50 protein-coding genes (1 of these 50 running past the window's edge) are annotated in these 56610 nt (G+C 69.7%); 28 read left to right on the forward strand and 22 right to left on the reverse strand.

Going from position 1 to position 56610, the window contains the following annotated elements; translation table 11 throughout:
- From G1H10_RS33085 to G1H10_RS16800, 7 genes are all read right to left on the reverse strand, one after another.
- Positions 1-1478, reverse strand: partial view of a LuxR family transcriptional regulator gene (locus G1H10_RS33085; RefSeq protein WP_246219596.1) — the 5' portion only. 103 nt of this gene lie to the left of the window's left edge; the window shows 1478 of its 1581 coding nt (coding positions 1-1478); its start codon is at positions 1476-1478; its stop codon lies beyond the left edge, outside the window.
- A gap of 209 nt (positions 1479-1687) precedes the next feature.
- The gene (trpS, locus tag G1H10_RS16775) at positions 1688-2749 is read right to left on the reverse strand and encodes a tryptophan--tRNA ligase (protein WP_163739823.1); all 1062 of its coding nucleotides are present in this window, start codon (positions 2747-2749) and stop codon (positions 1688-1690) included.
- A gap of 262 nt (positions 2750-3011) precedes the next feature.
- Positions 3012-3653, reverse strand: a complete 642-nt coding sequence (locus tag G1H10_RS16780; protein ID WP_216853352.1) for a DUF2461 domain-containing protein — start codon at positions 3651-3653, stop codon at positions 3012-3014.
- Between the two features lie 146 nt (positions 3654-3799).
- Positions 3800-4129: a PIN domain-containing protein gene (locus G1H10_RS16785; RefSeq protein ID WP_163739825.1), complete on the reverse strand. Its 330-nt coding sequence runs from the start codon at positions 4127-4129 to the stop codon at positions 3800-3802.
- 7 nt (positions 4130-4136) lie between these two features.
- Positions 4137-4418, reverse strand: a complete 282-nt coding sequence (locus G1H10_RS16790; protein ID WP_163739827.1) for a type II toxin-antitoxin system Phd/YefM family antitoxin — start codon at positions 4416-4418, stop codon at positions 4137-4139.
- A 31-nt stretch (positions 4419-4449) separates the two neighbouring features.
- Positions 4450-5298: a DUF2182 domain-containing protein gene (locus G1H10_RS16795; protein ID WP_163739829.1), complete on the reverse strand. Its 849-nt coding sequence runs from the start codon at positions 5296-5298 to the stop codon at positions 4450-4452.
- Complete coding sequence (locus G1H10_RS16800) at positions 5282-5932, reverse strand: DUF1326 domain-containing protein (RefSeq protein WP_163739831.1); 651 nt, start codon at positions 5930-5932, stop codon at positions 5282-5284. Before G1H10_RS16800 ends, G1H10_RS16795 begins: the two co-directional genes overlap by 17 nt.
- A gap of 240 nt (positions 5933-6172) precedes the next feature.
- Between G1H10_RS16800 and G1H10_RS16805 the strand changes: the two genes are divergently transcribed.
- Positions 6173-7216, forward strand: a complete 1044-nt coding sequence (locus G1H10_RS16805) for a threonine aldolase family protein (RefSeq protein WP_174264424.1) — start codon at positions 6173-6175, stop codon at positions 7214-7216.
- 63 nt (positions 7217-7279) lie between these two features.
- Here the strand turns inward: G1H10_RS16805 and G1H10_RS16810 are convergent, their stop codons facing one another.
- The gene (locus G1H10_RS16810) at positions 7280-8206 is read right to left on the reverse strand and encodes a LysR family transcriptional regulator (protein WP_163739833.1); all 927 of its coding nucleotides are present in this window, start codon (positions 8204-8206) and stop codon (positions 7280-7282) included.
- 70 nt (positions 8207-8276) lie between these two features.
- Between G1H10_RS16810 and G1H10_RS16815 the strand changes: the two genes are divergently transcribed.
- Complete coding sequence (locus G1H10_RS16815) at positions 8277-9527, forward strand: MFS transporter (RefSeq protein ID WP_163739835.1); 1251 nt, start codon at positions 8277-8279, stop codon at positions 9525-9527.
- On the opposite strand, the gene G1H10_RS16820 is transcribed toward G1H10_RS16815, so the two are convergent.
- From G1H10_RS16820 to G1H10_RS16840, 5 genes are all read right to left on the reverse strand, one after another.
- Entirely contained in the window at positions 9513-11504 is a 1992-nt protein-coding gene (locus tag G1H10_RS16820; protein WP_163739837.1) for a vWA domain-containing protein, read from the reverse strand. The genes G1H10_RS16815 and G1H10_RS16820 overlap by 15 nt on opposite strands.
- A 13-nt stretch (positions 11505-11517) precedes the next feature.
- Entirely contained in the window at positions 11518-12915 is a 1398-nt protein-coding gene (locus G1H10_RS16825) for a sigma 54-interacting transcriptional regulator (protein WP_163739839.1), read from the reverse strand.
- Between the two features lie 54 nt (positions 12916-12969).
- Positions 12970-14037 carry a 3-deoxy-7-phosphoheptulonate synthase gene (gene aroF, locus G1H10_RS16830; RefSeq protein WP_163739841.1) on the reverse strand — a complete coding sequence of 356 codons (1068 nt, stop codon included), beginning with the start codon at positions 14035-14037 and terminating at the stop codon, positions 12970-12972.
- 147 nt (positions 14038-14184) lie between these two features.
- Complete coding sequence (locus G1H10_RS16835) at positions 14185-15066, reverse strand: deoxyribonuclease IV (protein ID WP_216853355.1); 882 nt, start codon at positions 15064-15066, stop codon at positions 14185-14187.
- Between the two features lie 29 nt (positions 15067-15095).
- Complete coding sequence (locus tag G1H10_RS16840) at positions 15096-17312, reverse strand: Stk1 family PASTA domain-containing Ser/Thr kinase (protein ID WP_216853356.1); 2217 nt, start codon at positions 17310-17312, stop codon at positions 15096-15098.
- Positions 17313-17531: 219 nt separating this feature from the next.
- On the opposite strand from G1H10_RS16840, the gene G1H10_RS16845 reads away from it, so the two are divergent.
- Positions 17532-18038, forward strand: coding sequence for an SseB family protein (locus tag G1H10_RS16845; RefSeq protein WP_163739844.1), 507 nt, complete (start codon positions 17532-17534; stop codon positions 18036-18038).
- A gap of 50 nt (positions 18039-18088) precedes the next feature.
- Here G1H10_RS16845 and G1H10_RS34020 read toward each other — a convergent pair whose 3' ends face one another.
- The gene (locus G1H10_RS34020) at positions 18089-18472 is read right to left on the reverse strand and encodes a DUF1844 domain-containing protein (RefSeq protein WP_216853357.1); all 384 of its coding nucleotides are present in this window, start codon (positions 18470-18472) and stop codon (positions 18089-18091) included.
- A 270-nt stretch (positions 18473-18742) separates the two neighbouring features.
- Between G1H10_RS34020 and infC the strand changes: the two genes are divergently transcribed.
- From infC to G1H10_RS16875, 5 genes are all read left to right on the forward strand, one after another.
- Complete coding sequence (infC, locus tag G1H10_RS16855) at positions 18743-19420, forward strand: translation initiation factor IF-3 (protein WP_163739950.1); 678 nt, start codon at positions 18743-18745, stop codon at positions 19418-19420.
- Between the two features lie 17 nt (positions 19421-19437).
- Positions 19438-19632: a 50S ribosomal protein L35 gene (gene rpmI, locus G1H10_RS16860; RefSeq protein ID WP_163739846.1), complete on the forward strand. Its 195-nt coding sequence runs from the start codon at positions 19438-19440 to the stop codon at positions 19630-19632.
- A 76-nt stretch (positions 19633-19708) separates the two neighbouring features.
- Positions 19709-20089: a 50S ribosomal protein L20 gene (gene rplT / locus G1H10_RS16865; RefSeq protein WP_163739848.1), complete on the forward strand. Its 381-nt coding sequence runs from the start codon at positions 19709-19711 to the stop codon at positions 20087-20089.
- Between the two features lie 91 nt (positions 20090-20180).
- Positions 20181-21059 (forward strand): TrmH family RNA methyltransferase, encoded by an 879-nt coding sequence (locus G1H10_RS16870; protein ID WP_163739850.1) that lies wholly within the window; start codon positions 20181-20183, stop codon positions 21057-21059.
- 67 nt (positions 21060-21126) lie between these two features.
- Positions 21127-21588 (forward strand): PPOX class F420-dependent oxidoreductase, encoded by a 462-nt coding sequence (locus G1H10_RS16875; protein WP_163739852.1) that lies wholly within the window; start codon positions 21127-21129, stop codon positions 21586-21588.
- A 5-nt stretch (positions 21589-21593) separates the two neighbouring features.
- Here G1H10_RS16875 and G1H10_RS16880 read toward each other — a convergent pair whose 3' ends face one another.
- Positions 21594-25028 (reverse strand): S8 family peptidase, encoded by a 3435-nt coding sequence (locus G1H10_RS16880; protein ID WP_163739854.1) that lies wholly within the window; start codon positions 25026-25028, stop codon positions 21594-21596.
- A gap of 264 nt (positions 25029-25292) precedes the next feature.
- Between G1H10_RS16880 and pheS the strand changes: the two genes are divergently transcribed.
- From pheS to G1H10_RS16900, 4 genes are read left to right on the forward strand one after another with little or no spacing between them, the layout of a single operon-like run.
- Positions 25293-26402, forward strand: coding sequence for a phenylalanine--tRNA ligase subunit alpha (gene pheS, locus G1H10_RS16885; protein ID WP_163739856.1), 1110 nt, complete (start codon positions 25293-25295; stop codon positions 26400-26402).
- Positions 26402-28936 carry a phenylalanine--tRNA ligase subunit beta gene (gene pheT / locus G1H10_RS16890; RefSeq protein ID WP_163739858.1) on the forward strand — a complete coding sequence of 845 codons (2535 nt, stop codon included), beginning with the start codon at positions 26402-26404 and terminating at the stop codon, positions 28934-28936. The genes pheS and pheT overlap by 1 nt, the downstream gene beginning before the upstream one ends.
- Positions 28937-28970: 34 nt before the next feature.
- A complete protein-coding gene (locus tag G1H10_RS16895; RefSeq protein ID WP_216853358.1) occupies positions 28971-29906 on the forward strand; it encodes a polysaccharide deacetylase family protein in 936 nt (311 codons plus the stop codon).
- Positions 29907-29958: 52 nt separating this feature from the next.
- A complete protein-coding gene (locus G1H10_RS16900) occupies positions 29959-30783 on the forward strand; it encodes an SDR family NAD(P)-dependent oxidoreductase (RefSeq protein WP_163739860.1) in 825 nt (274 codons plus the stop codon).
- A 125-nt stretch (positions 30784-30908) separates the two neighbouring features.
- Here the strand turns inward: G1H10_RS16900 and G1H10_RS16905 are convergent, their stop codons facing one another.
- Positions 30909-32252, reverse strand: coding sequence for an ABC transporter substrate-binding protein (locus G1H10_RS16905; protein WP_163739862.1), 1344 nt, complete (start codon positions 32250-32252; stop codon positions 30909-30911).
- Between the two features lie 263 nt (positions 32253-32515).
- Here G1H10_RS16905 and G1H10_RS16910 point away from each other — a divergent pair, with 263 nt between their 5' ends.
- The 3 genes from G1H10_RS16910 to G1H10_RS16920 all read left to right on the forward strand — a co-directional run bounded on the left by G1H10_RS16910 (position 32516) and on the right by G1H10_RS16920 (position 36555).
- Entirely contained in the window at positions 32516-33988 is a 1473-nt protein-coding gene (locus G1H10_RS16910) for an SLC13 family permease (protein WP_216853359.1), read from the forward strand.
- Positions 33985-34905, forward strand: a complete 921-nt coding sequence (locus G1H10_RS16915) for a serine hydrolase (RefSeq protein WP_163739864.1) — start codon at positions 33985-33987, stop codon at positions 34903-34905. Before G1H10_RS16910 ends, G1H10_RS16915 begins: the two co-directional genes overlap by 4 nt.
- A gap of 78 nt (positions 34906-34983) precedes the next feature.
- On the forward strand, positions 34984-36555 hold the full coding sequence (locus tag G1H10_RS16920) for an N-acyl-D-amino-acid deacylase family protein (RefSeq protein ID WP_163739866.1): 1572 nt from the start codon (positions 34984-34986) through the stop codon (positions 36553-36555).
- Between the two features lie 26 nt (positions 36556-36581).
- Here G1H10_RS16920 and G1H10_RS16925 read toward each other — a convergent pair whose 3' ends face one another.
- On the reverse strand, positions 36582-37535 hold the full coding sequence (locus tag G1H10_RS16925; RefSeq protein ID WP_216853360.1) for a phosphotransferase: 954 nt from the start codon (positions 37533-37535) through the stop codon (positions 36582-36584).
- Between the two features lie 156 nt (positions 37536-37691).
- On the opposite strand from G1H10_RS16925, the gene argC reads away from it, so the two are divergent.
- The 8 genes from argC (at position 37692) to argH (ending at position 46982) form a co-directional block, all read left to right on the forward strand.
- Positions 37692-38747 (forward strand): N-acetyl-gamma-glutamyl-phosphate reductase, encoded by a 1056-nt coding sequence (gene argC / locus G1H10_RS16930; RefSeq protein WP_163739867.1) that lies wholly within the window; start codon positions 37692-37694, stop codon positions 38745-38747.
- A gap of 128 nt (positions 38748-38875) precedes the next feature.
- Positions 38876-40045 carry a bifunctional glutamate N-acetyltransferase/amino-acid acetyltransferase ArgJ gene (argJ, locus tag G1H10_RS16935; protein ID WP_163739869.1) on the forward strand — a complete coding sequence of 390 codons (1170 nt, stop codon included), beginning with the start codon at positions 38876-38878 and terminating at the stop codon, positions 40043-40045.
- Positions 40046-40122: 77 nt separating this feature from the next.
- Positions 40123-41040 carry an acetylglutamate kinase gene (gene argB / locus G1H10_RS16940; protein WP_163739871.1) on the forward strand — a complete coding sequence of 306 codons (918 nt, stop codon included), beginning with the start codon at positions 40123-40125 and terminating at the stop codon, positions 41038-41040.
- Positions 41037-42323, forward strand: a complete 1287-nt coding sequence (locus G1H10_RS16945; protein WP_163739873.1) for an acetylornithine transaminase — start codon at positions 41037-41039, stop codon at positions 42321-42323. The genes argB and G1H10_RS16945 overlap by 4 nt, the downstream gene beginning before the upstream one ends.
- A gap of 149 nt (positions 42324-42472) precedes the next feature.
- Positions 42473-43432: an ornithine carbamoyltransferase gene (gene argF / locus G1H10_RS16950; RefSeq protein WP_163739875.1), complete on the forward strand. Its 960-nt coding sequence runs from the start codon at positions 42473-42475 to the stop codon at positions 43430-43432.
- Between the two features lies 1 nt (position 43433).
- On the forward strand, positions 43434-43985 hold the full coding sequence (locus G1H10_RS16955; protein WP_163739877.1) for an arginine repressor: 552 nt from the start codon (positions 43434-43436) through the stop codon (positions 43983-43985).
- A gap of 36 nt (positions 43986-44021) precedes the next feature.
- Positions 44022-45227, forward strand: coding sequence for an argininosuccinate synthase (locus G1H10_RS16960; RefSeq protein ID WP_163739879.1), 1206 nt, complete (start codon positions 44022-44024; stop codon positions 45225-45227).
- An 87-nt stretch (positions 45228-45314) separates the two neighbouring features.
- On the forward strand, positions 45315-46982 hold the full coding sequence (argH, locus tag G1H10_RS16965; protein ID WP_163739880.1) for an argininosuccinate lyase: 1668 nt from the start codon (positions 45315-45317) through the stop codon (positions 46980-46982).
- 149 nt (positions 46983-47131) lie between these two features.
- Here argH and G1H10_RS16970 read toward each other — a convergent pair whose 3' ends face one another.
- The gene (locus G1H10_RS16970) at positions 47132-48727 is read right to left on the reverse strand and encodes an alkaline phosphatase D family protein (RefSeq protein ID WP_163739882.1); all 1596 of its coding nucleotides are present in this window, start codon (positions 48725-48727) and stop codon (positions 47132-47134) included.
- 204 nt (positions 48728-48931) lie between these two features.
- Between G1H10_RS16970 and G1H10_RS16975 the strand changes: the two genes are divergently transcribed.
- Positions 48932-50491 carry a hypothetical protein gene (locus G1H10_RS16975; protein WP_163739884.1) on the forward strand — a complete coding sequence of 520 codons (1560 nt, stop codon included), beginning with the start codon at positions 48932-48934 and terminating at the stop codon, positions 50489-50491.
- Positions 50492-50503: 12 nt separating this feature from the next.
- Here G1H10_RS16975 and G1H10_RS16980 read toward each other — a convergent pair whose 3' ends face one another.
- Both G1H10_RS16980 and G1H10_RS16985 read right to left on the reverse strand, forming a co-directional pair.
- Positions 50504-51250: a class I SAM-dependent methyltransferase gene (locus G1H10_RS16980; RefSeq protein ID WP_163739886.1), complete on the reverse strand. Its 747-nt coding sequence runs from the start codon at positions 51248-51250 to the stop codon at positions 50504-50506.
- Positions 51251-51376: 126 nt separating this feature from the next.
- On the reverse strand, positions 51377-52039 hold the full coding sequence (locus G1H10_RS16985; protein WP_163739888.1) for an O-methyltransferase: 663 nt from the start codon (positions 52037-52039) through the stop codon (positions 51377-51379).
- A 70-nt stretch (positions 52040-52109) separates the two neighbouring features.
- Here G1H10_RS16985 and G1H10_RS16990 point away from each other — a divergent pair, with 70 nt between their 5' ends.
- Positions 52110-53135, forward strand: a complete 1026-nt coding sequence (locus tag G1H10_RS16990; protein WP_163739890.1) for a DNA polymerase IV — start codon at positions 52110-52112, stop codon at positions 53133-53135.
- Here G1H10_RS16990 and G1H10_RS16995 read toward each other — a convergent pair.
- Positions 53122-53280, reverse strand: a complete 159-nt coding sequence (locus G1H10_RS16995; protein WP_163739891.1) for a hypothetical protein — start codon at positions 53278-53280, stop codon at positions 53122-53124. The genes G1H10_RS16990 and G1H10_RS16995 overlap by 14 nt on opposite strands.
- Before the next feature lie 28 nt (positions 53281-53308).
- On the opposite strand from G1H10_RS16995, the gene G1H10_RS17000 reads away from it, so the two are divergent.
- From G1H10_RS17000 to tyrS, 3 genes are all read left to right on the forward strand, one after another.
- Entirely contained in the window at positions 53309-53752 is a 444-nt protein-coding gene (locus tag G1H10_RS17000; protein ID WP_163739892.1) for a nitroreductase family deazaflavin-dependent oxidoreductase, read from the forward strand.
- A gap of 89 nt (positions 53753-53841) precedes the next feature.
- Positions 53842-54501 (forward strand): DNA-3-methyladenine glycosylase, encoded by a 660-nt coding sequence (locus tag G1H10_RS17005; protein WP_163739958.1) that lies wholly within the window; start codon positions 53842-53844, stop codon positions 54499-54501.
- A 168-nt stretch (positions 54502-54669) separates the two neighbouring features.
- The gene (gene tyrS, locus G1H10_RS17010; RefSeq protein ID WP_163739960.1) at positions 54670-55947 is read left to right on the forward strand and encodes a tyrosine--tRNA ligase; all 1278 of its coding nucleotides are present in this window, start codon (positions 54670-54672) and stop codon (positions 55945-55947) included.
- A 459-nt stretch (positions 55948-56406) separates the two neighbouring features.
- On the opposite strand, the gene G1H10_RS32430 is transcribed toward tyrS, so the two are convergent.
- A partial coding sequence (locus G1H10_RS32430; RefSeq protein ID WP_216853362.1) for a hypothetical protein occupies positions 56407-56610 on the reverse strand: 204 nt, incomplete at its 5' end.

Genomic DNA, 56610 nt, shown 5'->3' on the forward strand with positions numbered 1-56610 from the left:
CTGATGAACAGCTCCGCCGCGATCTGCCGGTTGGACCGGCCCTGGGCCACTAGCCGGAGCACGTCCAGCTCACGCGACGTCAGGCCGTCCGGCCTGGACACTGGGCGGCTGCGGAGCTCGGCCACCCGTTGGACGTCAGGCGTCGCGCCCAGCCGTTCGAAGATCGCGCCGGCGGCGTCGAGCTCCAGAAGCGCGGTCTGCTCGTCGCCCGCGCGACGTGCCGCCATGCCCAGGAGCACCCGCGTGCTGGCGCCCTCGTAAGGGCACGACAGTTCCCGATAGAGGTCGCACGCCGTGCGCAGTGGGGGCAGCGCACCGTTGACATCGCCCTGGGCGAGGAGAACGGAACCGTTCGCCGTCGCGGCCATACCGCGCAGATACAGCGCCCGGCTCGCCGCCGCCAGATCGTTCAGCTCTTCGGCGGACCTGGCGGCCGTCTCGATGTGTCCCAGGACCAGCTCGACTTCGACGTGCGCGGCCAGGAGGCGTCCTCTGCCGACCGGGCTGCCGGGCCTTCCGGAGATGGCCAGGCGGAGCGCGGCGGCCGCGTCTTCGGCTTCGCCCTCGGCGAGCCGGAGTAGCGCCAATCCTGGCTGTGGCTCGCGTCCGAGCTCGTGGGCGCGGAGAAAGGCCGCCCTTGCACCGGCGTGATCTCCCCTGCGACGCCGGATCTCGCCAGCCAGATACTGCCCCTCGGCGATCAGGTAATCGCCGAACGGCGCGAGCTCCTCTGCGGCGTGTAGGGCTTCCCGCTCGGCCATCGACCAATCGCCGCGCAGCGACCGGATCTCACATCGGTGAAGGCGGCACAGCCCTGGGTACCAACTGTCCTGGCCCCGCTCTTCGCTCCACCGGACAGCGATGTCGGTCCACTCGGACGCGCGGCGGACGTCGCCGAGCTCTTGGCAGGTGGACAGGAGCAGGCAGTAGACCCAACCGGTGGCGAAAGCCGTGAGCTCTCCGCTGAGCGCCGCGACCATCGCCTCGTCCAGCCGGTCGAGCCCCGCCGCCACATCACGGCGCGTGATGAGGATCCGCCCCTGCACTCCGAGTGCGAGCGCCTCGAGGTCGCGGTCGTCGAACTGCCGTCCGGCCTCGCAGGCACGGCGCGCGGAGGCGAGGGCGTCGTCCAGCTGTCCCTTGTACAGCGCCCAGTCGGCATCGGCGAGCGCTACGTAATGGCTCTCGATCTGTTCGGGCACTTCCAGGGCATGCCGGTGACAACGCTGGAGCCAACCGCTGGCCACGGCGGCCTCGTCGAGGTCGAAATGTGCGTAGAACAACCGCCATGCGGCCATGGTGGCCCGACGTGCGTCGTTGGCGTCGCGATGCAGGCGGTACGCCTGCTGCCGGGCGGCGATCGATTCTCGCGGCTGTCCGAGCCAGAACTCGGCGTCTGCCCGCGCCTCAAGCTGAGACGCGGTGAGCTCATCGAGCTTGGCGGCAGCGTGCGCCGCACTCGGTTGTCTGACGTCCATCTATGCCCCCTCGCACGACCGAGGCTCGCAGCTGGCATCCGAGCGTGCGGTCGTGCACCCGCATGATACCGCTGATCCGGCACAGTACGGGTGCGCACGGTGTACCGAGCTGCCCGGACTGATGGGCTGGACGGGCTGCTGGCATGCACGGACTGCTGGTGGCTGGGCTACTGGGTGTGGAGCGCCGCAGTGCCGACACCGGCCGAGCGTCAATAGCGCATCCCCAGGGCATCCTGGACGTCGTCGAGGGTTCTCCGGGCGATCGTGCCCGCGCGGTCGGCGCCTGTCCGGAGCACGTCTCGCACCAATCCGTCGTCGGCGGCCAGCTCGGAGCGACGGGCGCGCAACGGCCGTAGGTGTTCGTTCACGGCCTCGGTGACGACGGCCTTCAGGGCGACGGCACCGCCCGAGCCCACCTGCTCCGCTACCTGCTCTGCCGAGAAACCGGTGCACATCGCCGCTATGAGCAGCAGATTCGCCACTTCGGGGCGACGGTCCGGTTCGTAGGTGATATGCCGCTCGCTGTCCGTCACAGCACGGCGGATGAGGCGGGCCGTGACGTCCTGGTCGTCCCGCAGGGCGATGCCGTTGCCCCTGCTCTTGCTCATCTTCCGGCCGTCCACGCCGAGCAGCACGGGCGTCTGGGAGAGCAGCCCTTGCGGTGGAGTGAAGAGCTGTCGGCCGCCGCCGAACCGTTCGTTGAAGCGGCGAGCGATGGTTCGTGCCTGCTCGATGTGAGGAAGTTGATCAGCCCCGACAGGTACCAGGTTCGCGTGGCAGAACAGGATGTCCGCCGCCTGATGTACCGGGTAGGTCAGCAGCAGCCCGCTGATCGAGCTGATCCCGGCCGTCGTCGCTTCGTCCTTGACGGTCGGGTTGCGCTGCATCTCCGAGACGCTGGTCAACGCGAGGAACGGCAACAGCAGCTGGTTGAGCGCCGGGACGGTACTGTGCGCGAAGATCGTGGTCCGGTCTGGATCCAGTCCGGCGGCCAGGTAGTCCAGCACCAGCTCGCGGACGTTCACGCCGACCTCGCCCGGGCGGTCACGGTCCGTGATCACCTGGTAGTCGGCGATGACAATGAAGGTCTCCACACCCAGGGCCTGCAGGTGCACCCGGTTGCGCAGGGTGCCGAGGTAGTGGCCCAGATGCAACGGACCGGTGGGCCGATCTCCGGTGAGAACGCGGTACCGCTGGGGATGGGCGGCGACCTCCGTCGTGTCCGCCACGAGCGGGGTGGTCGTCGTGCTGGTCGCGTGCGTCGTGGTCATGGTCTGCTCCGATGTGTGTCGGGGCCGCCGACGGCGGGCAGACCGGTTGTGCACCCGTGGGTGTGAGATACCTGCTGGCCGCCCGGACGGCGGCCAGTGGAATGCGCGTGGTCAGGCCGCCAGTTTCGGCAGCCACCACCAGCAGCGCAAGGTAGGGATCACGTCGTCAAGTATGCCATGTCGTCGGGGAAGCAGGCGGCCCTGTCACGTGCGGTTGTGGACCGTCGGGTGACGGGTGGTGCGGCGGGATGCGTGCGGGCGCTCAGGCGACGTACTCGGCGAGCCAATCGTTGAGCGGCCGCGCGAGGCGCAGGAACTCCACCACCGTGTCCTTGGCGGCCGAAGTGCCGAGCCACGCCTCCGCCGGCCAATGCCGCCACGCGATGATGCCCTTGTGCCGGAGCAGCTCCACGCGTGGATGATCCTTGGCGTAGCCGCGAGGCGCGGTCTTCAGGTACTCGCGGGCGGTGACCTCCACGTCCTGCTTGATCAGCTCGTCGACCAGCGCGCGCAGCTCGTCTCCGGTCTCGTCGTCATCGACGGCGTGCCGGTACCGGGACAGCTGATCGGCATCCATCATGTATATGCCCGAGCCGGCGGCCAATCCGTCGGCGGAGAGCTGGACGTAGCCACCACGGTCCAGCGTGGCGGCGATCGTCGTCTTGTACGGAGACTTGTCCGCGCTGAAGCGGACATCCCGGTTCGGGCGGAAGATCTTGCCCTCGCCGAATTCGGGCTCCAGCTCCGTGAGCAGCTCCACCATCGGTCCACGCACGTCACGGTCGTAGATGTGCTTGTGCGCGGTCCAGTACGTGCGCGAGTTGTCCGCCTCCAGACCCTCGTAGAATTCCAGAGCCTCGGCCGGCCAGCCGTGAAACGCCATGTGATCCACCACCCCTGCCATGTGCAGAGCAGAAGAGAACCCCCTGCGAACGGCAGTCTGCCAGATCGGCCCGACAACCGGCTCAGGCGCTCGGCCGCCGGTGACTGTGCCACCGGGTTCGCCGCATCACTGCGTCGCGCCGGCCGGGCCTGTTCTGCCTCTGCGTCTCAGCTCTGCGCAGGCGTCGGGCGGGGCGGCAGGGCGTGGATGTGTACCAGGTCACCGTACGTCTGAAAGTCATCGGGATTCCTGGTGAACAGCGTGGCATCGTACGCGTGCGCCGACGCCGCGATGAGCAAGTCCATGGCTCGACGGCGTGGAGTACGGTTCAGAGCCTTCGATGCGGCCGCGAGCAGACCATAGCTGGCGGCGACATCCTCTTCGACCCGCAGGACCGTGAAGCCGCGCTGGACATCATTGAGTCTGACGATTCGCCGCATGCGTTCGTCGGCGTCCGGCGCGGAGACGACCACGCTCGTATCGAGCACACCCAGCATGAAAGGGTTACCGCCCCGTGTCCCGCGCGTCCCCGGTGTCCAGGGTGTTCCCGGTGGTCCAGGGATCGATGAGGTCTTCAGGCTGATCGCGCTCCAGCGGTATGAGCGGCGGGCCGCTGAGCGCGTTGAGAACGCGATCCAGCGGTGTCCACGACAGACCGCTGTGCGGCACCAGTTCTGCGGCGGGGCGACCTGCAACGGTCACCGTGACACGCTCGCCTGCCTCGGCGCGACGCACGTATTCGCTCGCTTTCTGGCGGAGCTCGCGCAGCCCGATGGTGGTTGTCATGAACGCATGGTAGCGCCTGTGCTACCGGAGTTCACCGGGTCAAGACGGCGGCGAGCTGCGGCTCGATCGCCACGAGCAATCCGAGCAGTATCAGCGCCGCGCCGGTGATGCCGGTGACGCGCATGCCGAACGGGAGTACCTTCTCGATGAAGACCACAGCCGCGATGAGCAGCACCCAAGCCAGCCCCATCGCGCCTGCCGCGACGAGCACCACCATCAACGCCCAGCAGCACCCGATGCAGTAGGCGGCATGCGCGGTGGCCACCCGCGCCGCACCGCGCAGGCCGGAGCGCCAGCGGGTGGCGAGGAACGGCAGCGGTCCCCGGCACTGCCGCAGGCAGAGGTGCTTGAGCGGGGAGAACTGGTAGGCGCCGGCGCCCGCCAGCACCACCGCTACGCCGTAGGGTGCCAGCCACGCCGCCGCCGCGCCGTCGTCGGCGTTGAGTGCCGCCGAGACCGTGACCGAGCTCGCGTATGCGACCACACCCGTGGCCAGCCAGGCGACGACGTACGTACCGGCGAACACCGACGCCGGTGTGGCGTGCCCGCCGCGTCGTTCAGCCATGTCCGGCGCGACGGCGCTGTACAGCGTGATCATCGGGATGGCGCTCGGCAGCATCATGGCGGTCATCATCACGCCCCAGGAACCGACATATGCCGCTGCTTCTCCGAGCCCCAGGGCCGTGCCGATCATGGGCCCGTCGCTCGTGGTCAAGCCGTCGTCGTGCCCGCTCATCGACGCCGCCTCAGCGAACACCGCGATCCACGCGAAGCCGGCGACCACGACCAGGCCCGCACCGGTGATCAACGACGAGCGACTCACCCGCCAGCGCCGTGGCGGAGCCGCGAGTGCACCGGCATGCCTAGCCGGTGGAGCCATCGCTGCTCCAGTCGAACGAATACAGGTGCGAGTAGGTGTTCTCATGCTGCAGGGTCAGCGGACTGTCCGCGGTCACCTGCCAGTTGACCGAGTTGGCGACCTCGGCCCGTTTGAACTCGAAACCGTTCGGCAGGTCGATGCGGGCGCGGTGTTCGTCACCGGTGACGGGGTTGCGGATGGGCGCCACGGTGGCCGCGATGATGCCCGGAATATCCACTTTCGCGTGCCGAGCGTCGCGATCGATCTCGAGCTCGATCGACGCGACGACGGGCTCGGGGACGTTCGGCGTGACCGACGCGAAGATCTCGAAGAAGGGGTGACCGTGCCGGCCGCTGGTGAGCTGGAGCACCGCATCGCGCTGTGCGTCGGCGCTGGCGGAGTCCAGGATGACCAGACGGGTGCCGCCGCCCTCGTGGACCGCTCCGGGCCAGAAGAACGCCTCGGCGAACCTGACACCGGCCATATCCGTGCTGCCGAAGTGGCCCTCGCTGATCTGCCACACGGTGATCGCCTCACAGTTGCCTTCGGTCGGCAGTGCCGCGAACTGACACGGACACGCCCCGTTGCAGTTGCAACTCCCGACGGATTCCCCCGCGATCCGCCACTGCGTCGTAGTGAGTGTCGCTTCGGTCATGGTGCCTCCTTGCGTGGCTACGCACACACCGCCCCGCCGAAGCCGATGCCGAGCGCGATGCCGATCGCGATCTCGACTCGACGCGACCGGGTGTGCACGGTCCAACGTCTATGTGTCTCGGCAGGGTTGTGCACGCGGGTCAACGCCGATTCAAGGTTCGGTAAAACTCGTCCGCGCGGCGGAGCCCGGCGCATGGTCACGGCTGTGGGACGACGTCGTGTCGGAGATAGAGTGGCGGCCATGTCCTCCGGCGTGATCGATCTTCGCAGTGACACCGTGACCAGACCCACGTCGGCGATGCTGGCAGCGATGGCGGCGGCGGACACCGGTGACGATGTCTACGGCGAGGACCCGACCGTCAACGCACTGGAGGAGCGGGTCGCCGACCTGTTGGGGCACCAGGCAGGGCTGTTCACCGTCACCGGTTCGCTGGCCAACGTCCTCGGTGTCGGCGCCTGGGTGCGGCCGGGGCAGGAACTGCTGTGCGAGGCGCGGGCACACGTGGCCCGAGCCGAGCTCGGCGCCCATGCCGCTGTGCGTGGAGTGACCACACGCACCTGGTGGGACGTGCGCGGCCGGGTCGACCTGGAGGCGATCCGCTGGATGATGGCCCCGGACGCCGGGCCGTACCTGGTGTCCACGGCGGCGATCACGGTCGAGAACACGCACAACTTCGCCGGCGGCACGGTACAACCGTGGGAAGACCTCCAGGCGCTGCGCACAGCTGTCGACGGCACCGGGATCCGGCTGCACATGGACGGCGCACGAATCTGGAACGCGCAGGCCGCGACCGGAGTCGACGTCGCGGACTATGCCACATTCTTCGATTCGGTGTCCGTCTGCCTGTCCAAAGGACTCGGTGCGCCGGTGGGATCGGTGCTGGTCGGACCGGCCGACGCGATCGCCGAGGCGCGTGTCTGGCGTAAGCGGCTGGGCGGCGGCTGGCGGCAAGCGGGTGTGCTCGCCGCGGCCGGTCTGTACGCGCTTGGCCACCACGTCGAGCGGCTGGCGGAGGATCATGTCAACGCCCGGACGATCGCCGACCTGATCGCAGCGGCGGACGCTTCGGTGGTGGATCCTGACGCCGTCGAGACCAACATCGTGCTGCTCGACGTGGGGGACCGGGCGGAACGTTTCGTGGCGGAGGCGCGCGCTGCGGGGGTGCTGACCGGCGTCGTCGGGCCCGGCGTCGTCCGCCTCATCACCCATCTCGACGTGTCGGCCGCCGACGCCCGCAAAGCCGGCGAGATCCTCGCCACCATCCTCCACGCCCGACCTAAATGATCATGTGAAGTAGGTTTTCTCGTGCACCCCCATGTCTGCAGGCCTGTTACGGCACGAGAAAACCTACTTCACATGATCATTTAGGGTGCGGACATGGTTGCGGAAGGCGTGGACGGCGGGGGTTGACCACTGGTCGCGGGGCCAGGTGAGTCCGATGGTGCGGGTGACCTTCGGGGTCAGCGGCACCTCGGCGACGCCCGCGGGCGTGCCCGGGTCGAAGTGCGGGAGCAGTGCGACGCCCAGACCGGCGGCGACCAGTCCGCGAACGGTGTCGGACTCCTGTCCTTCGAACGCGATCCGCGGCGTGAATCCGGCGTCCGCACACATCCCATCCATGATCTGCCGAAGGCCATAGCCCGGCTCCAACGTGACGAACTCCTCCTCGGCCAGCTCGGCGAACCGCACCCGGCGCCGCGCCGCGAGCGGATGTGTGTCCGGCACCGAGAGCAGCAGTTCCTGCTCGGTGACCGGGAAACCGGTCAGCCGGGGATCCTCGGCCGGTAACGGCGCCAGCAGAGCCAGATCGACCTCGCCGGCTCGCAACTGGTCGAGCATCTGCTGCCGTGAGCCCTGCACCAGGGTGAAGCGTACGCCGGGATACGAGCGCCGGAAGTCGCGCAGCAGCCGCGGCACCAGGGACCTGCCCAGCAGGTGGAGGAAGCCGAGGACGACGTGACCGGTCTCCGGTGCGACCTCCTCCCGTGCCTGCCGTGCGCCGGCCTGGATCACGGCCAGCGCCTCCGCGGCCGCCTCGGTGAGGATGGTTCCCGCGCGGGTGAGCCGCACGCCGCGGCCTGAAGGTTCGATCAGCGCCGCGCCCAGGGCCGTGCTCGCCGCGGCCAACCGGCGGCTGACGGTCGGCTGTGGCACCTGAAGTGCCTCCGCGGTTCGGGTGATGTTGTGCGTCTCTCTCAGAGCGGCGAGCAGCACGATTCCCGGTGCGATCTTCTCGACCAGCTGCTGGTCAAGGGCGTCGGGCCGAATAGGCATACTTCAGTGTATGGAATAGTGCTGTTTCATGTATTAGACGTATGAGTCGAGGCTCCGTAGCGTCCAAGCTATGGCTTCAGCGACGTCGGCACAGACCCGGTCCGCGAGCGGGCGCATCACGCTCGGCGTCGCCGCCGCCGGCACCTCGTCGTTCGCGCTGCTGTACGCGCCCCAACCGGTACTCGCGCAGCTCGCGGCGGAGTACCGGCTTGATCCGGCGACCGCGTCGCTCGCCGTCAGCGTCGCGACCGGTGCGCTGGCGCTCGCCGTACTGCCGATCGCACTTCTGTCCGAGACGGTCGGCCGGCACCGCACCATCGTCATCTCGCTGCTCGCTTCACTGGTGACCAGCATGGTGCAGCCGCTGGCGCCGACATATGCCGTGCTGCTCGTGCTGCGCGCCGTGCAGGGCGCGGCCATCGCCGGGGTGGCCGGTGTCGGGGCCGCGTACCTGGTGGAGCGGCTCGGACGGTCCGGCGTCGCGGTCGCCGTGGGCGCGATGATCGCCGGAAACACGATCGGCGGAATGCTGGGCCGGCTCTCCGTCGGGTTCAGCGCGGACCTGCTGGGCTGGAGAGGCGCGTTCGGCGTCGTCGCCGGTGTCGCGGCGGGATGCACGGCGCTGAGTCTGGCATCACTTCCGCGGCCGACGACGGAGGGCCGCACGCCGATGTCGCAGCGTGGTGAGCCGGCGTCGGGTCCGCGCCGCCCACACCCACGGTCGCACCTGCTGCGCGCTCTCGGGACTGCCCTGCGCACGCCGGTGTTGCTGCTCCAGTATGCGGTGGCGTTCGTCGGCATGGGGGCGTTCGTCGCGATGTACAACACGATCGGGTTCCGGCTGATCGAGCAGCCGTTCGCGCTGTCCGCCGCCGCGGTGTCGCTGCTCTTCCTCTGCTACGCGCTGGGTGCGGCATCGTCGGTGACGGCCGGCATGCTGGTCGGGCGGGTCGGCCGGCGGCCGGCGTTGGCAGGCGCGTTGCTGACCATGGCCGGCGGCGCGGCGCTCACGCTTCCCGACGCGCTGGCCTGCGTCGTGGCCGGATTCGCGCTGCTGACGGTGGGGTTCTTCGCGGCGCACTCGGTGGCCAACGGCTGGGCCGCCGCAGCCGCCCCGGAACGTGCGCGGGGACAGGTCTCGGGTGTGTACACCACCTCGTACTACCTGGGCAGCAGCGTGCTCGGCACAGCCGGGAGCGCCGTCTTCGCGCACGGGGGATGGGGCTGGCTGATCAGTGCGGTCATCGTCGTCGTCGCCGGCCTCGGTACTGTAGTGGCGGCCGTGGCGGTCGTGGCTGCGCGGTCCTCAGCGCGACCGTGACCGGGTATGCAGGTAATCGCCGACGACGGCGGCCCCCAGCCCGTCCAGGTCCGGCACCACCACACGGCCGCCGCAGCGCCGGGCCAGCAGATCGACGAAGGCCGCCAGGCCGGGATCGTCCCCGAGCCGGAACACCGTCAGCGACGCCCCGATGCCGGCGAGCCGATCGACCTCGGACACGGTCCGTTGCAAGGTCCGCGCGGAGGGCGGGTAGCTGAATTCCGCGTCGCCATCCGGCTCCAGGTGCGCGGTCGGTTCGCCGTCGGTGACCATGAGGACGACGGGCGTGGCGTCCGGGTGGCGGCGCAGATGACGGCCCGCCAACAGCAACGCGTGGTGGGCGTTGGTGCCCTGCTCCCACGCCCCGTCCAGCCCGACCAGCTCGTCGATCTCCACCGACGCGGCGAGCCGGCCGAACGTGATGAGCTGTAGCGCATCGCCGCGAAACCGGGTGGAGATGAGCTGGTGCAGGGCGAGCGCGGTCCGCTTCATCGGTAACCAGCGTCCCTCTTGAACCATCGACCACGACGTGTCCACGCACAGTGCCACCGCGGCCCGGGATCGATGCTCGGTCTCGACCACCTCGACGTCGTCCACGTCGAGCCGTACCGGTCCGGATTCCGCGGACGAGGCGGACTCCGCGGACTTCGCAGAGGACGCGTGCCGCAGCACGGCATTGTGCACCGTGCGGGGCACGTCCCATGGCCGGGAATCGCCGAACTGCCAGGGCACACTGGCGCCGGTCGGCTCTCCGGCGGCGCCGGCCGATTCGGTCCGTCGCTGACCGGTGCGCCCACGCAGCGCGCGGACCACCTCCGCCAGCGCTGTCTCGCCGAGGCGGCGCATCGCCTTCGGCGACAGCCGCAGCGAGCCGTCGGGCGCCCGTTCCAGGATCCCCTGGCGACGGAGTTCGCGTTCCAGCTCCGCGAGCCTGCGGGCGTCCACCACGGAGTCGTCCCCGAGCTGCCGTGCGAGGGCCTCCAGGTCGATGTCCTCCAGGCTGGAGCCCGGATAGGCCTGTCCCAGCTGCTCGGCCAGTTCATCCAACTCGGCGAGATCCGTCATGGCCTGCGCCCCGTCCGCGAATCCGAGCGGTTCGTCTCCGCTGAACTCGCCTGATGAGGTCCAGTCCGCGTCCGGTCGCAGCGCCTGCAACTGCGCGTCCAGGGCGGCGAGCTGCTGTGCCAGCCGCGGATCGCCGAACGCCTGCTGGGAGAGTTCGGCCAGCTCCGCACGCTGCTCGGCCGTCATCGAGTTCAACGCCCGTTGCGCGGCGGCGGCCCGCGCGGCGAGCGTGTCGATCAGCTCGTCGACGTCGCGCGGGTTCTCCGGGAAGAACTCCCCGTGCCGGCGCATGAACTCGTCGAACCGCTCGTCGATGTCGTCCGCGCCTTGGGCGTGGGCACTGAACAGCTCGTTGAGGTCGGTGAGCATGGTCCGCACCCGCTCGGCGTCCTCATCCGAGACGTTGCGCAGGGCGTCCTTCATGCCCTCGAACCGCGAACCCATCAGCTCGCGGCCGAGCAGTTCCTGGATCTGGCGGTAGTTCTCTCGTGCCTGCTCGGAACGCCATCGGTACTCGGCGAGCTGCCGCACGGCCGCCGCGGTCCCGGCGGGCAGCGCGTCCAGTTCGGCCTCCTGCAGTCGGGCGTCGTCGGACGGGTCGGGGAACAGCGCCCGGCGTTCCGCCTCGATCGCCTCGTCGAGCAGCCGCCGCGCCTCCTGGAGTGTCCCGTCCAACCGGTGCCGGCGCAGGATCTCCGCACGACGCTTCCACAACCGCCGGGTCAGCTCGTCCAAGCCGTGGGTGTCGCGGGTGCCACGGCGGAGCAGCTCGTCAAGGGCGGATCGGGGCGAATAGCCCTCCATCACGTCGCGGCCGATGGCATCGACCGCATCTCGCAGATCCACCGGCGGCGCGAGGGGGTCCGGACCGCCGTGCCAGCGCCGGTACAGGTACCGTCCGGGGTCGCTCATGGTCTGTACACCGTCATCGTCCATACACCGCGGTGTCGTCGTCGGAGTCCTTGGCGAGTCGCCGCGCCAGGTACAGCGACTCCAAGGCGAGCTCGACGGCGGCGGCCAGCCGGCCCGGGGGATCGCCGGGACCGGCACCGACTCGTTGCGCCACGTCGTGCAGGACGGGCAACTCGGGCAGATCGGCGAGCAGCGCACCGGCCGGAACCCCGGCACCGGTGGTCACCATGTGACCGTCGGCCACCGCTTGGGCGAGCGGCTCCAGGTCCAGCCCGGCGAACCGGCGCCGCGCGGTGTCGGCGACGGCCAGCCGCAGCATGTGCACAAGCTGTTCGGTCTCCCGCCCCTCCTCGGCGGGTTCGAACTCGACCTTGCCACGCAGCACGTCGGGCACCGTCTCCAGGTCGATGGGACGCGCCACGGCTGGGCTCTCACCGGTGAGCGCGGAACGACGTAGCGCCGCGGCCGCGACCGTCTCCGCGGCCGCGACGGCGAACCGCGCCGAAACGCCCGAGCGGTGGTCGACCGCCGAGGACTCCCGCAAGCGGCGGACGAACGACGCGAGCACCTCCAGCAGCGGTTCGCCGACCTCGGCGACGAGCCGTGCCTCCTGGCGTACCAGATCCACCTCGGCGGAGACATCCAGCGGATAGTGTGTGCGGACCTCGGCACCGAACCGGTCTTTGAGCGGTGTGATGATCCGGCCCCGGTTGGTGTAGTCCTCCGGGTTTGCGGTGGCCACGACCAGCACGTCGAGCGGCAGCCGCAGCGTGTACCCGCGGATCTGGATGTCGCGTTCCTCCATGACGTTGAGCAGCGCCACCTGGATCCGTTCGGCCAGATCCGGAAGCTCGTTGACGGCGACGATGCCCCGGTGCGCCCGAGGAACGAGGCCGAAATGGATGGTCTCGGGGTCGGCCAGGCTGCGGCCCTCGGCGACCTTCACCGGATCGACGTCTCCCACCAGGTCACCGACCGACGTGTCGGGCGTGGCGAGCTTCTCCGAGTAGCGCTCGTCCCGATGGACCCAGCCCACCGGAAGCTCATCGCCCAGCTCCGCGGCCCGCCGGATGGACGCCGGCGTGATCGGCTGCAGCGGATGTTCGTGGAGTTCGGCCCCGGCGATGACGGGCGTCCACTCGTCCAGCAACCCGACGATGGTGCGCAGCAGGCGCGTCTTGCCCTGGCCACGCTCGCCCAGCAGCACGACGTCGTGCGAAGCGAGCAGCGCACGTTCGAGCTGCGGGAGCACCGTGGTGGAGAAGCCGACGATCCCGGGCCACGGATCGCGGCCCTCGCGCAGGGCGCTGATCAGGTTGTCATGGATCTCGGTCTTCACGCTGCGCGGCGGATATCCGGCGGCGCGAAGCTCGCCCACGGTCCGCGGCCTCCGCGGTTCACTTCCAGTCACCCTGTCGAACCTACTGCCGGTACGGGCCGATCGAGAAACCCGGCCGGTCTCGGATCACCGTGGTTCGGGTACCAGAACCGACGTCACGTCGGCGGTGTCACGGTCCAGCAGCGGCGCCAGGCGGCGGATGGCCGAGGCGAGCACGCGGACGTCGGCCCCGGCCAGCGCCTGTGGCCCGTCGCACAATGCGGATTCCGGATCGGGATGCACGTCGATGAGCACACCGTCCGAGCCCACGGCGATCACGGCCCGCGCCAACGGCAGCACCAGGTCGCGACGGCCGCTGGCATGCGTCGGATCGACAACCACCGGAAGGTGTGACAGCCGCTGGACCGTGGGCACGGCCGAGATGTCCAAGGTGGCCGGCGTCGTCGGTTCGAAGGTGCGGATCCCGCGTTCGCACAGCACGATGTTGAGGTTCCCGCGCTGTGCGATGTACTCGGCCGCCATCAGCCACTCTTCGATCGTGGCTTGGATTCCTCGCTTCAGCAGTACGGGTTTACCGGACTGCGCCACCGCGTCGAGCAAGGCGAAGTTCTGCATGTTGCGTGCGCCGACCTGCAGCATGTCCGCCTGCTCGGCGACCGCCTCGACATCGCGAGCGTCGGCGGCCTCGGTCACCACCGGCAGACCGGTCGCCGCTCCCGCCTCGGCCAGCATGTGCAGGCCGGACCGGCCGAGCCCTCGGAAGGTCTCCGCCGACGACCACGGGCGGAAGGTGCCGCCGCGCAGCAACGTGGCACCGGCCGCCTTCGCCAGCTCGGCGGTCTCCAGGATCTGATCCAACGATTCGACGGCGCACGGACCGGCGATGAGGGTGAAGTACTCGGGACCTATCCGCACCTCTGGTCGTCCGCCGGATCCACCGACGACCACCGTGCTGCGACTCGGGAAATGATGGCGGCTCACCAGTTTGTAGGGCGTCGATACGCGTATCACCTCGGCTACTCCGGCCATTCGACGCAGGTTGAGCGCGCGGAACTGTTCCACGTCACCGACCAACCCGATGATCGTGCGACTGACGCCACGACTGACGAACGCTTCGCCGCCGGCTTGACGGACGCGTGCGATGACGGCCTCGACCTGCGCTTCGGTTGCGCCGGGTGCCATCACGACCACCATGGCCGCCTCCTTCCGCCGCAGACGACGTTAGGTCAGATCGGCGCGAAACCGAGTGCCAGGTCCGGTCAGTAAGACGATTGGTTACAGTCCGGTCACTGTTGGCGTCAAGTCCGCGACAGCGGGAACTCGAAGTGCAATCGCAGGAGGTCACGGACGTGCAACGGGCAGATCGCGAGCCGGCTGTCGCAACCCGTCCAGCAACGCGATGTCCGCCGCGTACGCGTCCGGCCCGCCGGGCGTCTCCAGCACGACCGGAAGCCCGGCCACCTCGGGATGGTCGAGTAGTTCGCCGAACGGCTCCGCCCCGATGCGGCCGCTGCCGATGCGCTGATGCCGATCCCGGAAGGAACCGCACACGTCCATCGAATCGTTGGCATGTACGGCGGCGAGCCGGCCCGGTCCCGCCACGCGCACCAGCTCGTCCAGCGCCGCCGCCATGCCACCCGGGGTGGCCAGATCGTGTCCGGCGGCGAAGATGTGGCAGGTATCGAAACAGATCCGCGCCCTCGGGTGCCGGTCCAGCACGTCCAGGTACTCGGCGAGGTCGTCGATGGTCGCACAGAGCGACTGCCCCTGGCCGGCCGTGGGCTCGAGCAGCAGCGCCGGACCGTCGTCGACGCCGTCGAGGATCGGAAACAGCGCCTCACGCACCTGCTTCAGCGCGGCATCGCGGTTGCTCTCGGCCACACAGGAGCCGGTGTGTACGACGACGCCGGCGGCGCCTACGTCTCGCCCGCGCCGCATGGCATGGGTCAGACTGGCGACCGAACGTTCGTACGTCTGCGTCGTGGGGGAGCCGAGGTTGATCAAGTAAGCCGAGTGCACCAGCACCGGCATCTCCAGCTCCTCGGCGGCACCGCGGAACGATGCGCTCACCGCGGGATCGCCCTCGGTGACCGCCCATCCGCGTGGGTTTCCGAGGAAGACCTGGACACTGTCCGCGCCGAGCGCCTTCGCTCGCGCGGGCACGGTCGCCAGCTTGCCGGCCGCGGGCAAGTGGGTGCCGATGAGAGCGCGAGGGGATGTCACGGCTCCGATTGTGACACGTGCGCCGCGCGTCAGAGCACGTACAGGGTGACCGTCGAACCTTCCGGAAGCGTGCCGCCGCGGGGATCCTGCTCCACCACCCACCGGTCCCGGTCACGACGTCCGCCGCCGGGGAAGGTCTCCTCCACGTCCACCTTCAGGCCGGCCTTCTTCAGCATGCGTTCGGCCTCCTTGAGCCGCTCGCCGACCACCTGGGGGACCTCCACCTCGACGACCTCCGGGCCCTTCGACACCACGAGCGAGATTTCGTCTCCGGCGAAACCCTCACCGTCCCGCGGCTCCTGCGAGATCACGGTGCCGGCGGGAGCGTCGTCGGAGAACTGCTCGGTGGAGTCGACCGCGAATCCGGCGTCCTTCAGTGCCTGGACGGCCTCGTCCGCGGGCCGGCCGGTGTAGTCGTCGATCTCGATGGGCTTCGGGCCGCGGCTGATCACCACGTCGATGACCGTCTCGCGGCGGACCTCCTCGCCGGGTTCGAGGTTCTGCGAGATGGCCGTGCCCTTGTCGACATCGGCGCTGTACTCCTCGGAGTACTCGGCCTGCAGGCTGCGGTCCGTCAGCATCTCGTCGATCTGCTCGCGGGTCATCCCGCTCAGATCGGGCACCTCGTAGCGTTCCGGCCCTTGGGAGATGGTCAGCGAGATGGTGCCGCCACGCAGGATCTGCTCGCCGGGAGCAGGATCGGTCTGCAGCACCAGGCCGGCCTCGACCCGCTCCGAGAAGGCCTCGCCGTTTGTCTCGACGCTCAGACCCGCCTCCTCCGCGGCCTGGGCCGCGGCCTCCGGTTCCAGGTTGAGCAGCGACGGTGTGGACGTCCACCGTCCGGCGCCGAACCACCAGGCGGCGACGGTGACGGCGGCGGCCAGCAGCAGCACGAGCAGGAACATGATCGGACCGCGCCACCGGCGTCGGCGGTTCCGGGTCTGCGACCGGCGCTGCGCACGCCCCGGTTCGTCCTCGTCGGCTTCGCGCTGTTGGGTCTGGCCACCGGCGTAACCTGTGCCGGCGTACCCCGTGCCGGCCTCGGGTGGCCGGGGATCGATCACCCGGGTGCGATTCGCGCCGGGCGCGGCGGTCGGCTGCGCAGGCGGGGGCGGGGGAGGCCCTTCGTGGTAGAAGGCGTTGGCCACGTCGATCGCACCGCTGTCGGCGTCCTCGCCGGGCCGCTGTGAGCCGGGGCTGAGCAGGGTGTCGTCGTCGGCGGAATCGTGCGCGGCCGCGCCGTCGCCGGTGTCGTAGTAGAAGGCGTCCGCCACGGCGAACGGGTTCGATCCTTCGCCGTCGACGGAGCCGTCCGATGGTTCGGTGGTGATCGGCCGCGAGCGCAGCGGCGTGATCGCGGACGTGTGCGCGATCGTCTCGTCGCCGCCGCTATCGCCGCTGGCCAGCGCGGCACGGGCGAGCCGCACCGCGGCCAGGAACGAGCCCGCGTCGGCGTATCGACGTGCCGGATCGCGAGAGGTCGCGCGTGCGACGAGCTCATCGACGGCCCGCGGGACCGGTGCCGTTTCCGACGGCGGCGGGACGTCTTCGTCGATGTGTGCACGGACGACGACGAAGTCTGTGGGGCCGGTGTGCGGCGGCTGGCCGGTCAGCATCTCGTAGAGCACGATTCCGGCGGCGTACACGTCCGAGCGCGGGGTGGCGCGTTCGCCGAGCGCCTGTTCCGGCGAGATGTAGCTGACGGTGCCGAGCAGCAGCCCTCGGGTGGTCGTGTTGGACGGGCCGCGGACCGGCCTGGCCAGTCCGAAATCGGCCACCTTGACGCGGCCCTCGTTGCTGATGAGGACGTTCTCCGGCTTGACGTCCCGGTGCACGATTCCCGCCTGGTGCGCGGCTCGCAGCGCCGAGAGCACGGGCTCGATGACGTCGAGGCTCAGCTCCGGATCGAGGCGGCCCCGGTCGTTGAGTACGGCACGAAGCGTGCGGCCCTGGACGAACTCCATCGCCAGGAAGACGGCGCCCTGGTCTTCGCCCTGATCGAAAACGCTGACGATGCTGGGGTCGGAGAGCCGGGCGGCGGACCTGGCCTCGGCGATGAACCGGTCGACGAATGTGTCGTCCGCGGCCAGCTCCGCATGCATCACTTTCAGCGCGACGGTGCGGTCGAGGCGAGTGTCGGTTGCCTGGTAGACCGTGGCCATTCCACCGCGCGCGAGCAGCGAGTCGACGCGGTAGCGGCCGTCCAGGAGGCGGCCGGCCGGGGCGTCGGAGACGGAGAGGTCCACAGATAGGCAGTGTACGGTTTCGGCTGACACACTGGCAGCCCGACACGGTCTGCGCATAATGGAATACGGGCCGGTCGGTCGGACAGCGGGCCTGCGTATGACGGTCGGCGGCCTGCTCGGCGACGCTGTGGCGAAGCCGGATCTCGGACCAGGGTCTGGCATCGTCACGCAGAGCGAGCTAATCTCACCGCCCGTGATGTCATCAAGCGGAGGGCTGTCATGCCTGTGGGTAACACGTTGGCGTACGCGTCGTTCGGTGAGGACGACGGGTCGGTAGATCCGAGCGTGGCCGCAGCGCTGGCTGCGTACGAGCAGGGCGAGGGTGGCCCGGCGGACGTGCTGGCGGCCTTGGCCGGGGGACGCGTGCTGGTCCCGGTCGTCGCCGTCCCGGACTCGGCACACGCGCGGTCCGGCGAAGAGAACGGTGACGAGGCGGAGCGCGCGGCCGCACACGGATCGACCGAAATGGCGGTAGCCAGCACGATCGGTCGCGACGGTCGCCGTGGCCTGCTCGCGTTCACCTGTGTGGAAAGCCTGCGACGGTGGAACCCGCAGGCGCGGCCCGTGCCGGTCTCGACCCGGGCCGCGGCGGAGTCGGCGCTGGCGGACGGCGCCGACGCGCTGGTGATCGATATCGCCGGTCCGGTCCTCTTCTCCGTGGACGCGGAGGGCCTGCGGGCGCTGGCGTCCGGTTACCGTCCCGTGGTGACGTGGGGAGCGAGCTAGGGGACCCGCCCCCGATGTCGTGGCGACCCAGGCACCCTCAGGTGACGTATTCAGCGGTGGACGGGGCCGGTGAATTTCTCGCCGGGGCCGTCGCCGGGAGCGTCCGGGATCGGTGAGGCCTCCCGGAAGGCGAGCTGAAGGCTCTTCAGCCCGTCCCGCAGCGGCGCGGCATGGTGGTGTCCGAGGTGCGGCGTCCCAGCGGTCAGCAGGCCGGCCAACGAATCGATCAGGCTGCGCGCCTCATCCAGGTCGCGGTGGTCCGGAAGGTCCTCGGACAGGCCGAGGTGGACCGCGGCGGCGCTCATCAGGTGGACCGCTGTGGTGGAGATGAGCTCCACGGCCGGAACGTCGGCGATGTCGCGGCTCTGCTGCTGGCCAGAGGCGGGGGAGAGGTCCGGACGGGGAATATCGTCGGAGTGGGAACTGTTCGTCACTCGTGGTAGCCTGTCACACTGACCGATCCGCTTGAGACGGCTGTCCGCAGCCGGACTCAGGTGGAACGCAAGCGGAGACCCTCCCACCCGAACGGCCGCCCTAGGTCGTCGGGTCCAGGTCGGAGCATCGTAGATGCTCATGTGGCAGGCGTGTCATGGCACGGCTGTCACAACGGATGGCCTTCGCTGCGCATGGCGAGGGCCCTTTTTTGTGGTCTTCGCCGTGTGAAGCCAACACACATCTAGTCCCTAGGTAATGAGGAGGACGGCATCAGCGTCGAGCCCCGTATCAATGACCGGATCCGGGTACCCGAGGTCCGGCTCGTCGGCCCGAATGGTGAGCAGGTCGGCATCGTGCGCATCGAGGACGCGCTGCGTCTTGCTGCGGAGGCCGAGCTCGATCTGGTCGAGGTCGCGCCGAGCGCGCGCCCCCCGGTGGCGAAGCTCATGGACTACGGCAAGTACAAGTACGAGTCCGCGATGAAGGCGCGCGAGGCCCGTCGTAATCAGTCGCATGTCCTGATCAAGGAGCAGAAGCTCCGGCCGAAGATCGACACGCACGACTACGAGACGAAGAAGCGCAACGTCGAGCGCTTCTTGGCCGAAGGCGACAAGGTCAAGGTCACGATCATGTTCCGTGGTCGTGAGCAGTCGCGACCCGAGCTTGGTTTCCGGCTGTTGCAGCGGCTGGCGAGTGACGTCGAGGATCTCGGATTCGTCGAGTCCGCGCCGAAGCAGGACGGCCGAAACATGATCATGGTTCTGGGGCCGCACAAGAAGAAGGCTGACGCCAAGGCAGACCGTCAGGCCGCCAAGGCGGAGCAGCAGGCGCAACGTGAGGCGAACGCCGAAGCGGAGCGGGCGGAACGTGCCGCCGGCCGCGCGGCGGCCGAGCGGGAACGGTCGGGGCGCGAGGTTCGGTCCCGGACCGCCGAGAACGAGGAGTAGAGGAGAGTACGGCAACCATGCCGAAGAACAAGACGCACAGCGGTGCCAGCAAGCGGTTCCGCATCACCGGGAGTGGCAAGGTGCTCCGCCAGAAGGCGAACCGTCGTCACTACCTGGAGCACAAGAACACCACCCTCACTCGTCGGCTCGACGGCACCACCGAGGTGTCGAAGGCGGACTCCAAGCGGATCAAGAAGCTTCTCGGCAAGTAGAAGCACCGTTGTCAGCCTGACCGGACGAAGACGAACCCGGCCGCGTGGTGCGGGCCGGAACTAGCAAGGAGTATCAGTGGCACGCGTGAAGCGGGCGGTCAACGCCCACAAGAAACGCCGCGAGACCCTCGAGCGGGCGAGCGGATACCGGGGTCAGCGTTCCCGGATGTACCGGAAGGCCAAGGAGCAGGTCACGCACTCCCTGGTCTATGCCTACCGGGACCGCAAGCAGCGCAAGGGTGACTTCCGCCAGCTCTGGATCACCAGGATCAACGCCGCATCCCGTGCGGAGGGCCTGACCTATAACCGGTTCATCCAGGGGCTGAAGCTGGCTGAGGTCGAGGTGGACCGGAAGATCCTGGCCGATCTCGCGGTGAACGACCCGGCCGCCTTCAAGGCGCTGGTCGAGACGGCTCGTGCCGCACTGCCGGCCGATCGTAACGCTCCAGTCGCCTGAGGTGTCTGCACCAGGGACGTGAGATGAGCGCACTGCCGCTCGATGCGGATCGCGAAAGGGACCTGCGGGATTATCCGGCAGGTCCCTTCTCATGCGTGCCGCCGCGGCGGCTCGGCGGTTCCGCGTGTTGACCCAGCGGTCGGAGCGGATCCGGCGGGCCCGCAAACTCACCCGTCGTGCCGGTCGGGACAAGGCCGGTCTGTTCCTCGCCGAGGGTGCACAAGCCGTGCGCGAGGCTGTACGGTGCGAGTCCGGCCGGGTGGTCGAGGTGTTCGCCACGCCGGCCGCGCTGGACCGGCAGCCGGAGATCGGCGAGATGGCCGCCGCGGCGGAGATTCCGGTCCATCTGGCCGACGACGAGGCGCTCGGCGGCTTGTCCGAGACGGTGACGCCGCAGGGGCTGGTGGCGGTCTGCCGGAGCGTGACCGTCTCGCTCGACGAGCTGTTCGCTCAGGCCGCGGGGCGCGACTCGGGCGCCGACGACGGCGGACCCCGCCTGTTGGCCGTGCTGGCCGACGCCCGGGATCCGGGTAATGCCGGCACGGTGATCCGGTGCGCGGACGCGGCCGGTGCGGACGCGGTGGCGCTGACCGCCGGCTCGGTCGATCCGCAGGGCGGCAAGGCCGTGCGTGCCTCGGCCGGGAGCCTGTTCCATCTGCCCGTCTCGACCGGCGCGTCGGCCGAAGCCATCGCTGACGCCGCGCGAGTGCATGGGATGACGGTGCTGGCGGCCGACGGCGCGGGGGAGCGGGACCTGGACGAGGCGGAGGCGGACGGAACCCTGGCGACCCCCACGGCGTGGCTGTTCGGCAACGAGGCGTGGGGGCTGCCGGCCGAGATCCGGGCGGTCTCCGATGCTGTGGTGCGCGTGCCGATCTACGGCGCGGCCGAGAGCCTCAACCTGGCGACCGCGGCGGCCGTGTGCCTCTACGCCTCGGCGCGCGCCCAGCGTGCCCAGCGTGCCCAGTGAACGTCTCCGCAGCCTTACCTGTCAGGCAGCGTGAAGACGTGTCGGGGCACATGCTTAGGGTGGGTGGATGCCGAACATCGCGACCAATACAACTGTCGACCGCGACGCGCTCCTGGAGTTCATCCGCCCGCGGCACCATGGGGTGCTGTTGACCGTACGGGCCGACGGCACGCCGCAGGGATCTCCGGTGACGTGCGGCGTCGACGACGCGGGCCGGATCGTCGTCTCGACGTACCCGGATCGTGCCAAGGCGGTCAACGTGCGGCGGACACCCCGTGCCAGTGTCGTCATCCTGTCCGACGACTTCGGCGGCGCGTGGGTCCAGGTCGACGGCACGGCCGAGGTTCTGGACATGCCCGATGCGCTGGAGCCGTTGGTCGAGTATTTCCGCAACATCTCCGGCGAGCACCCGGACTGGGACGAATACCGCGACGCCATGCGCCGCCAGGACAAATCCCTCATCCGCGTCACCCCGGAACGCTGGGGTCCGATCGCGACCGGAGGATTCCCCGCCCGGCTGGCGGAGTGACTCACTCATTCGGTCAGCCGGTACGCGCGGATCACCGTCTGTTCGAGCTCGCTCCCGCCGGCGTCGACGACATGCCCGCGTAGCGAAACGAAATCGCTGCCCGCAGGGGCCCGCGGCACCCAGGCGATGAACCCGCCGCGTGCCGGGCGAAGCCGCATCGGCGTCCAGGAGTCGCCGTCGTCGAACGACGCCTCCAGGTCCAGCTCGCGCACTGCCGGATCGGTCCCGTCGGCCCGCTCCACGCTCACGTCCAATCGGAACGGGCGATGAGCGGGTGCCCGGCCGAGTACGTCGACGTCCCCTCGGGTCCGTAACGCCAGCAACGGCAGCCTGCCCGTCGCGTCGTCGGGTCCGGCGTCCACGTTCCATCTGGCCTCCATCCGGGTACCGAGCGCCGACCACCCGACGTCCCGGTTCACACTGGTGGTCAGCTCATATCGGGCGTGGTCCGGCTCGAGCGCGAAGAACCCGCCCGACGGGTCGTCGCTCACCCCGATCACCTCACCGTCCTTGCGTAGCGTCGTCGTCGCCTCTATTCCGTCCCAGCCCGGATAGGTGACATGCCCGGGTGACGACGAGGAGAACGGCGCCAGCGTCACCCAGAGGTGCCCGTACGCGAACGTCGGCCGGGCCACGGGGCCGAGCGGAGCGGCGTTCCAGTGCTTCTCGTAGCGTCGCCCGGCGCGGTAGTCGGGATAGGAATACCGGTCGTAGTCGTCTTCCTGGACGTCGCCGAAGCGCAGTTCGGAGCCCCACCGGATGGACGTGTTCGCGGAGTACAAGTCGATCCGCCGGCCGGGCATCCGCACGTCGTACATCTGTCCCCAGACGAAACCTTCGTCATCGACGGGTGTCGGGTAGGCCAGCAGCCTCGCAGGCTGCTCATCAGGAACACCTTGGCCGTGCAACGTGGTGTCCAGCCGGGCGAGGTCGGAGTCCCGGAACCGGAAGGACGGCTCCGGGATCCGGCCGTTCTCGCTGATGAAGAGCTGGTACCCGCGGGGAAGCCTGTTCCCCGCGACCGGCGAGTCCGCACCCTCCTGCGCGGGTTCCGGCTCGTTCAGCGCTGACTGATATCCGAAGGCGTAGTCGTAGGCGGTGACCTCCGGGGTCGGCGTGGCGTAGAGCTCGAAGGTCTCGATGTCAGTGGCAATCCCGCTGACCAGACGGTAGGTGCTCAGATGCGCGCGGCGGAGGCCAGGCCGGGCGATCGGACTGTCCACAACCGCCTCGATGAGCGAGGCGTCCCGGGCGTCCAGCGAAACCGTCATGTCCCGATCGAGGACGAGTTCCGGACGAGCGGCGAGCGTGAAGCTGTCGGTATCCTCCGTGCCGGCGGTCAGAATGTGGCTGGTCAGGTCATACTGGCCGGCCGGAAGCCGTACCGTCACCGGTCTCCCCGGAACGGGGACGTCGCGCAGTTGCTCGGCCGCGAGGTCGCCGAGTGTGACCGTGGTCCAGGCCGGAGCTCCGGTTCGGTCGACGACCTCGATCGTGAGGTCGTACGCCTCCACCTCCTTGACGACCCCGACGGGTGTGGTGACCGCCGGCAGGTCGTCGCCGGCGGCGTCCCTGGACCGTCCGCTGACCCAACCGCTGTAACCGCCGTCCGGCGCGTCGATCGACGTGTCCGCGGTGACGACGACGTCGGCGCTGCCGCCCGCCGGAACGGTGACGGCCGCGGGTGCGACGCTGAACATGGCCTCCGGGGCCGCGGAGCCGTCGTCGGCGAACGCGGTGACGTCAAGGTCCAGGCTGACCGGCTGGTCACCGGCGTTGCGGTAGGTGAGCGTCTCGGCGATCGGCTCGTCGTCGCTGTGGGGCCAGTCGGTCACACCCAGGCTCAGCGCGGCTGGCGAGGCGACGATGTCCTGTGCGACGGCGCGCGCCGCGTCCACCCGGCCGGCGCCTTGCCGGAAGGCGCCGTGCTTGGGGTGGGGGACGGCGCTGGACAGCAGTGCGGGCACCAACTCGTCGGCGCTCCAGTCCGGATGCTGCTCAGCCAGCAGCGCAGCCACACCGGTGACGTGCGGCGCCGCCATCGACGTCCCGGACAGTCGGGCGTAATGGTCGTCCACGGCGTCGTCCCACAGCGTGTCCGACGCGCGGGCGGCGACGATCGACTCGCCCGGCGCGGTCAGCTCCGGCTTGATCAGGCCGTCGCGCACCCGGGGACCGGTATTGGAGAACCCGCTCAGCTCGCCCTGCTTGTCGACGCTGCCCACGGCGAGCGCGCGGTCGGCCGCCGCCGGAGCCGCGACCGTCTCCGGAAAGGTGCACAGCAACGACGACGGATGATTCCCCGCCGCCGCCACGAACAGGGTGCCGCTCCGCTCGGTCAGCGCGTTCAGCGCCTCCGACAGCGGGTCGGATCCGTCGGTGGCGCAGCCGCCGAGGCTGAGGTTCACCACGTCGGCACCCTGGTCCACGGCCCACTCCATGCCGGCGATGATCCACGACTCCTCGCCCTCTCCGTAGTCGTTGAGGACCTTGCCGATCACCAGGCCCGCATCCGGCGCGACGCCCGCGTACCGGCCATCGGATGCCGCGCCGTCGCCGGCGATGATCGACGCGACGTGGGTTCCGTGGCCGAACCGGTCGGTGGGGTCGTGACCGGGCATGCCCTCGTCGTCCTCGGTGAAATCCGCCGCGCGCACGACCGCGTCGCTGACGTCCGGGTGCCCGGCGTCGATGCCGCTGTCCAGGACGGCGACGAGGACGCCGTCGCCGGTATAGCCGGCGTCCCATGCCGCGGGGGCACCGATTTGGGGGATGCTCTGGTCGAGTGCGGCGCGCACCCGGCCGTCCAGGTGCACGCGCGCGACGCCGGCGTCCAAGACGGCGGCGCCGGGGGCGTCTTCCGAGGGGGTGCCGGCGATCTCGCGCCAGAGCGCGCCGACCGCCTTCTTCGGCGCCGTCACCGCCGCGCCGTGGATACTCGGCAGCGGACGTTCGATCACCGCTCCCGCCCGGGTGAGTGCGGCGGGTGCTGAACGACGAGCCCGGGGAGCGTCGTCGTACTGGACGATCAGCGGCAGCTGCCGGGTCGACGCGTCGTCGTAGCCCTGCGCGAGCAGCCCGGTGATGTCGAACAGCCGCGGGTCGATCCGGCCGGCGGCGATCAGCTCGAGTGCGTCCGCCGGCACCACCCGCAGCCCGCCGTCGGCGGTCTCCTGCTCGGCGAACGCCACACCGGACCGTCCGGATCCGGGCCGTACCTCGACCGCGCGGTGGTCACCCGCCAGGGTCGTGATCGTGACCCGATCGCCGGTCAGCAGCGTCACCGTCTGCCGTTCCGGTGCGGGCGAGGACGCGACCTCGAGATCCGGGCCGGACGTCGAGCCCGAGCCGCCGCCATCGTGCTCCAGCGTCGTCGCCGCCCCGGTCGCGGCCGAGACGCTGAGGGCGACCACAACGGCCATGCCCAAGGCGCCTGCCATCGTGGTGGCTCGTCGTCCGCGCCTCATCTTCCACCTCCGGTGAGAAAACGATCATTACTCTGGAAGATCGCCCACCGGACAGGTCGGTTGCATCGGTGCGTGACCTTTTTGTCTCACTCGTCGTCAGCCACGGTGACCGAGCGGGTGAGCCGCGCGATGAGCGCCGGAGGCGATCGGCCGGGTCGTCCGAGCACGCATGCACCCCGGAGTCGTAGAATCGCGGAGTTGTCCCCCGGTAGATCCGCGACGCAGGTAGCGAGGAAGATGTCCGCGCCCAACAAGCACTACGACCCTGTCGAGGTCACCCCGCTCCACCCCGACGAGGTGGCCCGCATGCGCGACGAAGCGCTCGCGGCCGTCGCCGGGGCCGCCGACCTCGATCAGCTCAAACAGGTCAGACTGGCTCATGTCGGCGACCGCTCGCCGCTCGCGCTGGCCAACCGGGAGATCGGTGCCTTGCCGCCGCAGGCGCGCAAGGAGGCCGGTCAGCGCGTGGGCGCCGCCCGTCGTGAGGTGACCGAGGCGATCGAGGCGCGCGGGCAGGTGCTCGAGGCCGAACGAGACGAGCGGGTGCTGGTCGAGGAATCGGTCGACGTCACGCTCCCGTGGGATCGTGTGCCCCGTGGCGCACGGCATCCGCTGACCACCATCCAGGAGCGCGTCGGCGACGTGTTCGTCGCCATGGGCTGGGAGGTCGCCGAAGGGCCGGAAGTGGAGGCGGAGTGGCTGAACTTCGATGCACTCAACATCGGGCCGGATCACCCCGCGCGGACCATGCAGGACACGTTCTTCGTGGAGTCTGAGGACTCAGGGTTGGTGCTGCGTACCCACACCTCGCCGGTGCAGGCCCGGACCATGCTCACCCGCAAGCCGCCGATCTACGTGGTGTGCCCCGGGCGTACCTTCCGCACCGATGAGCTGGACGCCACCCACACGCCGGTGTTCAGCCAGGTGGAAGGGCTTGCCGTGGACGAGGGCATCACCATGGCGCATCTGAAGGGCACGCTCGACCACTTCGCCTCGGCGATGTTCGGTGAGGGCATCACCACCCGGCTGCGCCCGTCGTACTTCCCGTTCACCGAGCCCAGCGCCGAGATGGACCTGCAGTGCTTCGTCTGCCGCGGAGCGTCGGTGGGGAACCCGGACCGGCCGTGCCGCACGTGCAGTTCGGAAGGGTGGATCGAATGGGGCGGATGCGGCGTGGTCAATCCACGCGTGCTGGTCGCCTGCGGGGTCGATCCCGACCGTTATACCGGATTCGCCTTCGGCATGGGGTTGGAGCGGACCTTGATGTTCCGGCACGGCATCGAAGACATGCATGACATGGTCGAGGGCGACGTGCGCTTCGCCGCTGCGTTCGGGATGGAGGTCTGATGCGCGTCCCCATCTCCTGGCTGCGCGAATACGTCGACCTTCCCCCTGAGGTCTCGGCGCGCGACGTCGCCGACACGTTGATCCAGGCCGGGCTGGAGGTCGAGACCGTCGACCAGGCCGGCGCCGACATCACCGGCCCGCTCGTCGTCGGCCGGGTGCTGGAGTTCACTGAGGAAACCCACAAGAACGGGAAGACGATCCGCTGGTGCTCGGTCGACGTCGGCGATGAGCACAACATCGACCGCAGCGACGAGGGCGCGGCGTCGCCGTCCCGCGGCATCGTGTGCGGGGCGCGCAACTTCTCCGTCGGTGACCTCGTCGTGGTGTCGCTGCCCGGTGCGGTGCTCCCCGGTGGCTTCGAGATCTCCGCACGCAAGACGTACGGCCACGTGTCCGACGGAATGATCTGCTCGGTGCGCGAGCTCGGCATCGGCGACGATCATTCCGGCATCCTGGTTCTCGACGCGGGCGAGGGCGAGCCCGGCGACGACGCGGCGCCGATCCTGCACCTGCGAGACGATGTCCTGGACATCGCCGTCACCCCGGACCGCGGTTACTGCCTGTCCATCCGGGGTGTGGCCCGGGAAGCGGCGATCGCCTACGGGCTGCCGCTGCGGGACCCGGCCGGTGCCCACCAGGTTGCCGAAGACCCCGGTGACGACGGAAGCCACCCGGTACGGACCGACGACGCCGCGCGGTGTCCGGTCTTCGTCGCGCGCACCGTGACCGGATTCGACCCGGCCGCGCCCAGCCCTCGCTGGCTGCAGCGTCGGGTACAGCTCGCCGGAATGCGGCCGATCTCGTTGGCGGTCGACATCACCAACTACGTCATGCTCGAGCTGGGGCAGCCGATCCACGGCTACGATCGCGACCTGCTGCAGGGACCCATCGTGGTGCGCCGTGCCCGCGAGGGCGAGAAACTCACCACGCTTGATGGCGTGGCCCGCACGCTCGACGAGGACGACCTGCTGATCACCGACGACTCTGGACCGATCGGCCTGGCCGGTGTCATGGGCGGCGGCACCACCGAGCTCGGTGATGCCACGACGTCGGTGGTGATCGAGGCGGCGAACTTCGAGGCGACCGGGATAGCCCGCACCGCCCGCCGGCACAAGCTGCCCAGCGAGGCGTCCCGGCGCTTCGAGCGAGGCGTGGACCCGGCGTTGCCGGTTGTGGCCGCCACCCGCGTGGCCGAGCTGCTGGTGGAGCTGGGCGGGGCGACACTCGAGCCCGGTGTCACCATGGTGGGGGCCGTCCCGACGCCGCCCGCGATCGAGCTCGATGCTCAGTTGCCCAGCCGGATCGTCGGCGTGGAGTACGCGGACGACGAGGTGCGCGGCCTGTTGACGGCGATCGGGTGCGAGGTCACCGAGCCGGCCACGGGACGGCTGAGCGTGGTGCCGCCCACCTGGCGACCGGACCTGACCGATCCGTTCGACCTGGTGGAAGAGGTCGCCCGGCTGCACGGTTACAACGCGGTGCCGTCGGTGCTGCCGACCGCCCCGGCCGGGCGCGGGTACACGGCGGTGCAGCGGGTACGACGCCGCGTGGAGCGCGCCGTCGCCGCGGCCGGCTATGTGGAGGCGCCGTCGTATCCGTTCGTCGGCGAAGCCGAGTTCGACGCGCTGGGCATCCCAGCGGACGACGACCGTCGCCGCGCGGTGCGGCTGGCCAACCCCATCTCGGACGAGCAGCCGCTGCTGCGGACCACCCTGTTGCCGGGCCTGCTGGCCACGCTGCGGCGCAACGTCGGACGCGGCACGACGGACGTGGCCGTCTTCGAATCCGGCCTGGTGTTCCGGCTCCCGCCCGGAGAAGACGCGCCGAGCGTCCCGCCGAGGCTTCCGGTCGACCGGCGGCCCACCGACGAGGAGCTGGCGGCACTCGAAGCCGCCGTGCCGAACCAGCCGCGACGGATCGCGGTGGCGCTGGCCGGTGACCGCGAGCCAGCCGGCTGGTGGGGGCCGGGACAGCCGGCATCCTGGGCGGACGCGATCCAGGCGGGCCGGGTGGTGGCGGAGGCGGCCGGCGTCGAACTCCGGGTGGAGAAGGACGACCACGCCCCGTGGCACCCGGGCCGGTGCGCGGCGCTGTACGCCGGTGATGCTCTGGTCGGCCACGCCGGTGAGCTGCATCCGCGGGTGGTGAAGGCGCTCGGCCTTCCGGAGCGCACGGCCGTCATGGAGATCGAGCTGGACCGGCTGCCGACCACGGACGAACCGGTCCCGGCGCCGGACGTGTCGACCTATCCGGTGGCGACGCAGGACGTGGCGCTCGTGGTGGACGAGTCCGTGCCGGCCGCCGCGGTCCAGGCCGCATTGGCCGACGGTGCGGGGGGCCTGCTCGAATCGGTGCGGCTGTTCGATGTCTACAGCGGGGCGCAGGTGGGTGAGGGCCGGAAGTCCCTGGCGTATGCGCTGAGATTCCGGGCACCGGACCGCACGCTGACCGTCGAGGAGACCACGGCCGCCCGGGACTCGGCGGTGGCCGAGGCGCAGCGTCGTACCGGCGCCGTGCTGCGCGGCGGATCCTGAGCCCGCGGGAACCGTCTACCAGTGGGAGTGTGACGTGCGTCGGCGCCGGTTTCTCGCCGCGAGCGCTGCCCTTGTTCCGGTCGCAGGCTGTGCTGTTGCGGATCGGGTACGGCCGTCGTCGTCCGGAACCTCGACCCCGGCACCCGAACGCGGGCGCGGAGACGATGCGGCATGGCCGTCGGATGTGGAGCCGTCGCCGACGGTCGTGGTCGAGGAGCCGACCGCCGATGTCATGGAACCGACCGTTGACATCGCGGAGCCGACGACGAGGCCGAGCGTCGACCCGGCCGGGTATCCGGCCGCCGCGGGCGAGTGGGGCGAGAACGTGACCGGCGTCAAAACCCGGATGGCGACGGATCGGCGGGCGGTCGCTTTGACCTTCGACGCCTGCGGCGGCAGCTCGGGCAGTGGCTACGACGAGGCGCTGATCGAGTTCCTACTGACGGAGGAGGTCCCCGCGACGCTGTTCTTCAACCAGCGCTGGATCGACGCCAACGAGCGTACTTTTGACCGGCTGGCCCAGGAAGAACTGTTCGGCATCGCCAACCACGGCACCGCGCATCGCCCGCTGTCCGTCGAGGGCAAGAGTGCGTACGGGATCACGGGCACGGACAGTCCGGCGTCGGCGATCGACGAGGTGATGACCTGCCAGGAAGCCATCCGTCGGCGTACCGGGCGGTCCCCGGCGTTCTTCCGGTCGGGCACCGCCTACTACGACGAGGTCGCCGTCCGGATCGCCAACGATCTCGGGCTCGAGGTGGTGAACTACGACGTGTTGGGCGATGCGGGCGCGACCTTCACCAGTACCCAGGTCGCGGAAGCGCTGGGCACCGCCCGGGCCGGATCGATCGCGCTGTTGCATATGAACCATCCCGGCAGCGGGACGGCCCGCGGCGTGATGGCGGCCGTGCCGGAACTTCGCGCGCGCGGCTTCGAATTCGTCCGTCTCGGCGAGTACCCGTTGGCCTGACCGCACGCCATCGCCGAGTCCCAGCCCGGACGTCGTCATGGAGGAGTCTGACATGGAGAACCCACCCGTGGTACCGGCTGCCCGTACGGCGCTCATCACCGGTGCCAGCCGCGGAATCGGACGGTCGCTGGCGCTCGGGCTCGCCGAGCACGGAGTGGCCGTCGGGCTGCTCGCACGTGATCAGGACCGTCTGGACGAGGTGGCGGCGGAGTGCCGGGAGCGCGGCGTCGCGGCGGTCGGAGTCACCGCCGACGTGGTCGACCGAGCCGCCGTGGAGCGCGCCGTGCGCACCGTCGCCGACGCGCTCGGTGGTATCGACCTGCTGGTGAACAACGCGGGTGTGATCGAGCCGGGGGACGCGGACTTCGTCGCCGCCGACGTCGAGGAGACCTGGCGCGTGGTGGAGGTGAACGTCCGGGGGCCGATCCTGGTGACGCACGCGACGTTGCGCACGATGCTGGAGGCCGGCGGTGGCCGCATCGTCAACCTCAACAGCGGAGCCGGATACAAGGCCATGACGTCGTATACCGGTTACACGGTCAGCAAGGGGGCGCTGGCCCGGCTCACGACTCAGCTCGACGCGCAGTACCGGGTCCGTGGCGTGTTCGTCTTCGACCTGGCGCCCGGTCATGTCAAGACCGACATGACCACGCCGATGCCGATGCACGCCGGGCGCACCGACTGGACCGACCCGGAGGAGGTGGCCGCCATGGTCACCGCCATCGGTGACGGGCGGCTGGACGAGCTCGCCGGGCGCTACTTCCGGGCCGGCACCGACACGGTGGAGTCGCTGCTGGAGCAGAAGGCGGCGATTCTCGACGCGAACGCCCGCGTCCTGACCCTCGCGCCGATCGACGCCGACGACCCGGTCGCCTGAATGAGTCGGCGGACCGTTCACTCACCCGGCTTCTTGAGCATCAGTTGCGCGTGCGCCCTCATATCGGGGACTTCAGCGCAACCGACGCTCAAGAAGCCGGGTGGCGGTGAGGCCGGTGGGACGGGTCAGCCGGCGCTGGCGAGGTTGGAGCTGAGTTCGTCGGCGAAGCCTTCCGCGCCGTCCTGCGGGCTCATCCGCTCGAACAAGATCTCACTGGCGTACCGCTGGAAGACCTGCTGCGTGTCGGCGGCGCCCACCGGCGGGGGAGCCGGAGCGTCGCCGATCTCGTCCGCGATGTCTTCGATATACGCCACGGCCTGGGCATCCGCTTCCGAGAGCTGGTCCGTGATGGCCTCCCGGATCGCGCCGTTCGGCGGGACGGCGCGCTCGGCGAGCAGGATCTCGCCCGCTTCCTGGCTGTTGACGATGAAGTCGAGGAACATCGCCGCTTCTTCGGGATGCTCGGTCCTCGACGACACCGACCAGAACATCGACGACTTGTAGAACGCGCCGTTCTCCGTGGACGACCCCGTCTGGCTCGGCATGCGCAACAGCACCATCTCCTCACCGGACGCTTCGGTGTAGGCATGCAGCTGGTTACTCCAGGCGAAGCCCATGGCGACCTTGTTGGTCGCGAGGAGGTTCTGGTCGAGTGCGATGGTGAAGTCCTCCACCGTGCTGGACGCCGGGGGGACGGCGCCCGTCTCCTGCATCGCGAGCGTGGGCTCGAAGAACGACGCGAGCGTCTCCGGGCTGAACGCGATGTCGTTTTCGCTGTACAGCGACTCGCCGTGCTGTCGTGCCCAGATGGTGAACAGGGACTCGTTCTGGCCGAATGCCGCCGAGCCGTACACGCCGTCGGGGGTGTTGTCGGTGATCTCGGCGGCGAGTTCGGCGTATTCCTCCCATGTCCACGTCTCGTCGTCGGGAAGCTCGACGCCCGCCTCGTCGAAGATGGACTGATTCGCGAAGATCGACAGCGAGTTCACCCCGGCGGAGAGGCCGTAGAGCCCTCCGTCGAATTCGCCGGTGGCGAGGGTCGCCTCGTCATAGGCGGAGGTGTCGAGCGCCTCCTCTGCCGACAGGTCCAGCAACGCGTTCCGGCCCGCGTATTCGCGCAGGTAGAGCTCGTCCATCTGGATGATGTCCGGTGCGTCGTTCGCCGCGACCTGGGTGGCGAGCTTGTCCCAGTAGGTGGACCACTCGCCGAACTCGGGCTCGATGGTGATGTTGGGATGCTCGGCTTCGAAGGCGTCGATCATCTCCTGTGTCGCCTGGTGCCGGACATCTGAGCCCCACCAGGTGAACCGCAAGGTGACGTCTTCGCCCTCGCCTGGAGACGACGTGTCGTCCGATCCTCCGCATGCGGCGAGCAGGACCGCCGTCCCGGCGAGTCCGGCGGCAGCGGTCAGGAGGAACCTTCGCCTGCCGGCACGGGCGGCCAGCCAGGAGGACGTCGTGTGTTCCATGGAGATCTCCTTCGATCCGCGGACGCCGCGACCGGCATCGGACGCGGCGTCGGATGCAGGGCAGCGTGGTCGCCGTTGGTCTGCCAAAGCTAGGAAACCGCTTTCTGATTGTCAAGGCGTCTCGATGCGAAAGATTCGCCGGTCCTATCTGCCCTGGTCAGCTGCGCGGGTATCGGGCCCAGAGCGGGCCTTTGGCCTAGACCTCTTGTCCGGATACTTGTACGTTGAAGTTTCCGACCGAGCGAGCTCATGGAGCGTGATCCGTGTCTGTTCAGACCGAACCCGGCCGGCAACCTGAACGGCTGCGCTCCAAGCAGTCCATCGCCGCCGGCCTCCTCGTGGCGGCACTGGTCGCTGCCGGCGCCGTCAACCTCGCCACCGACCAGCCGCGGTGGTGGGGACTGCTGCCGATCGTGGTCTACGTCGTTCTGGTCGTCCTCGAGATCAACGTCGTGCTGGCCACCGGGGCGGCGGTGGTGATCGGGTTTGTGCTGACCGGAACCGGTCCACTGGCGATGGGCACGATGATGTCCGAATCGCTCGGCTCCTTCATCGCGGTCATCGGGCTGATCATCATGCTGGGCGCCGGGCTCGGGCGGATCGCCGCCGATACAGGAGCCGCGCAGACCCTGGTCCGTATGCTCCTGAACCGCGTCGGCGTGGACAGCCCGGTGCGGATCCAGGTCGGCATCATGCTGGCGTCCACCGTGCTGGTCGGCGCCCTCGGGACGCTGGCGGGCGCGAACGCGATCCTGGCGCCGATCGTCATCCCGGTCGCCGCCGCGGTCTCGCGTAGCCGGCCGTCGGTGGCCGCCATGCTGCACGCGGGAGGTGCGGCCGGACTGATCATCGGCCCGTTCACCCCGCCCGTGGTGACCATCACGGGCGCGGCCGACATCAGCTACCTGCAATACCTGTTCTCTGCCGGTCTTCCGATGGCTGTGGTGACCTGGGCGACCGGCTTCGCGATGGCGCGCTTCATTCAGCGACGCACCGCCGAGACGGATCAGTACTCGGCCGAGGAGCTCGCCGGGATGGCCCGGAACGACGGCGCGTCCGGCGGTACACCCAGCAGGACGCCCGGCGCCACGCCCGGCGGCACGTTGGTCGCCACGGCGCGGGAACGCCGGGCGGCCGTGGCGTTCATCGGCACGATCGTGGCGATGGCCGTGCTCGGCGTGATCCTGGAAGCCGGTTTCGCGTACGCGATCGTCGTCATGATCGTCACGGCGATCGTGACCGCCCTCGCCGGCGGGATGCGCCCGGCCGATGCGCTGACGTCCTTCTACACCGGCGCCGCCCAGTTGCTCTGGCTGTTCTTCCTGTTCTGGCTGTTCAACCCGTTGCTGATCATGCTGGAACAGTCCGGCGCGTATGAGGCGATGCTGGAATCGCTGCAGCCGACCCTGGAGTCCGTCGGTGCCTGGCCGTTCCTGATGATCGCGCTGGTCATCGGCTGGGTCGGCGTGGCCGGTGCCGCCGTCGCCCAGGTGGTGCTCATCAACGACCTGCTCTGGCCGCTGGCCGCCACGCTCGGGATCCCGTCCACGGCGTGGTCCGCCGCACTGCTCGGCGGCAGCCAGATCGACTGGTTCGGCCCCTTCCCGAACGCGGACATGATCGGTCAGATGGGACTGGCTCGCTCGTCGAACCTGCGCATGATGCTGTTCAACGGCTGGGCCATCATGGCCGCCAACCTCGTGCTGTTCGCCGTCCTGTTCACGGTGCTGCTGTGAGCGGGGCGGGCTGGACGGACGCGGTAGCGGGACGGCTACAGGGCATCCTTCGGGATCTCGCCGCCTCGTCGGGCGGCACCTGGTCGTTCACCGTGCGGGAGGACGGCCGCACGGTGGCGACGGTCGACGGCGACCTGGAGGTCCGCGCGGCCAGCACCATCAAGGTGCCGCTGCTGATCCTGGCGTTGCAGGACGTCGCCGCGGGACGACGTGCCTTGGACGAGATGCTGCCGGTGCCCGCCGAACGCGTCGGCGGCGCGGGGGTGTTGAAGCTGATGCCCTCCGTGCGTGCGCTCCCGCTGGTCGAGGCGCTCGAGCTGATGATCGGCGTCAGCGACAACAACGCCGCCAACATGGTGATCGACATGCTCGGCGTCGACGAGGCGGCCGGACGCATCACGGCGCTGGGGGCGACCGGCACCCGGCTGGAACGTCGACTGTACGACGTGGAGGCGATGCGGGCCGGACGAGACAACGTGACCACGGCCGACGACCAGGCGTTGTTCCTCGACCTCCTGACCGGCCCCGATCCTGACGTCGGTCCGGGTCCCGGTGCCGCTCCTCCGGCCGGCCGCCCCGGCATTGAAGCCGGCTCTGGCGCACGCGGGTTCGTCCTTCCGCCCGAACTGCGACAGCTGGCGTTGGACATTCTCGGCCGGCAGCAGATCAACGATCGCATCCCCGCCGCGCTCGGCCCGGATGTGGTGTGCAGGCACAAGACGGGCGAGCTGGAGCGGATCCGGCACGATGTCGGGATCCTCGAGTTCGACGGGCGCAGCGTCGTGCTGGCGGCGCTGGGGACCGAGCTGGATGATCCGGCGTCACGATCCGCCGGCAGCCTCGCCGCCGCCACGGTGATCGCGACGGCCGCCCGCGCCGTCGTCGACGTGGCGCGGTCGTCGAGCACGGTCTCTTGACAGAATCTGACCCATAGCCTGGACGATGTCGAGTTGTTCGAGTCGTCCGAGTCGGCTCGGTGTTTCGGAGAGGTGCGCGTGAACGAGTTCGATGTAGTGATCCGTGGCGGGACCGTCGTCGACGGTACAGGTGGCGAGCCCTTCGCCGCGGACGTCGGCATCGCGGGCGGCGTGGTGCGGCACGTCGGGAACGGGCGGATCTCCGGGCGTCGAGAGATCGACGCGGGCCGGCAGGTCGTCGCGCCGGGCTTCATCGACCTGCACTCGCACGCCGACTTCACCATCGAGGGCTGGCCCGCCGCCACCACGCAGCTGTACCAGGGTGTGACCACGCTGCTGACGGGTAACTGCGGTTTCTCACCGTTCCCGGTGACCGACCTGGACGCGGCGAAGGCGGCGTCGGCATTTCTGGCGCCCGAGCTGACCTGGAGCTGGATCGAGCACGCCGGATTCTCCACCGTGGTCGACACCGCCCGCCCCGCGGTGAACATCGCGCCGCAGATCGGGCATTCGTCGTTGCGGCTGGCGGCGATGGGCGGAGCGGAGCGCGAGGCGGACGAGACCGACCTGGAGCGGATGTCGGCGATGCTGAGCGCGGCCGCCGGGTCGGGCGCGCATGGATTCTCCACCGGCCTGATCTACGCCCCGGGCACCTACGCGGACGAGCACGAGGTGCGTCGGCTGGTCACGGTGGCCGGCCGCGCGGGTCTGCTGTACTCCACGCACATCCGCAATGAGTCGGATCGGCTGCACGAGGCCATCGCCGAGGCGATCCGGGTGGCCGAGGCGGGTGGGGCTCGGCTGCAGATTTCGCACCTGAAGGCGGCCGGTCCGAAGAACCATGGCGCGGTCAGCGGCGCGCTGGAGCTGATCGACGACGCGGCCGAGCGGGGCCTGGACGTGGCGGCGGACGTCTACCCGTACACCGCGTCCAGCACGACCCTGACCACCCGGCTGCCGTCCTGGGCGTTGGACGGCGGTACGGCGGCGTTGCTGCGCCGCCTTGCGGATCCGGTGGAGCGCGAGCGGATCGCCGATGACCTGCGACGCGGCGCCGAGTCGAACCTCGACCCGTCGAAGGTGGTCATCGCCGAGATCGGGCCCGGCCGGTATGCGGATGCCGCCGGGTCGAGCCTGGCCGAGCTCGCGGACCGCGACGGGACCGACGCCGCCGAGGTCACCCTGCGGATCCTGGAGGAGCACGACGCGGCCGTCGCCGTCGTCATGCATGGCATGAGCGCCGACGATGTGGAGACGGTGCTGCGCCATCCTCGGGTCGCGGTCGCCAGCGACGGCTGGGTGATGCGGCCGACCGGCGACGGGATGCCGCACCCCCGCAACTTCGGCACGTTTCCCCGGGTGCTCGGCCACTACGTGCGGGAACGCGGCGTGCTCACGCTCGCCGACGCGGTGCGGAAGATGACGTCGCTTCCGGCATCGCGGCTCGGACTGGCCGATCGGGGCGTCGTCCGTGCGGGCGCGGTGGCGGACCTCGTCGTGTTCGATCCGGACACCGTGGCGGACCGCTCCACGTTCGCCGATCCGTGGCAGCTGTCCACCGGGTTCAGCGCGGTGCTCGTCGGCGGCCAGGTCGCGTTCGACGACGGCGAGCCCACCAGCACCCGTGCCGGCCGTGTCCTCCGGCGCTGAGAATCGTCCGCCCGGTGGTGAGCGGGCTAGATCCACCCGGTGCGGCGACGCACCCAGGCGAGGGTCGAGGTGTGCTGGGCGCGCTGGAACTGTCGCAGCGTAGGCAGGCCGGGCGGGTCAGGCCGTCGTGAGAACGCACCGAAGAACCCGCACAAGCCGGCGATGAACGCCGTCACGTGGTCCGGGTCGACGTCCGCCGACAACGGATGCCGGCGAATGTGCGGCTCCGGGTCGTGACCGTGGAGAGCGGCGTTGACCATCAGGATCACCGTGTCGATCCACGCGGCCCCGCGGCATGCGTGTGCCCAATCGACGAACCAGACGCGATCGTCGTCGAGCAGGATGTTGTCGGTGCGCAGATCCAAGTGGACGAGCGTGTCTCCGGCGAGGTGGTGCAGCGCCGATTCGGCGAGGTCGGCGAGCCGGTCGAGATGGCGTCGCTCCCAGGGATCCAGGTCCTCCGGCGGCTCGTCGGCGATGTCGCGGTAGCCATGCATGATGGTGGCGAGTTGCTCGTCGGCGGGTGGCGCCGTCTCGACGGGGCAGGGCGTGAGCGCCCGGGAGAGGTCCGTCACCGCGTGCACGACCCGGTCCAGTTCGTCGTGCCGCCACGGGACATGCGGCATCCTTCCATCGATCTCGTCGAAGACCAGCGCCACCCAGTCGCCGTCGTCGTATGTGGCGAGCAGCGCCGGGATGGTTCCGGTGTCCGGGAGCCGCCCGGCTATCGAGGCCTCGGACCGGTACATCCCGGGCGTCAGCGGATTGAGCGACGTGCCTGCCGCTTTGACGAAAGCGCGCGTCCCGTCCGCGCATCGGACCCGTACCGCAAGGCCCGGAGAGAAGCCGCCGTGCTGGCCGACGGTATCGACGACGGGCGCACCGAGCAGGTCCTCGATGCCCGCGCGGACATGTTCGGGTACGTCGGCCCACACCGCTCGTACGCCGGTGGTCGGGATCTGCACACTGTCAGGCGTCACCGCAATATGGTCGACGTCCGGCCGGCGCGTCGGCAAACGGTTTTCCGTCTCGACACACCCGTTGCGCACGAGCGCTTCCGGTGTCGGCGCCGGCAAGGGGGTGCGCTGGCTGGCCGGGCACCACGGTTGCATGATCATGCGTAGTCGTGCATACTCATGTGCATGGTCATGTCGGTCGCGGTAGCAGGAGCCAGCGGATACGCGGGCGGTGAGCTGCTACGCCTGTTGTCGACCCACCCGGAGTTCGAGGTCGGGGCGGTCACGGCCCACTCGAGCGCCGGTGCCCCGCTCGGCCGGCATCACCCGCACCTGACGCCGCTCGCGGACCGCATCATCGAGCCGACCACCGCCGACGTCCTGGCCGGGCACGACGTCGTCGCACTCGCGCTGCCGCACGGCGCCAGCGGTGAGATCGCCGCTCAGCTGCCGGACGGAACGCTGGTGCTCGACTGCGGCGCCGACCACCGACTCACCGACCCGGAGGCCTGGCAGCTGTTCTACGGCACCGAGCACTCCGGCAGCTGGCCGTACGGGCTGCCCGAACTGATCCACGCCGACGGCTCGAAGCAGCGAGACAGGCTTGGCGGCGTCACCCGCGTCGCCGTCCCCGGGTGCAACGTCACCGCGGTGACCCTCGCCCTGGCCCCAGGGCTGGCCGCCGGGGTGATCGCTCCGGACGACATCGTCGCCGTGCTGGCCAACGGACCCTCCGGGGCCGGCAAGTCCCCGAAGACCCACCTGCTGGCCAGCGAGATCATGGGCGCCGCCAGCCCGTACGGCGTCGGTGGCGTGCACCGGCACATCCCCGAGATCGAGCAGAACCTGTCCCTGGCGGCCGATGCGCCGGTCAGCCTCTCGTTCACGCCGACGCTGGTGCCGATGAGCCGGGGCATCCTGGCGACCGTGACCGCGAAACTCGCCGGCGGCGGCATCACGACCGGGGACGTCCGCAGCGCCTGGGAGAAGGCGTACGCCGACGAGCCGTTCGTCCACCTGCTCCCGGACGGTCAATGGCCGACGACGGCGGGCACCCTCGGCGCGAACACCGCGCACATCCAGGTCACCGTCGACGAACGCGCCGGACGGGTGGTCGCCGTCGCCGCGATCGACAACCTCGCCAAGGGCACTGCGGGCGCCGCCGTGCAATGCGCCAACCTCGCGCTCGGCCTGCCGGAGACACTCGGCCTCCCGACCATGGGAGTAGCGCCGTGAGGACGACGATCACGCACGGAATCGGTATGGCAGGGGGTGTGCGCGGCCGACGACGACGCCGACGAACGGCGCTCGTCATCGCACCCAGCACACGTTCCCACGCGCACCGATAGAAGGAGCGATCCGCCATGTCCGTCACCGCAGCCGCGGGTTTCCGTGCCGCCGGCGTCACCGCCGGGCTGAAACCCAGCGGCAAACCCGACGTCGCGCTGGTCGTCAATGACGGCCCGCTGCACACCGCCGCCGCCGTGTTCACCACCAACCGTTGCAAGGCCAACCCGGTTCTCTGGTCCGAGCGCACGGTCGCCGACGGCAAGCTGGAGGCCGTCGTGCTGAACTCCGGCGGCGCCAACTGTTACAACGGTCCGGAGGGTTTTCAGACCACGCACGCCAGCGCTGAACTGGTCGCCGAGTTGCTCGGCGGGGGAGCGATCGACGTCGCGGTCTGCTCCACCGGCCTGATCGGCACCCTGCTGGACCGGCCGCTGCTGGAGGACGGTATCCGCGCGGCCGTCGGCGAGCTCGCCGCCGACGGCGGATCCGCGGCCGCCACCGCCATCATGACCACCGACACCAGGCGCAAGGAGGCGGTCGTGCACGGCGGCGACGCCGACGGCGGCTGGACGGTGGGCGGCATGGCCAAGGGCGCGGGGATGCTGGCCCCCGGCCTGGCGACCATGCTCGTCGTCATCACGACGGACGCGGTCGCCGAGCGGGACACGCTGGACGCGGCCCTGCGGCAGGCCACCCGGACGACGTTCGACCGGCTGGACACCGACGGCTGCATGTCCACCAACGACACGGTCATCCTGATGGCCAGCGGTGCCTCCGGCGTCGAGCCGGACAGCGCGGAGCTGGCCGCCGCCGTGCAGCAGGCCTGCGCCGACCTGACCCGTCAGCTGTGGACCGACGCCGAAGGCGCGCACCACGACATCGAGATCACGGTGGCCGGCGCCGAGAGCGAGGAGGACGCCGTCGCGGTCGGCCGGGCGGTCGCGCGCAGCAACCTGTTCAAGGCGGCGGTGTTCGGCGACGACCCGAACTGGGGACGGGTTCTGGCCGCGGTCGGGACGACAGATGCGGTCTTCGAGCCGGACCGGATCGACATCGCCATCAACGGCGTGACGGTCTGCCGGTCCGGCGGGACCAAAGCCGGCGATCCCGCCGAGAACGTCGACATGTCCGCCCGGCACGTCGCCGTGGAGATCGACCTCGGTGCCGGCGCGGCGACGGCCACCGTCCTCACCAGCGACCTGACACACGACTACGTCCACGAGAACTCGGCGTACTCGACATGACCCACACCACACGGAGAGAAGTTCACCATGTCGCGGGTTCACATCGCGTCGGTCGGTCGACGGTGGGCGAGGCGACCATGACCGCACAGCATGAGGCGCTGGCCAAGGCGGGCGTGCTGGTCGAGGCGCTGCCGTGGATGAAGCGGTTCCACGGCAAGATCGTCGTGGTCAAGTACGGCGGCAATGCGATGGTCGACGACAAACTCAAGCGCGCCTTCGCCGATGACATCGTCTTCCTCCGGCTCGCCGGCTTGAAGCCCGTCGTCGTGCACGGCGGCGGTCCGCAGATCTCGGCGATGCTGAACAAGCTCGACATCGCCAGCGAGTTCCGCGGTGGCCTGCGGGTCACCACGGCGGAGGCGATGGACGTCGTCCGGATGGTCCTGGTCGGCCAGGTGGGTCGTGAACTGGTCGGCCTGATCAACGCGCACGGCCCGTTCGCGGTCGGACTCTCCGGTGAGGACGCGGGTCTGTTCACCGCCGAAAGGCAGGCGGCCATCGTCGACGGCGAGGAGGTCGACATCGGGCTGGTCGGAGATGTGGCCGAGGTCAACGCCGACGCCGTCATCGACCTGATCGAGGCTGGCCGGATCCCGGTGGTGTCCTCCGTGGCGCCGGACACCGACGGCGTGGTGCACAACGTCAACGCCGACACCGCCGCCGCGGCGCTCGCGGTCGCCCTGCACGCGGAGAAACTCGTCGTCCTCACCGACGTCGAAGGGCTGTACAGGAATTGGCCCGGTAGCGCGGGGTCATCGGCGAGCTCGGCGCAGGAGCACGTCTCGCCCGACATCATCAAGGAGATCACCGCCCGCGAGCTGGCCGAGCTGGTGCCGAGCCTCGACTCCGGCATGGTGCCGAAGATGCGGGCCTGCCTGCGCGCGGTGGACGGCGGCGTCCCGGAGGCCACCGTCATCGACGGGCGGCTGCCCAACTCGCTGCTGCTCGAGGTCTTCACCGACGAGGGAGTAGGAACCATGGTGGTGCCGTCATGAACGACACCCACGTCGATGTCGCCGAACCGGACCAGCGCGCCGCGTCGCCGGCCGAGTTGTCGGGGCTGACCGGCGGGGCGCCGCTGGCCTCGGATACCTGGCTGGACCGCTACAGCGGCGCCCTGATGAACACCTTCGGGCGGCCGCAGCGGGTGCTGGTCCGCGGTGAGGGCTGCTATGTATGGGACGCCGACGGCCGCCGCTACCTGGACATGCTCGGTGGGCTCGCCGTCAATGCGCTCGGGCATGCGCATCCGCTGCTGGTGTCCGCGGTGACCTCGCAGCTGGCCACGCTGGGGCACGTGTCGAACTTCTTCGCCTCGCCGCCGCAGATCGCACTCGCCGAGCGGCTGCTGGAGCTGCTCGGCGTCTCCGACGGGAAGGGCGCCGCCGGTCGCGTGTTCTTCACCAATTCCGGCACGGAGGCGAACGAGGCGGCGTTCAAGATCGCGCGGAAGACCGGGCGGACGAAGATCGTCGCCACCGACGGCGGCTTCCACGGCCGCACCATGGGCGCGCTCGCGCTGACCGGCAAGCCGTCGATCCGGGAGCCGTTCGAGCCGTTGCCGGCCGGCGTCGTGCACGTCCCGTTCGGCGACGCCGAGGCGTTGCGGACCGCGGTCGACGACGAGACCGCCGCCGTCGTCCTGGAGCCCGTGCAGGGTGAGGCGGGGGTCGTACCCGCACCGGCCGGTTACCTGGCGGCGGCCCGGGAGATCGCGACGCGGCACGGTGCACTGCTGATCATCGACGAGGTCCAGACCGGCATCGGCCGCACCGGGGCCTGGTTCGCGCACGCCGCGGACGGCATCGTGCCGGATGTGGTGACGGTGGCCAAGGGTCTCGGCGGCGGCATCCCGATCGGCGCGTGCATCGCCGTCGGCGATACCGCGGAGCTGCTCGGCCCCGGCTCACACGGCACCACGTTCGGGGGCAACCCGGTGGCCGCCGTCGCCGGCCTTGCCGTGTTGCACGCCATCGAGCGCGACGACGTGCTGGGCAACGTGCGGACCGTCGGACGGCACCTGGAGGACGGGGTGCACGCCCTCGGTCACCCGCTGGTCAGCGGCGTGCGCGGCCGCGGCCTGCTGCTCGGCATCGGTCTGAACCGCGCCGTCGCTCCGCAGGTGGCGGCGGCCGCGCTGGACGCCGGGGTCATCGTCAACCCGGTGAACACGGAGACCGTCCGGCTGGCGCCACCGCTCATCCTGACCGTTGCCCAGGCCGACGAGTTCCTGGCAGCGCTGCCGAAGATCCTCGACGCCGCGGGGGAGGACGGATGATGCCGATGCGCCGGACCACCGCTACCACCCACCGGATCGCCACCGCGTCGTGGTCTCAGGTAACGCTTGGCCGCTGTTTCCCGGGCCCGACCGTTACTGGGGACCACGAGGCGTCGGCTGAACTCTCGACTCACCTCAGGGAGGCGTAAATGGTAAGGCACTTCCTGGCCGACGACGACCTCGCGCCAGACGAGCTGACCGAGGTCCTCGACCTCGCCGACGAGCTCAAGGCGGACCGATTCGCGCACCGTCCGCTGGACGGGCCGCGGGCGGTGGCGGTGATCTTCGACAAGCACTCGACGCGAACCCGGGTGTCGTTCAGCGTCGGGATCGCTGAGCTGGGTGGATACCCGTTGGTGATCGATGCGCAGACGTCCCAGATGGGCCGCGGCGAGCCGATCGAGGACACCGCGCGAGTGCTGGACCGGCAGTGCGCGGCGATCGTGTGGCGGACGTTCGACCAGGGCCGGCTGGAGGCGATGGCGTCGGCGTCCTCGGTGCCGGTGGTGAACGCCCTGACCGACCTCTACCACCCGTGTCAGCTGCTGGCCGACCTGCAGACGGTGCGGGAGCGCATGGGCGCGCTGGCCGGGCTGACCTTGACCTATGCCGGCGACGGCGCGAACAACATGGCCCACTCGTACCTGCTGGCGGGCGCCAACGCGGGGATGCACGTGCGGGTGGCGTCTCCGGAGGGATACGCGCCCGACGCCGAGGTGCTGGCCAAGGCCGCCGCGCTCGCCGAACGCACCGGGGGGTCGGTGGCGCACGTGGTCGATCCGGTGGACGCCTTCACCGGGGCCGACGTGCTGGCGACGGACACCTGGGTGTCGATGGGCCAGGAAGGCGAGGCGGCCGACCGTGAGGCCCCGTTCGTGCCGTACGCGCTGACGTCCAAGGCGCTGGGCGTGGCGGCGCGGGAGGCGATCGTGCTGCACTGCCTGCCGGCGTATCGGGGCAAGGAGATCGCCGCCGAGGTGATCGACGGCCCGGCCAGCGCCGTCTGGGACGAGGCGGAGAACCGGTTGCACGCGCAGAAGGCGCTCCTGACCTGGTTGCTTCAGGCATCCGCGCAGCAGACGCTCCCATCCGGCCCGGCGAGGGGGTGAGATGGCACAACCGGCGACGCGGGCGGCCCGGCACGGCCGGATCGCCGAGATCCTGGCGCAGACCCCGATCCGTTCGCAGACCGAGCTCGCCGAGCGGCTCGCGGAGGGCGGCATCGCGGTGACCCAGGGCACCCTCTCGCGGGATCTGGACGAGCTCGGTGCCGTCAAGATCCGCAACTCGCAGGGCTGGCTTGTCTACGCCCTCCCCGGCGAGGGAGGCGACCCGACGCCGCGGGCGGCGGAGGAAGGCGCGATCGACGCCCGCCTGATCCGGGTCTGCGAGGAGATCCTGGTCTCCGCACGCAGCTCGGCGAATCTGGTGGTGTTGCGCACGCCGCCGGGAGCCGCGCAGTACCTGGCATCCGCGATCGACCACGCCGCCCGCCCGGAGCTGCTCGGCACCATCGCGGGCGACGACACGGTCCTGGTGATCAGTGCCGATCCCGCCGGCGGGGAACGGGTTGCGGCCTGGTTCCTGGCGCTCGCCGAAGGCGCCGTGCCGGAGAACGGCGGTGCGACGTCCACCAGCACGTCCGTCGGCGACCCTGAGTGAACACTGACGACTTTCGAATATCGAGGAGCTTCCATCATGTCCACATCCGAGAAGATCGTTCTCGCCTACTCCGGTGGGCTCGACACGTCGGTGGCGATCGGCTGGATCGCTGAAGCCACCGGTGCTGAGGTGATCGCCGTCGCGGTCGACGTCGGCCAGGGCGGCGAGGACCTGGACACCATCCGCAAGCGGGCGTTGGCCTGCGGTGCGGTCGAGGCGTACGTCGCTGATGCACGGGACGAGTTCGCCGACGAGTACTGCCTGCCCGCACTGAAGGCCAACGCCCTTTACATGGACCGCTACCCGCTGGTGTCGGCGCTGTCCCGCCCCGTCATCGTCAAGCATCTGGTGAAGGCGGCGCAGCAGCACGGTGCCGGCACGGTCGCTCACGGCTGCACCGGCAAGGGCAACGACCAGGTTCGGTTCGAGGTCGGCATCACGGCCCTGGCGCCGGAGTTGAAGTGCATCGCTCCGGTGCGGGACCTGGCGCTGACCAGGGACAAAGCGATCGACTTCGCGGAGAGGAACAACCTCCCGATCGAGACCACCAAGAAGAACCCGTACTCGATCGACCAGAACGTGTGGGGCCGGGCGATCGAGACCGGCTTCCTGGAGGACATCTGGAACCCGCCGATCGAGGACATTTACACCTATACCCAGGATCCGGCCGAGCCGCGCGACCCGGACGAGGTGGTCATCACCTTCGACGAGGGCCGTCCGGTGGCGATCGACGGCGAGACGGTCACCATGCTGCAGGCGATCGAGATCCTCAACCAGCGTGCCGGCGCGCACGGCGTCGGCCGGCTGGACATGGTGGAGGACCGGCTCGTCGGCATCAAGAGCCGCGAGGTGTACGAGGCGCCCGGCGCCATCGCGCTGATCGCCGCCCACCAAGAACTCGAGAACGTGACGGTGGAGCGCGAGCTGGCCCGGTTCAAACGGACCGTGGACCAGCGCTGGGGCGAGCTCGTGTATGACGGGCTGTGGTCCTCGCCGCTGAAGCAGGCGCTGGACGGGTTCATCGACGACGCGAACGCGCACGTCTCCGGCGAAATCCGGATGGTGCTGCACGGCGGCCGCGCGGTGGTGACCGGCCGGCGTTCCGGGCAGAGCCTGTATGACTTCGGCCTGGCCACCTACGACACCGGCGACACGTTCGACCAGTCGCACGCCAAGGGGTTCATCGAGCTGTTCGGCATGTCCACCAAGCTGGCAGCGGTGCGGAACCAGAAGAACGGCTAGGCTCAGGTGGCCCGTGATCATCGAGGATGGAACCGGTCATGACCGGGGAGATCATTGATGATCATCAGACAGCAGACGGAGAAACCCATGCCCGAACGACGAGTCCCCACGCCAGGCGATCTGTTCCCGAGCCAGAGCGGCAAGAAGGGCGCGCGTTCCTCCGAACGACGCGACGATCGGGAGGGCCAGGACGATATCGGGAGCCAGAACGGCACGGCCGCGCCGGAGGCGCCCGCCGCGCCGGAGGCGCCCTCCGCACCGGAGGTGCCCGCAGCAACGGATACGCCGCAGGAGTCGCCGGATCAGGCTGCTGAGTCGGAGACGGCGACCGGAGCCGGTTCCGGAGCGCTGTGGGGCGGTCGGTTCGGGGGCGGGCCGGCGGCTGCGCTGGCCGCGCTGTCCAAGTCCACCCAGTTCGACTGGCGGCTGGCGCCGCAGGACATCGCCGGGTCGAAGGCGCATGCGAACGTCCTGCACCGGGCCGGCCTGCTCACCGACGACGAACTGGCCGGCATGCTCGACGGTCTGAATCGGCTGGCGGCCGACGTGGCGTCCGGCGCATTCACACCGGCGCCGGGAGACGAGGACGTACACACCGCGCTGGAGCGGGGCCTGATCGAACGGGTCGGGCCGGACCTCGGCGGCAAGCTGCGGGCGGGCCGGTCCCGCAACGACCAGATCGCCACCATGCTGCGGATGTACCTGCGCGACGCCGCGCGCACCATCGCCGGTCAGGTGTTGGATGTCGTCGAGGCGCTGGCCGGGCATGCGGATACCCACCTCGGCGTGGCGATGCCGGGGCGCACCCATCTGCAGCATGCGCAGCCGGTGCTGCTCTCGCACCACCTGCTGGTGCACGCGTGGGCGCTGTTGCGTGACGTCGAGCGGCTGCGCGATTGGGACCGTCGCACGGACGCCTCGCCCTACGGATCCGGTGCGCTGGCCGGCTCGTCGCTCGGGCTCGACCCCGAGTACGTCGCCGGTGAGCTGGGGTTCTCCGCGGCGGTGGAGAACTCGATCGACGGCACCGCGTCCCGGGATTTCGCGGCGGAGGCCGCGTTCGTGCTGGCCATGGTCGGCGTCGACGCGTCCCGGCTGGCCGAGGAGATCATCCTCTGGGCCACCAAGGAGTTCTCTTTCGTCGAACTCGACGACGCGTGGGCGACCGGCTCGTCGATCATGCCGCAGAAGAAGAACCCGGACGTCGCCGAGCTTGCCCGGGGCAAGGCCGGGCGGCTGGTCGGGAACTTGTCCGGGCTGCTGACCACGTTGAAGGCGTTGCCGCTCGCGTACAACCGCGACCTACAGGAGGACAAGGAACCGGTCTTCGACTCGGTGGACACGCTGACCGTGCTGCTGCCGGCGTTCGCCGGCATGGTCGCCACACTGCGGTTCAACACCGAGCGGCTGGAGGAGCTGGCGCCGCAGGGATTCTCGCTGGCGACGGACGTGGCCGAATGGCTGGTGCGCCACGGCGTGCCGTTCCGCGAGGCACACGAGATCTCCGGCGCGTGTGTCCGGTTGTGCGAGCAGCGCGGCATCGAGCTGTGGGACCTGTCCGACGAGGATCTGGCCGGCGTGTCGCCGCGCCTCACCCCGGACGTGCGGACGGTGCTGTCGGTCCCGGGCGCGCTCGCGTCCCGATCGGCGAAGGGCGGGACCGCCCCGGACCGGGTCCGCGAGCAGCTCGCCGCCGTGCGGCATGAGGTGGCCTCCGCCCGCACGTGGGCAGGTACGCGCGTGACACCGGCGTGAAAGCCGGCCCGGCGGAATAGCCTGCCTTCGGTGGCCCGGTGAATACGACTTCAGGGCGCTGGAACGCCCTGAAGTCGTATTCACGCCTCACGCCTCACGGCACCCGCGGATCGACCCCACCTAGCGCTCACGGGAAGCGCGTCGACTTCTCAGCGCCGGTGTGGCTGCAATGTCGTCTCCCAGCGCACCGATCCGTCGACGCCGACCAGCCGGACGGTGAACTCGGCGGTCGCCCCGTCGATCGAGACCTCGCCGACGTACTGGTGGCCCTCGGCGGGGGAGGTGTTCGCCCGGGGCGGTGCCTCGACGAAGACCGCCTCCGGTCCGAACGTCGGGTCGAGCTGGTTCGGCCCGAACCCGCCCGCGTTGAGCGGACCGGACACGAACTCCCAGAACGGGTCGAAATCGGTGAACGCGGCGCGCTCGGGGGAGTAGTGGTGCGCTGCGGTGTAGTGCACGTCGGCGGTCAGCCAGACGACGTTGTGGATCCGGTTGTGCTTCAGGAAGGACAGCACGGGGGCGATGTCGAGCTCGCGGCCGGCAGGTGCGCCCGGGCGGCCGTTGGCGATGCCCTCCAGGGCGTCGCCGTCAGCAACGATCAGCCCGAGCGGAAGATCCGCGGCGATGACCTTCCACACCGCGCGCGACCGCTTCAGCTCGCGCTTGAGCCACTCGGTCTGCTCATGTCCGAGCACCCCGCCGTCCGGAACCGTCTCGGTGCCGTCGGTGTTCGGATCCTTGTGGGTCCGCATGTCCAGCACGAAGACGTCGAGCAGCGGACCGTACTTGATCCGGCGGTAGACGCGGCCGGCGCCGTCGGCGTACGTGGGTGAGATGGGCAGGTACTCGAAGAACGCCTGCCGTGCCCGGGCGGCCAGCACGTCGACGTTCTTCTCCGTGTAACGGTCGTCCTCCAGGATCTCGCCTGGGTACCAGTTGTTGACCACCTCGTGGTCGTCCCACTGGTTGATCTGCGGGGTGCGGGCCAGGAACTCGCGCCAGTTGTCCGCGGTCAGGTTGTAGGCGTACTGCCCGCGGAACTCATCCAGCGTCTCGGCGACCTTGGCTTTCTCCGGTGTGACCAGGTTGCGCCAGGTCGTGCCGTCCGGAAGCTGGACCGTCTCGGTCAGCGGACCGTCGGCGTAGACGGTGTCGCCGCTGCACAGGAAGAAGTCCGGCGCCAGATCGAGCATGACGTCGGCCATCCGGAACCCTCCGAACTCAGGATTGATCCCCCAGCCCTGGCCGGCGATGTCCCCGGACCAGACGAACCGCACGTCGTCGCGTGTGCGCGGGGCGGTGCGCAGCCGTCCGGTCACCGGTGCGCCGGTCGCCGAGCTCTCCGGGTCCTGTGGAAGGACGCGGTAGTAGAGGTCGGTGCCTGGCCGCAGCCCGCGCAGGCCGATCCGTCCGGTGAAGTCCGTCTCCGGCGTGACCAGGCCACTGCGCAACCGGCGCGCGTGGCGGAACGACGAGTCCCGGGAGACCTCCACGACGAGCCGTGCCGGCCGGTCCACCCGGGCCCAGACGGTCCCCGTGGTGGCGGTGACGTCGCCCGACTGGACGCCGTGGGTGATGGTGGGCAGCCCCGATCGCACCAGGGCGGGAGCGCGGCGCGGGGCGGTCGCGGCGGACGGAGAACCGGTGGCGGCAGCCGGCGTGGCGCCGAGTGCTGTCGAGCCGAGTGCGGCGGAGCCGAGTGCGAGTGTTCCGGTGAGCAGCGAACGTCGGGTGAGATCAGCCATGACCGGCATCGTGCTGGCTGCAGTCGACATCTGGGTGTCCACGGAATGGGGCGTAGGTGAACCCTCCGGGTGGACGTCACTGTCGAGAGGCGCGGGCGCCGACACCCGCGGCTCTCGACGAGACGCGGGTCGTCGGTTTGAGACCGCGAATATAACGGCGACGGCTACCTTATGGAGCGCCACACACAGCTGAGGAGGGCACCGATGCGACATCCCTCCGTGCCGGCGGCGGCACGGGCTACGCGAGTGCGTGACATGGGTCCTGGCGTACACCACCTGTTGGCGTGGCTGACGGTGTGCGGGTTCGTGGGAATCCTGTTCGCCGCTCCGCTGTGGCTCTTCGTGACCGACGACGTGCGGAACGGCGTGGACGTGACCACGGCATTGTGGCGGCCGGAGCACCGCGCGCTGACCATCGCGGCGACGGCGAGTGCTGTCGTGGTGCTGACCCTGCTGACGGTTGCGCTGGTCCGGTTGCCGCGCACGCGGGCCCGCCGCGAGATCGTCGTCGACGCGGACGGGGTGGAGATCGCCGAGCGTCCGCAGTGGTGGTTCCGGGGCCGCACTGCTCGAATCGGCTGGGAGAACGTGCAGGTGATCAGCGCCGCATCGAGCGGACTCGGCGCGGCGGGCGCCGATCGCGCTCTTCACCTCTACGTCTATCGCGACGTCGAGGGGCTACCCGGCTTCGTCGCCAGCACGCCCGTCCGTGAGGAGGACGTCGACCTCGAGGGTGTGCGGATTCCGTCATACCTGGTCCGGATCTACGGACCAACGCCTCGCGCAGGCGAGGACGTCCGCGAGGTGGCCGTCGCCATCGGCGCAGTGCGGCCCGGGCTGTTCTATGCGGGCGTCGGCGTGGATCAGTGGTACATCCCCGACGGTGCGCCAGGTGCGGGAGCACAGCCGCACAACGTCATCGGCCGGGCCATGCAGCCGGATGCCGCGCCGGTCTCCACCGAACCGGACGCCGGTCCGGATCCGTTGGCCCGCGCGGCGTCGCCGGCTCGTCCGCGGCCGGAACCGCCGCCGGGCGCACCGGTCTGGCTCGACTACGGCTACGCCTCGTGGCAGATCGGCATTGCGGTCGTCGTAATGGCCGCCGCGGGCGCAGGCATGGTGTACCTGATGACCAACCCCTTCGGGTGGAGCACGGTGCCCGCCGGCCTGCTCGCGCTCGTGCTCGTCGCGCCCCTGCTGTTCTGTTGCCTCCTGCTGCCCGCAGCGTTGTGGCTGTTCCCCCGATTCACGGCCGGGGTCGGCATCCGGGTGGACGGCAGCGGGCTGGTCATCGTCCGCAAGCGGCCGTGGCGCCTTCGGGGGACCGTGTCGACGCCCATCTCGTGGGATCGAATTCAGCTGATGGTCGCCCGTTCCGGCAGCATGCCCGGCGTGCCGGTCGAAGGCGGCGGTGGCGGAAAGGGGCAGCGGCGTCGCGTCGTCGACGTCTATCTGTATGACACGGCACATGATGTGTCGCCCGATGTTCCGGGAGTCGGCGTCGACCTGTCGATATCTCGACGTCTGTTGCCTGACTCGGCGGGAATGGCCGACCTGGTGACCTACCCGGCGGTGCGGCTGCGGCTGCCGTACCGGCACGATCTGGAGCCGCGCGGGCGTGAACGGTGGGACGGCTCCGGTCGCACGGCGACCGGGGGCGCCTTCGCCGTGCCACCACACCAGTTGCGTGCCGCGCTCATGGCCTTACGTCCGGACATGTGTCACGGGTTCGACGACCTCTGGGGCGGGATCGAGAAGCGCTAGGCCGCTGTCTGGTCAGAGCCGACGTCGAAGGAAGAACGTGAACTCGGTTGCGTCGTCGGCCGGCGTCCCGTCCGTCCCGACGACGTCCACGACGTCCAAGCTGGATTTGACGGCCAACTCGCCGAAGCTGGAGGGCGTGTGCCAGTGAACCGTCCACAGCCGGTCGACGATCGTGCTGTCGCCGCCGCTGACTCGCTCGTATCGCAGCATCGTGTGCTGCGTGCGCTCGGCTTCATCGCGCTGCTGGGAAAGATACGAGACCCGCAGCGTCGTGCCGTCGGCGAGTGTCGTCGTTCTCGCGTCACCGAATTGGTCCGGCGGCGCGGGGGTCGGGATGAACAACGGGACCATCGCAGTGCCGTCTGGCTCGAGGTGGTCGTGGATACGACGCAGCGCGCGCAGCGCGGATTCGTCGTCTGGGAGCAGCGTGAACGTCGGGCCGGCCAGGAATATGGCACGGTAACGCCGCGGCAGATCGAGGTCTTCCATCTTCTGCTGGTGCACGACGACGCTGAGACCTTCACGACGTGCCCTGAGCGTGCACCGGGCAAGCATGTCCGCCGAGGAATCCAGGCCTTCGACGTCGAGACCCTGCCGGCGTAGATCCAGTAGCGGTTCGCCGTCTCCGCAACCCAGCTCGAGCGCGGGCTCACCGTGCTGCCGGACGAACCGGGCATACGGCTCAGCGTCCTGGCTATGAGCCTTGAGCGGCCCATAGACCTCGGCGACGATTCCGGTGTAGAAGTCGGCGGGATCCACGCGCTCATACTCTCGCGCTGACGCCCTGTGCACCAGTGAATTTCTGGCCGGACCGGGAGGCACGCGCGGCGGCGTAGCCGAGTGAGGTGTGAAACCGGTGAGGTCGACTCTGCTACCGAAATGCCGTCACGCGATGCGGAGCGCCGCCATGACGCCGTCGCGGATCGGCACGACGCTCCCGACGAACCGCTCGTCCTCGGCGACCAGGCGGTTGTGCTCCTGGATCCGCTGGGTCCAGCCGCGGGTCCGCTCGGGTAGCTCCTCCCGGTCGGTTCCGGTGGCGACGTGGCCGTGCCAGATCACGTTGTCGCAGAGCCACAGTCCGCCGACCCGGATGCGGTCGCGGGCGGCGAGCCAGCAGTCCGGGTACCCGTCCTTGTCCACATCGCAGTAGACGATGTCGAACTCACCGTCCTCCTGCGCGAAGCCCTCCAGGGCGTCACCGACGTGGTAGGTGACGCGGTCCCAGACGCCGGCGCGGCTGAGGTACTGCTCGGCCATCCGGGCGTTCTCCGGGTCGCCGTCCGTGCACGTCACCGTGCCCGACGATCCGACCGCGCGGGCGAACCAGTACGCGGAGTACCCGTAGCCCGAGCCGAGCTCCATCACCCGGCGCGCGCCGATCGACCGCGCGATCATTTCGAGGAATCGGCCGGAGGCCCGGCCCACGATCGGGAAACCCTTCTGCTCGGCCAGGGCTTCCATGTCGTCCAGCACGTCGTCGCCGTGCTCGGTCTCTGCGAGTGTGGTGAGGTAGTCCTCGACCTTGTCATCCATCCAACGACTCATGCTCGAACCGTAGCGCCATCGGTTTCGCCGGTGTGCGACGGGCGGTCACCGGCGGGGGTCAGAATGGACCATGGCCCGTTGGGTTCTGCACGTGGACCTCGACCAGTTCCTGGCAGCGGTCGAGGTGTTGCGTCACCCGGAGCTGCGTGGGCGCCCCGTCGTCGTCGGCGGCGACGGTGATCCGACCAAGCGTGGCGTGGTGAGCACCGCGTCGTACGAGGCGCGCGAGTACGGCGTGCGCTCCGGTCTCCCGTTGCGCACCGCCGCCCGACGGTGCCCGGACGCGGTGTTCCTGCCGGTGGACCGAGATACCTATGAGGCGGTCTCGGCGGAGGTGATGGCCACGTTGCGGGAGTTCGGCGTCGTCGAGATACTCGGATGGGACGAGGCATTCGTCGCCGTCGACGACGATGACGAGCCCGAAGTCGTCGCGCGCCGGATTCAGCAGCGGGTCCGGGCCGTGACCGAGTTGGACTGCACGGTCGGTATCGGTGACAACAGGCTTCAGGCCAAGCTGGCGACCGGATTCGGGAAACCGGCCGGCGTGTTCCGCCTCACGCACCGGACGTGGTTCGCCGTGCTGGGCGACTACTCCACGGATGCCTTGTACGGGGTGGGACGGAAGACGGCGAAGCGGCTCGCGGATCTCGGCATCGAGACGGTGCGGCAGCTCGCGCACGCCGACCCGGAGGGCCTGGCAGCCGAGATGGGACCGACCACGGGACCGTGGTTGGTCCAGATCGCCCGCGGGCGGTCCAGCGCCCGGGTGTCGGACGCGCCGCATGTCGCCCGGTCCAGAGGGCGGGAGACGACCTTCCAGCGGGACCTCGACGATTGGGACGATGTGACGAGCGAGATCGTCGCCTTGGCCCACCGGGTGGCAGCCGACGTCGTCCGAGAGGGGCGAGATGCGGTGCGGGTGGTCGTCAAGGTGCGTTATGCGCCTTTCTTCACCTACACCCACGGGCGGGCTCTGCCGACGCCGACGGCGGACGCGGGAGAGATCGAGAAGGCGGCGCTCGCGGCCCTGGACGCGTTCACCGACCGCCGGCCGGTTCGGCTGCTCGGCGTGCGGGCGGAGTTCAGCCGTCGCTGACGCCGGCGATGCCCGGGCCACCGGCGATGCCCGGGCCACCGGCGATGCCCGGGCCACCGGCGGTGCCCCGGTCGCTGACGCCGGCGCTATCCCGTCGCTGAGCCGTGCGTCGCCGGTTCCATTCATCGCGACGCGTGGCCGACATCCAGACGGGCGTCCTAGACTCGGTGGTGATGCGGGACTCCACGGCCAGGCGGCTCTCGCGCCTGCATATCTTCCTGTACCGGCTGACCGGTGGGTTGATCGGACGTCGGTTGGTGCGCAATGACATGCTGCTGCTGACCACGCGCGGACGGAACAGCGGTAAGCCGCACCGGGTCCCGCTGCTCTACCTCAGCGACGGTGACACCCCCGCGGTGGCCGCGTCGTGGGGCGGACGCCCGAACCATCCGCAGTGGTATCAGAACCTGCAAGCCGACCCTCGGGCCGAGGTGCAGATCCTGAGTGAGAGATGGCCGGTGCGGGCCCGTACGGCCGACCCGGAGGAGCGCGCGGAATGGTGGCCGAAGTTCTTGGCGACGTACCACGGATACCGCGTCTACGAGTCGAACACGGACCGGGTCATCCCGGTGGTCTTCCTGGAAGCGGACGAGAAACGCGAGAACGACGACGGCTGAGGCCCCTACACGGCCGTGCGCGCGGCGGTCACTAGGCTCGGGTAGATGTCCGAGGTCAAGGTCCTGTACTCCGGGTGTCGCTCGTATCGATGCCGGCCGGAGCGGCGGTGACCGCGATGCGTGCCTGGTTGGCGAGGCCCGCGATCGAGGTGGCACCGGAGCTGCTCGGGTGCGTGCTCAGGCGTGAGAGCGACGACGGTGTGGTGGCCGTGCGGCTGACCGAGGTCGAGGCGTATATGGGCAGTGACGATCCGGGATCTCACGCGTATCGCGGACGCACCCCGCGCAACGAGGTGATGTTCGGTGCGGCAGGGCATCTGTATGTCTACTTCACGTACGGCATGCATTTCTGTGCGAACGTCGTCTGTGGCGAGTTCGGGACGGCCACGGCGGTTCTGCTGCGAGCCGGAGAGGTGATCGAGGGTGCGGAGATCGCTCAGCGCCGACGGCCGGCGGCTCGGTCGCCGCACGACCTAGCCCGAGGGCCGGCCAGGCTGACCACGTCGTTGGGCATCGCGCGCGAGCACAACGGTGTCGACCTGGTGGGCGAGGCGAACGAGCTGACGTTGCGGCGCTGCGCCGAGTCCGCGGAGCTGGCCGGGCGGATCGCGACCGGACCCCGGGTCGGTGTCGCCGGTCCCGGCGGGGACGGAACGCACTATCCCTGGCGCTACTGGATCGAGGGAGATCCGACCGTCTCGGTGTATCGGGCGCACAAGCCGCGTCGACATCGGCGCGCCGCGCAGTGAGGTGAAGTGAGGTGACCTGGGCCGAGGCCGGGACCGATACCGGTGTGCGTCGGCGTGCAAGATGCGGGATCATTGAGGCGACTCGCCCGGTAAGGACGCCGAGCGGCGCCCGGAGCGTACGCGGACGCCGTCGACGTGACCGTGATCTTCGAAGGAGACATGAACACTGTGACCGACATCATCGACGAGCTGCATTGGCGAGGGTTGATCGCCCTGTCGACCGATGAGCAGGCGTTGCGCGCCGCTCTGGCGGCTGGTCCGGTCACGTATTACTGCGGCTTCGATCCCACGGCTCCCAGTCTGCACATGGGCAACTTGGTGCAGCTGCTGACCATGCGCCGGCTGCAGGACGCCGGGCACCGGCCGCTGGCGCTTGTCGGCGGTGCGACGGGCCTGATCGGCGACCCGAAGATGACCGGAGAGCGCACCCTGAACGCACCGGACATCGTCGCCGGCTGGGTGGAGCGGATTCGGCGGCAGATCGAGCCGCTGCTGGACTTCTCCGGCCCCAACGCCGCCACGATGGTGAACAACCTCGATTGGACTGCGGGTCTGTCGGCGATCGACTTCCTGCGCGACATCGGCAAGCACTTCCGGGTCGGGCGGATGCTCAGCAAGGAGTCGGTGAGCGCGCGCTTGAACAGCGAGCAGGGCATCAGCTTCACCGAGTTCAGCTACCAGATCCTGCAGGGGATGGACTTCCTGGAGCTCAAGCGCCGGTACGGGTGCATCCTGCAGACCGGTGGCAGCGACCAGTGGGGGAACCTGACCAGCGGCGTCGACCTGATTCACCGGGTCGAGCAGGAGTCGGTGCATGCATTGGCGACGCCTCTGATCACGAAGGCCGACGGGACCAAGTTCGGCAAGACCGAAGGCGGCACCGTGTGGCTGGACCCGGAGATGACCAGCCCGTACGCGTTCTTCCAGTTCTGGCTGAACAGCGACGACCGGGATGTCATCAACTACCTCAAGGTGTTCACCTTCCGCACTGCGGACGAGATCGGCGAGCTGGAGAAGGAGCTGGCTGAGCGGCCGGCCGCCCGTACCGCGCAACGTGCGCTCGCGCGTGACGTGACGACCTTGGTGCATGGCGCGGAGGAGACCGAGCGGGTGGAGGCTGCCGCGCAGGCCTTGTTCGGCTTCGGGACGTTGCAGGACCTGGATGCGCGCACGCTTGGCGCGGCGCTGGCGGAGACCGGTGCGCCGCGGGTCGAGACCGGTGACGAGCTGCCGACCTACGTCGAGCTCTTCGTGCAGTCGGGCCTCGTGCCGTCCCGGTCGGCAGCGCGCCGAGCCCTGGCCGAGGGGGGCGCGTACGTCAACAACACGCGTCTGGATCCGGGTACGGATCCGGAGGCCCGCCCGAGCCATGACGATCTGTTGCACGGGCGCTGGCTGGTGTTGCGTCGCGGTAAGCGGACCGTCGGCGGGGTAGAGCTGGCCTGACCTGCCGTTTTGTGGGCGTGGTCGGCGTCACACAGGTTCCATTTGACGCCGGCCCCGCCAAGGTCGTAAGTTCTATCAGGCCTGCGGGGAGCGGGACGCCGGGAACGGCGGCCGGCCCGGAGGAACCAGCCTCATCAACCCACTCCTGGATGTACGCGTGTCGTGCTTCCAGCGGATGGGCGACGGGGCAGCCACGTGCGAATCGCATCTCGCATCTTCGCGCCAGCCGAGCAGGAGACTGACTTCGCGGTGCAAGACCGGGATCCGGCCGAACGTGGTAAGCTAGTGGAGTTGCCCCAGAGAGGTTCAGCCTCGCTGATGCTGCTCGGCGGCGGATCGGATGAGAGTCCGGATTTGACGCGGAGAGCAGGGGAAACATAAGCTAGAAGCAGAAAGCGAACGCCCCGGTGCGGGATCTGGGAACGGGTCTTGTGTGGTGTGCGTCCGATTCTTGAGAACTCAACAGTGTGCCAATTGTTTTGTTGATGCCAATTGTTTGGTGTCCCTGGCCTGCAGTGCCTGGTTTGGGTGTTGTGGGTGTTTGGGATTTCTTTGGTAGAGCGGCATGGTTTTGGCGGGTGGCGTGCTCATCGTTGTGGTGGGTGTGTTGCTTGTTGGGATTGTGTTGTTTTGCTGGGATTGTTTCTTTTTTGATGTGGTGAT

It is taken from the genome of Phytoactinopolyspora halotolerans (assembly GCF_010550675.1).
Classification (GTDB): Bacteria; Actinomycetota; Actinomycetes; order Jiangellales; family Jiangellaceae; genus Phytoactinopolyspora; species Phytoactinopolyspora halotolerans.

Bases quoted from the DNA above. Each gene is read 5' to 3' on its own strand.
- G1H10_RS17005 (WP_163739958.1), top strand. From the start codon at position 53,842: ATGCCGGCCGGAGCGGCGGTGACCGCGATGCGTGCCTGGTTGGCGAGG.
- pheS (WP_163739856.1), top strand. From the start codon at position 25,293: ATGTCCGCGCCCAACAAGCACTACGACCCTGTCGAGGTCACCCCGCTC.
- aroF (WP_163739841.1), bottom strand. From the start codon at position 14,037: ATGGTGGTCGTGATGGCACCCGGCGCAACCGAAGCGCAGGTCGAGGCC.
- argB (WP_163739871.1), top strand. From the start codon at position 40,123: ATGACCGCACAGCATGAGGCGCTGGCCAAGGCGGGCGTGCTGGTCGAG.
- G1H10_RS16900 (WP_163739860.1), top strand. From the start codon at position 29,959: ATGGAGAACCCACCCGTGGTACCGGCTGCCCGTACGGCGCTCATCACC.
- G1H10_RS16805 (WP_174264424.1), top strand. From the start codon at position 6,173: ATGTCCTCCGGCGTGATCGATCTTCGCAGTGACACCGTGACCAGACCC.
- G1H10_RS16985 (WP_163739888.1), bottom strand. From the start codon at position 52,039: ATGAGTCGTTGGATGGATGACAAGGTCGAGGACTACCTCACCACACTC.
- G1H10_RS16880 (WP_163739854.1), bottom strand. From the start codon at position 25,028: ATGGCAGGCGCCTTGGGCATGGCCGTTGTGGTCGCCCTCAGCGTCTCG.
- argC (WP_163739867.1), top strand. From the start codon at position 37,692: ATGTGCATGGTCATGTCGGTCGCGGTAGCAGGAGCCAGCGGATACGCG.
- G1H10_RS16800 (WP_163739831.1), bottom strand. From the start codon at position 5,932: ATGACCGAAGCGACACTCACTACGACGCAGTGGCGGATCGCGGGGGAA.
- argH (WP_163739880.1), top strand. From the start codon at position 45,315: ATGCCCGAACGACGAGTCCCCACGCCAGGCGATCTGTTCCCGAGCCAG.
- G1H10_RS16975 (WP_163739884.1), top strand. From the start codon at position 48,932: ATGCGACATCCCTCCGTGCCGGCGGCGGCACGGGCTACGCGAGTGCGT.
- G1H10_RS16790 (WP_163739827.1), bottom strand. From the start codon at position 4,418: ATGACAACCACCATCGGGCTGCGCGAGCTCCGCCAGAAAGCGAGCGAA.
- G1H10_RS16785 (WP_163739825.1), bottom strand. From the start codon at position 4,129: ATGCTGGGTGTGCTCGATACGAGCGTGGTCGTCTCCGCGCCGGACGCC.
- G1H10_RS16875 (WP_163739852.1), top strand. From the start codon at position 21,127: ATGCCGAACATCGCGACCAATACAACTGTCGACCGCGACGCGCTCCTG.
- G1H10_RS16905 (WP_163739862.1), bottom strand. From the start codon at position 32,252: ATGGAACACACGACGTCCTCCTGGCTGGCCGCCCGTGCCGGCAGGCGA.
- G1H10_RS16815 (WP_163739835.1), top strand. From the start codon at position 8,277: ATGGCTTCAGCGACGTCGGCACAGACCCGGTCCGCGAGCGGGCGCATC.
- argJ (WP_163739869.1), top strand. From the start codon at position 38,876: ATGTCCGTCACCGCAGCCGCGGGTTTCCGTGCCGCCGGCGTCACCGCC.
- G1H10_RS16995 (WP_163739891.1), bottom strand. From the start codon at position 53,280: ATGTCGGCCACGCGTCGCGATGAATGGAACCGGCGACGCACGGCTCAG.
- G1H10_RS16795 (WP_163739829.1), bottom strand. From the start codon at position 5,298: ATGGCTCCACCGGCTAGGCATGCCGGTGCACTCGCGGCTCCGCCACGG.
- G1H10_RS16810 (WP_163739833.1), bottom strand. From the start codon at position 8,206: ATGCCTATTCGGCCCGACGCCCTTGACCAGCAGCTGGTCGAGAAGATC.
- G1H10_RS16845 (WP_163739844.1), top strand. From the start codon at position 17,532: ATGCCTGTGGGTAACACGTTGGCGTACGCGTCGTTCGGTGAGGACGAC.
- G1H10_RS16870 (WP_163739850.1), top strand. From the start codon at position 20,181: ATGCGTGCCGCCGCGGCGGCTCGGCGGTTCCGCGTGTTGACCCAGCGG.
- rpmI (WP_163739846.1), top strand. From the start codon at position 19,438: ATGCCGAAGAACAAGACGCACAGCGGTGCCAGCAAGCGGTTCCGCATC.
- argF (WP_163739875.1), top strand. From the start codon at position 42,473: ATGGTAAGGCACTTCCTGGCCGACGACGACCTCGCGCCAGACGAGCTG.
- G1H10_RS16955 (WP_163739877.1), top strand. From the start codon at position 43,434: ATGGCACAACCGGCGACGCGGGCGGCCCGGCACGGCCGGATCGCCGAG.
- G1H10_RS16970 (WP_163739882.1), bottom strand. From the start codon at position 48,727: ATGGCTGATCTCACCCGACGTTCGCTGCTCACCGGAACACTCGCACTC.
- G1H10_RS16990 (WP_163739890.1), top strand. From the start codon at position 52,110: ATGGCCCGTTGGGTTCTGCACGTGGACCTCGACCAGTTCCTGGCAGCG.
- G1H10_RS16960 (WP_163739879.1), top strand. From the start codon at position 44,022: ATGTCCACATCCGAGAAGATCGTTCTCGCCTACTCCGGTGGGCTCGAC.
- pheT (WP_163739858.1), top strand. From the start codon at position 26,402: ATGCGCGTCCCCATCTCCTGGCTGCGCGAATACGTCGACCTTCCCCCT.
- G1H10_RS17000 (WP_163739892.1), top strand. From the start codon at position 53,309: ATGCGGGACTCCACGGCCAGGCGGCTCTCGCGCCTGCATATCTTCCTG.
- G1H10_RS16945 (WP_163739873.1), top strand. From the start codon at position 41,037: ATGAACGACACCCACGTCGATGTCGCCGAACCGGACCAGCGCGCCGCG.
- trpS (WP_163739823.1), bottom strand. From the start codon at position 2,749: ATGACCACGACGCACGCGACCAGCACGACGACCACCCCGCTCGTGGCG.
- G1H10_RS16780 (WP_216853352.1), bottom strand. From the start codon at position 3,653: ATGGCAGGGGTGGTGGATCACATGGCGTTTCACGGCTGGCCGGCCGAG.
- G1H10_RS16820 (WP_163739837.1), bottom strand. From the start codon at position 11,504: ATGAGCGACCCCGGACGGTACCTGTACCGGCGCTGGCACGGCGGTCCG.